55 protein-coding genes and 1 pseudogene (1 of these 56 only partly in view) are annotated in these 55666 nt (G+C 64.3%); 34 read left to right on the top strand and 22 right to left on the bottom strand.

All coding sequences use genetic code 11. From position 1 onward, the window contains the following. Both B015_RS0120275 and B015_RS0120270 read right to left on the bottom strand, forming a co-directional pair. Positions 1-1147, bottom strand: the 5' portion of a protein-coding gene (locus tag B015_RS0120275) for a hypothetical protein (protein WP_018429568.1). 47 nt of this gene lie to the left of the window's left edge; only the first 1147 of its 1194 coding nucleotides appear in the window; its start codon is at positions 1145-1147; the stop codon falls past the left edge of the window. A gap of 225 nt (positions 1148-1372) precedes the next feature. Then, complete coding sequence (locus B015_RS0120270; RefSeq protein WP_018429567.1) at positions 1373-2266, bottom strand: LysR family transcriptional regulator; 894 nt, start codon at positions 2264-2266, stop codon at positions 1373-1375. An 89-nt stretch (positions 2267-2355) separates the two neighbouring features. Here B015_RS0120270 and B015_RS0120265 point away from each other — a divergent pair, with 89 nt between their 5' ends. Both B015_RS0120265 and B015_RS33900 read left to right on the top strand, forming a co-directional pair. Continuing rightward, positions 2356-3384, top strand: a complete 1029-nt coding sequence (locus B015_RS0120265) for an NAD(P)H-binding protein (protein ID WP_026227531.1) — start codon at positions 2356-2358, stop codon at positions 3382-3384. A gap of 22 nt (positions 3385-3406) precedes the next feature. Beyond that, positions 3407-3907, top strand: coding sequence for a hypothetical protein (locus B015_RS33900; RefSeq protein ID WP_018429565.1), 501 nt, complete (start codon positions 3407-3409; stop codon positions 3905-3907). Positions 3908-3970: 63 nt separating this feature from the next. Here B015_RS33900 and B015_RS0120250 read toward each other — a convergent pair whose 3' ends face one another. From B015_RS0120250 to B015_RS0120230, 5 genes and pseudogenes are all read right to left on the bottom strand, one after another. Next, positions 3971-4243: a hypothetical protein gene (locus B015_RS0120250; RefSeq protein ID WP_018429564.1), complete on the bottom strand. Its 273-nt coding sequence runs from the start codon at positions 4241-4243 to the stop codon at positions 3971-3973. A gap of 57 nt (positions 4244-4300) precedes the next feature. Continuing rightward, positions 4301-4669, bottom strand: a complete 369-nt coding sequence (locus B015_RS31260; protein ID WP_018429563.1) for an XRE family transcriptional regulator — start codon at positions 4667-4669, stop codon at positions 4301-4303. Between the two features lies 1 nt (position 4670). Next, a complete protein-coding gene (locus B015_RS0120240; RefSeq protein WP_018429562.1) occupies positions 4671-5039 on the bottom strand; it encodes a type II toxin-antitoxin system RelE/ParE family toxin in 369 nt (122 codons plus the stop codon). A 12-nt stretch (positions 5040-5051) separates the two neighbouring features. Further along, positions 5052-5351 carry a helix-turn-helix domain-containing protein gene (locus B015_RS0120235; RefSeq protein WP_018429561.1) on the bottom strand — a complete coding sequence of 100 codons (300 nt, stop codon included), beginning with the start codon at positions 5349-5351 and terminating at the stop codon, positions 5052-5054. A 277-nt stretch (positions 5352-5628) separates the two neighbouring features. After that, positions 5629-6765: pseudogene (locus B015_RS0120230) on the bottom strand (tyrosine-type recombinase/integrase); the annotation flags it as partial. A gap of 264 nt (positions 6766-7029) precedes the next feature. Here B015_RS0120230 and B015_RS0120225 point away from each other — a divergent pair. Beyond that, entirely contained in the window at positions 7030-8703 is a 1674-nt protein-coding gene (locus tag B015_RS0120225; protein ID WP_018429559.1) for an AMP-binding protein, read from the top strand. A gap of 51 nt (positions 8704-8754) precedes the next feature. On the opposite strand, the gene B015_RS0120220 is transcribed toward B015_RS0120225, so the two are convergent. Together B015_RS0120220 and B015_RS0120215 are read right to left on the bottom strand one after the other, a co-directional pair. Further along, on the bottom strand, positions 8755-10038 hold the full coding sequence (locus tag B015_RS0120220; protein WP_018429558.1) for a GNAT family N-acetyltransferase: 1284 nt from the start codon (positions 10036-10038) through the stop codon (positions 8755-8757). Then, positions 10038-11447 (bottom strand): lipopolysaccharide biosynthesis protein, encoded by a 1410-nt coding sequence (locus tag B015_RS0120215; RefSeq protein ID WP_026227530.1) that lies wholly within the window; start codon positions 11445-11447, stop codon positions 10038-10040. Before B015_RS0120215 ends, B015_RS0120220 begins: the two co-directional genes overlap by 1 nt. 90 nt (positions 11448-11537) lie before the next feature. Between B015_RS0120215 and B015_RS0120210 the strand changes: the two genes are divergently transcribed. Next, positions 11538-11768, top strand: a complete 231-nt coding sequence (locus B015_RS0120210; RefSeq protein WP_018429556.1) for a hypothetical protein — start codon at positions 11538-11540, stop codon at positions 11766-11768. A gap of 65 nt (positions 11769-11833) precedes the next feature. On the opposite strand, the gene secA is transcribed toward B015_RS0120210, so the two are convergent. Further along, the gene (secA, locus tag B015_RS0120205; RefSeq protein ID WP_018429555.1) at positions 11834-14557 is read right to left on the bottom strand and encodes a preprotein translocase subunit SecA; all 2724 of its coding nucleotides are present in this window, start codon (positions 14555-14557) and stop codon (positions 11834-11836) included. Positions 14558-14796: 239 nt separating this feature from the next. On the opposite strand from secA, the gene B015_RS0120200 reads away from it, so the two are divergent. Together B015_RS0120200 and B015_RS0120195 are read left to right on the top strand one after the other, a co-directional pair. Next, positions 14797-15711: a peptidylprolyl isomerase gene (locus B015_RS0120200; RefSeq protein ID WP_018429554.1), complete on the top strand. Its 915-nt coding sequence runs from the start codon at positions 14797-14799 to the stop codon at positions 15709-15711. Between the two features lie 196 nt (positions 15712-15907). Continuing rightward, positions 15908-16540, top strand: a complete 633-nt coding sequence (locus B015_RS0120195; RefSeq protein WP_026227529.1) for a LysE family translocator — start codon at positions 15908-15910, stop codon at positions 16538-16540. 17 nt (positions 16541-16557) lie between these two features. Here the strand turns inward: B015_RS0120195 and B015_RS0120190 are convergent, their stop codons facing one another. Then, positions 16558-17496, bottom strand: a complete 939-nt coding sequence (locus B015_RS0120190) for a hypothetical protein (protein WP_018429552.1) — start codon at positions 17494-17496, stop codon at positions 16558-16560. A 6-nt stretch (positions 17497-17502) separates the two neighbouring features. Then, positions 17503-18096, bottom strand: coding sequence for a TetR/AcrR family transcriptional regulator (locus tag B015_RS0120185; protein ID WP_018429551.1), 594 nt, complete (start codon positions 18094-18096; stop codon positions 17503-17505). Positions 18097-18193: 97 nt separating this feature from the next. Between B015_RS0120185 and B015_RS0120180 the strand changes: the two genes are divergently transcribed. The 6 genes from B015_RS0120180 (at position 18194) to B015_RS0120155 (ending at position 21675) form a co-directional block, all read left to right on the top strand. Then, positions 18194-18427 carry a hypothetical protein gene (locus B015_RS0120180; protein WP_040456968.1) on the top strand — a complete coding sequence of 78 codons (234 nt, stop codon included), beginning with the start codon at positions 18194-18196 and terminating at the stop codon, positions 18425-18427. A 104-nt stretch (positions 18428-18531) separates the two neighbouring features. Further along, entirely contained in the window at positions 18532-19773 is a 1242-nt protein-coding gene (argJ, locus tag B015_RS0120175) for a bifunctional glutamate N-acetyltransferase/amino-acid acetyltransferase ArgJ (RefSeq protein ID WP_018429549.1), read from the top strand. Further along, entirely contained in the window at positions 19754-20548 is a 795-nt protein-coding gene (locus B015_RS0120170) for a GNAT family N-acetyltransferase (protein ID WP_018429548.1), read from the top strand. The genes argJ and B015_RS0120170 overlap by 20 nt, the downstream gene beginning before the upstream one ends. A gap of 22 nt (positions 20549-20570) precedes the next feature. After that, complete coding sequence (gene mutT, locus B015_RS0120165) at positions 20571-20963, top strand: 8-oxo-dGTP diphosphatase MutT (RefSeq protein WP_040456964.1); 393 nt, start codon at positions 20571-20573, stop codon at positions 20961-20963. Between the two features lie 109 nt (positions 20964-21072). Beyond that, entirely contained in the window at positions 21073-21390 is a 318-nt protein-coding gene (locus B015_RS0120160) for a hypothetical protein (protein WP_018429546.1), read from the top strand. 111 nt (positions 21391-21501) lie between these two features. Continuing rightward, the gene (locus tag B015_RS0120155; RefSeq protein WP_018429545.1) at positions 21502-21675 is read left to right on the top strand and encodes a Flp family type IVb pilin; all 174 of its coding nucleotides are present in this window, start codon (positions 21502-21504) and stop codon (positions 21673-21675) included. Position 21676: 1 nt separating this feature from the next. Here the strand turns inward: B015_RS0120155 and B015_RS0120150 are convergent, their stop codons facing one another. Beyond that, positions 21677-22549, bottom strand: a complete 873-nt coding sequence (locus tag B015_RS0120150) for a methyltransferase domain-containing protein (RefSeq protein ID WP_018429544.1) — start codon at positions 22547-22549, stop codon at positions 21677-21679. A gap of 145 nt (positions 22550-22694) precedes the next feature. On the opposite strand from B015_RS0120150, the gene B015_RS0120145 reads away from it, so the two are divergent. Genes B015_RS0120145 through B015_RS0120125 form a run of 5 tightly spaced genes read left to right on the top strand, consistent with a single transcriptional unit; the run spans position 22695 to position 25535 of the window. Then, positions 22695-23480, top strand: coding sequence for a ComF family protein (locus B015_RS0120145; protein WP_026227527.1), 786 nt, complete (start codon positions 22695-22697; stop codon positions 23478-23480). A gap of 26 nt (positions 23481-23506) precedes the next feature. After that, a complete protein-coding gene (gene grxC / locus B015_RS0120140; RefSeq protein WP_018429542.1) occupies positions 23507-23776 on the top strand; it encodes a glutaredoxin 3 in 270 nt (89 codons plus the stop codon). 9 nt (positions 23777-23785) lie between these two features. Continuing rightward, on the top strand, positions 23786-24652 hold the full coding sequence (locus B015_RS0120135) for a carbon-nitrogen hydrolase family protein (RefSeq protein WP_018429541.1): 867 nt from the start codon (positions 23786-23788) through the stop codon (positions 24650-24652). After that, on the top strand, positions 24649-25074 hold the full coding sequence (locus tag B015_RS0120130) for a DUF1178 family protein (RefSeq protein WP_018429540.1): 426 nt from the start codon (positions 24649-24651) through the stop codon (positions 25072-25074). Before B015_RS0120135 ends, B015_RS0120130 begins: the two co-directional genes overlap by 4 nt. Before the next feature lie 38 nt (positions 25075-25112). Next, positions 25113-25535, top strand: a complete 423-nt coding sequence (locus B015_RS0120125) for a hypothetical protein (RefSeq protein ID WP_018429539.1) — start codon at positions 25113-25115, stop codon at positions 25533-25535. A gap of 116 nt (positions 25536-25651) precedes the next feature. Here B015_RS0120125 and B015_RS0120120 read toward each other — a convergent pair whose 3' ends face one another. The 3 genes from B015_RS0120120 to B015_RS33365 form a co-directional block, all read right to left on the bottom strand. After that, a complete protein-coding gene (locus B015_RS0120120; protein ID WP_018429538.1) occupies positions 25652-25993 on the bottom strand; it encodes an MmcQ/YjbR family DNA-binding protein in 342 nt (113 codons plus the stop codon). 74 nt (positions 25994-26067) lie between these two features. After that, positions 26068-26814: a bifunctional 2-polyprenyl-6-hydroxyphenol methylase/3-demethylubiquinol 3-O-methyltransferase UbiG gene (gene ubiG, locus B015_RS0120115; RefSeq protein ID WP_018429537.1), complete on the bottom strand. Its 747-nt coding sequence runs from the start codon at positions 26812-26814 to the stop codon at positions 26068-26070. A 155-nt stretch (positions 26815-26969) separates the two neighbouring features. Then, on the bottom strand, positions 26970-27455 hold the full coding sequence (locus tag B015_RS33365) for an antibiotic biosynthesis monooxygenase (protein WP_157632789.1): 486 nt from the start codon (positions 27453-27455) through the stop codon (positions 26970-26972). 53 nt (positions 27456-27508) lie between these two features. Here B015_RS33365 and B015_RS0120105 point away from each other — a divergent pair, with 53 nt between their 5' ends. From B015_RS0120105 to clpB, 6 genes are all read left to right on the top strand, one after another. Continuing rightward, positions 27509-28783, top strand: coding sequence for an aspartate kinase (locus B015_RS0120105; RefSeq protein ID WP_018429535.1), 1275 nt, complete (start codon positions 27509-27511; stop codon positions 28781-28783). A gap of 79 nt (positions 28784-28862) precedes the next feature. Beyond that, positions 28863-31136, top strand: a complete 2274-nt coding sequence (ptsP, locus tag B015_RS0120100; protein WP_026227525.1) for a phosphoenolpyruvate--protein phosphotransferase — start codon at positions 28863-28865, stop codon at positions 31134-31136. Continuing rightward, positions 31133-32212, top strand: coding sequence for a peptide chain release factor 1 (gene prfA / locus B015_RS0120095; protein ID WP_018429533.1), 1080 nt, complete (start codon positions 31133-31135; stop codon positions 32210-32212). Before ptsP ends, prfA begins: the two co-directional genes overlap by 4 nt. Further along, positions 32205-33065, top strand: a complete 861-nt coding sequence (gene prmC, locus B015_RS0120090) for a peptide chain release factor N(5)-glutamine methyltransferase (RefSeq protein ID WP_018429532.1) — start codon at positions 32205-32207, stop codon at positions 33063-33065. The genes prfA and prmC overlap by 8 nt, the downstream gene beginning before the upstream one ends. Before the next feature lie 321 nt (positions 33066-33386). After that, entirely contained in the window at positions 33387-34187 is an 801-nt protein-coding gene (locus tag B015_RS0120085) for a DUF4167 domain-containing protein (RefSeq protein ID WP_026227524.1), read from the top strand. Positions 34188-34501: 314 nt separating this feature from the next. Then, entirely contained in the window at positions 34502-37108 is a 2607-nt protein-coding gene (gene clpB / locus B015_RS0120080) for an ATP-dependent chaperone ClpB (protein ID WP_018429530.1), read from the top strand. Between the two features lie 96 nt (positions 37109-37204). Here the strand turns inward: clpB and B015_RS0120075 are convergent, their stop codons facing one another. Beyond that, positions 37205-38116, bottom strand: coding sequence for an agmatinase (locus B015_RS0120075; RefSeq protein WP_026227523.1), 912 nt, complete (start codon positions 38114-38116; stop codon positions 37205-37207). A gap of 212 nt (positions 38117-38328) precedes the next feature. Between B015_RS0120075 and B015_RS0120070 the strand changes: the two genes are divergently transcribed. Together B015_RS0120070 and B015_RS0120065 are read left to right on the top strand one after the other, a co-directional pair. Then, positions 38329-38691: an MmcQ/YjbR family DNA-binding protein gene (locus B015_RS0120070; protein WP_018429528.1), complete on the top strand. Its 363-nt coding sequence runs from the start codon at positions 38329-38331 to the stop codon at positions 38689-38691. A 123-nt stretch (positions 38692-38814) separates the two neighbouring features. Next, positions 38815-40194, top strand: a complete 1380-nt coding sequence (locus tag B015_RS0120065; protein ID WP_018429527.1) for a L,D-transpeptidase — start codon at positions 38815-38817, stop codon at positions 40192-40194. A gap of 64 nt (positions 40195-40258) precedes the next feature. On the opposite strand, the gene B015_RS0120060 is transcribed toward B015_RS0120065, so the two are convergent. Next, entirely contained in the window at positions 40259-41695 is a 1437-nt protein-coding gene (locus tag B015_RS0120060) for an MFS transporter (protein ID WP_245262216.1), read from the bottom strand. 92 nt (positions 41696-41787) lie between these two features. On the opposite strand from B015_RS0120060, the gene B015_RS0120055 reads away from it, so the two are divergent. From B015_RS0120055 to B015_RS0120025, 7 genes are all read left to right on the top strand, one after another. Further along, on the top strand, positions 41788-42423 hold the full coding sequence (locus tag B015_RS0120055; RefSeq protein WP_018429525.1) for a TetR family transcriptional regulator: 636 nt from the start codon (positions 41788-41790) through the stop codon (positions 42421-42423). Then, complete coding sequence (locus B015_RS0120050; RefSeq protein ID WP_018429524.1) at positions 42423-43262, top strand: aminoglycoside phosphotransferase family protein; 840 nt, start codon at positions 42423-42425, stop codon at positions 43260-43262. The genes B015_RS0120055 and B015_RS0120050 overlap by 1 nt, the downstream gene beginning before the upstream one ends. 84 nt (positions 43263-43346) lie before the next feature. Beyond that, a complete protein-coding gene (locus B015_RS0120045; RefSeq protein ID WP_018429523.1) occupies positions 43347-43994 on the top strand; it encodes a CatB-related O-acetyltransferase in 648 nt (215 codons plus the stop codon). Between the two features lie 313 nt (positions 43995-44307). Then, positions 44308-45558 carry a DUF2778 domain-containing protein gene (locus B015_RS0120040; RefSeq protein WP_018429522.1) on the top strand — a complete coding sequence of 417 codons (1251 nt, stop codon included), beginning with the start codon at positions 44308-44310 and terminating at the stop codon, positions 45556-45558. Between the two features lie 104 nt (positions 45559-45662). Then, the gene (locus B015_RS0120035) at positions 45663-46259 is read left to right on the top strand and encodes a DUF922 domain-containing Zn-dependent protease (RefSeq protein ID WP_018429521.1); all 597 of its coding nucleotides are present in this window, start codon (positions 45663-45665) and stop codon (positions 46257-46259) included. A gap of 150 nt (positions 46260-46409) precedes the next feature. Next, a complete protein-coding gene (locus tag B015_RS0120030) occupies positions 46410-46724 on the top strand; it encodes a hypothetical protein (protein WP_026227520.1) in 315 nt (104 codons plus the stop codon). 81 nt (positions 46725-46805) lie between these two features. Then, the gene (locus B015_RS0120025) at positions 46806-48368 is read left to right on the top strand and encodes a serine hydrolase (RefSeq protein ID WP_051091916.1); all 1563 of its coding nucleotides are present in this window, start codon (positions 46806-46808) and stop codon (positions 48366-48368) included. 26 nt (positions 48369-48394) lie between these two features. Here B015_RS0120025 and B015_RS0120020 read toward each other — a convergent pair whose 3' ends face one another. The 3 genes from B015_RS0120020 to B015_RS0120010 are packed head-to-tail and all read right to left on the bottom strand — an operon-like array spanning position 48395 to position 49895. Next, the gene (locus B015_RS0120020; protein ID WP_018429518.1) at positions 48395-48865 is read right to left on the bottom strand and encodes an SRPBCC family protein; all 471 of its coding nucleotides are present in this window, start codon (positions 48863-48865) and stop codon (positions 48395-48397) included. Beyond that, on the bottom strand, positions 48862-49206 hold the full coding sequence (locus B015_RS0120015) for a metalloregulator ArsR/SmtB family transcription factor (RefSeq protein ID WP_018429517.1): 345 nt from the start codon (positions 49204-49206) through the stop codon (positions 48862-48864). The genes B015_RS0120020 and B015_RS0120015 overlap by 4 nt, the downstream gene beginning before the upstream one ends. Continuing rightward, positions 49203-49895, bottom strand: a complete 693-nt coding sequence (locus B015_RS0120010; protein WP_018429516.1) for a glutathione S-transferase family protein — start codon at positions 49893-49895, stop codon at positions 49203-49205. The genes B015_RS0120015 and B015_RS0120010 overlap by 4 nt, the downstream gene beginning before the upstream one ends. 345 nt (positions 49896-50240) lie before the next feature. Here B015_RS0120010 and B015_RS0120005 point away from each other — a divergent pair, with 345 nt between their 5' ends. Beyond that, positions 50241-51776, top strand: a complete 1536-nt coding sequence (locus B015_RS0120005; RefSeq protein WP_018429515.1) for an MFS transporter — start codon at positions 50241-50243, stop codon at positions 51774-51776. A gap of 76 nt (positions 51777-51852) precedes the next feature. Then, entirely contained in the window at positions 51853-52686 is an 834-nt protein-coding gene (locus B015_RS31255) for a GGDEF domain-containing protein (RefSeq protein WP_018429514.1), read from the top strand. 43 nt (positions 52687-52729) lie between these two features. Here B015_RS31255 and B015_RS0119995 read toward each other — a convergent pair whose 3' ends face one another. Then, positions 52730-54697, bottom strand: coding sequence for a M23 family metallopeptidase (locus B015_RS0119995; RefSeq protein WP_018429513.1), 1968 nt, complete (start codon positions 54695-54697; stop codon positions 52730-52732). Positions 54698-55666: the final 969 nt, after the last annotated feature.

The following is a 55666-nucleotide window of genomic DNA, read 5'->3' as shown; positions in this document are numbered from 1 at the left end:
GGCGGGCGTCCTGATGCGGCTTGTCGCGCGCGACGGCGGTGATGCCCTGCACGAAGTCGAAGATGGACTCCGGAGGGCGGCCTTCCTCCGCCAGCACCCTGTCGATGATCTTGCCGGTCTCGGCCTTGGAGAAGCCGCGCCGACGCAGGAAGTCAGTGCGGTCTTCGTCCGTCCTGGCGACGATCCGCTCGCGGGCCGCCTTGATGCCGTTGACGAACGGCAGGGGCGAGGAGTTCGCGAAGTTCAGCAGCGCCGGGGCCGCCTCGTGCGCAAAGCGATTGGCGGCATATTTGGAGTGGCGGATGGTGATTTCCTCGAAATCCTCCACGCCCCACAAATTGCGGTTCTGGCAGACCGCCCGGAGATAGAAACTCGCCATTCCGAGCGTCTTGGCGCCGACCTCGGAATTCCAGCAATAGAAGCCCCGGAAATAGAGGTCGGGCGATCCGTCCGGCAGTCGGCCGGCCTCGATCGGATTCAGGTCGTCGACCAGGAACAGGAAGACGTCGCGATCGGAGGCGTAGAGCGTCGTCGTGTCCTTGGTGATGTCGACGCGGGGATTGTAGATGCCGGTCGACCAGTCGAGCACGCCCGGGACCTTCCAGCGGGTGTCGCCCGTGCCGTTGCCGGCGATGCGCTGCACGGCCTCGACCAGCTCGTGGTCGAAGATCCGGCCGTAGTCCGGGCCGGTGACGGCGCGAAGCTCGACGCGGCCGTTGTCGGTTTCGAGCGTCTTGATCTGCTCGGCCCGATTGGAGGTCAGGCCGTATTGCAGGTTGATGCCAGCGAGGGCGGCGGGGAGCTGCCGCAAATAGGCGGCGGGCGCTCCGACCAGGCTGGCGAGTTGGCCGAACGACCAGTGCGTCGGCGCGATGGGAGTGTCGGTGCCCGGGAGGATGAGCGCCAGCCGCTCCGGGTCGTCGCGGTTAGCCTCTACATGGACGAGTGCGCTCTCTACCACGCGCGTCCGGCTGCGTTCGGCGCGATCGCTAACCGCACGGCCCAGCTCGGTCAGGGACAGGTAGCGCTCATCGGCGGGGCGAGAAAACCATTCCGACGAGACGCGGCCGATCCGCTCCCCTCGGCTGACATCGACCTTGTAGCCGCCGTTCAAGTCACGGCGGGCGTCGAGAACCTGCATGTTCATGGACCAATCTCCATGACGGGCGTCGGAGACTCTTCTCCAACCCTCAACCCGTCACGGAAAACCGATCCACTCTCTCACTCTCAGCGGGGCGTTGCGGGGCAGCCGCCCCGCAGAAGGGGTCGGCCGAGACCGTTGGCTTTGGACGCAGGGGAAGGCTTTCCCCTCCGAGGCCAAGCTTAACTGCAAGTTTGGCGATTGGGCACACCAGCGGTTCGTCTATGGCGATTATGAGACGCGGCCGCCATAGACCTCGAACGCGTCCACCAGATGGTCGAACAGCGCCCCGACACGCGGCAAGCGGCGCAGATTCTCATGCGTCACGATCCAGGTCGGCAATTGTGGAAGCTCAATGTCGGACAGAACGCGTTGCAGTTCGGGATAACGCGCAGCCGTCGGTATCTGAGCGACGGCGATGCCAAGGCCGGCGCGCGCGAGCGCAAGCTGCGCGGGATGACTGTCCGTCCGGGCGATCCAGCGGATGTGCGCGGGATCTCCGATCCGTGCCGCAACGGCGAGATCGCCTCGGTTGCGGTCGGGCCCGATAAACAGATGATCGCCAATCTCGGCTCTCGAAGCGGGGCGGCCATAGGTTTCAAGATAATCGCGGTGAGCGAACAGGCCGAGTGGGATCGAAGGCACCTTTTTCACCACGAGGGCGGATTGCTCGGGCGGGTGCATACGCACAGCGACATCCACCTGCTGGTCGAGCAGGTCGGCGCTGGCATTGCTGAGTTCGAATTCGACCGTGAGCTGCGGATGCTTGTCGCGCAGGCTGCGAAGCATGGGAGGCAGGACTTCCTGTCCCACGAATTCGGAGACGCTGAGCCGGACCCGACCCGCGGCCGCCGCTGAATCGGCGGACGCCGCGCGCAGCATGGCCTCCGATGCATGTGCCATGGCACGGGCGGGCGCAGCCATCGCCTCGGCTGTCGGCGTGGGCACCAGTCCATGCACTGACCGTGTGAACAACGCCGTGCCCAGCGCAGCTTCCAGCCCCTCGATGCGCGCGCGCACCGTCGGCTGCGACAGCCCCAGCCGGCGCGCCCCGGCCGACAGGCTGCCCGTCTCCATCACCGCCAAGAAGGCGCGCTGATCATCCCATCCCACGTTCTTGCTCATAAAATTCTTATAGGCTGATAGCCAAAAGCTGGCAATTTCCTTGTGATCCGTTCTGGCCGAAGCTCTCTCCATCGAAAAGGAGATCACTCATGGTTCACACTGTTTCAGCAAACGGGGTCCGCAGGACTGCCCTTGTGCTAGGCGCCACAGGCGGCATTGGGGGTGCGATCACTACCCAGCTCATCCGGGATGGATGGCAGGTTCGCGCCCTATGCCGCGACATCGAAGCGGCGACGTCCGGCTGGCGTCATGATTGCCCGGCGCCACAATTCGTGGCGGGCGACGTCATGGATGAAGCCGCTGTCGTGCGTGCCGCCACCATGCAGGACGGCGTCTCAGCCATCGTGCATGCGGTCAATCCGCCGGGCTATCGAAACTGGTCATCGCTCGTGCTGCCGATGATCGACAACACGCTGGCGGCCGCCCGCGCGGCGGGTGGCGCCCGCATCGTCCTGCCCGGTACGGTCTATAATTATGACCCGGCGCGCACGCCCGTGATCGACGACAACACGCAGCAGAATGCGCGTACAAAGAAGGGCGAGACCCGCATCGCGCTCGAACGCACGCTGGTGCAGGCCGCGCCGGAAGTTCCGTCGCTCATAGTAAGGGCGGGAGACTTTTTCGGGCCGGCGGCACGAGCAAGCTGGTTTGCACAGGCGATGGTGAAGCCGGGGCAGCCGGTGCGGAAGTTCATCAGCATGGCGCCCGGCGTTCCGCATGCCTACGCCTATCTGCCCGATCTTGCGGCGGCCTTTGCCGGACTGCTGTCGATCCCCGAGCGGTTGCGGCCTCACGAAACGGTTCAGTTCGCCGGTCACTGGGATGCGACAGGCACGCAGATGCGCGACGCGGTCCGCCGGGTCGTCGGCAAGAACGTGCCCGAGCGCGCATTCCCATGGTGGATGATGCGTCTTGCGGCCCCCTTTGGCGGGTTCCCAAAGGAAGCACTGGAGATCGAGCCGGTCTGGAAGCATCCGATGCGCCTGGATAACGGACGTCTCGTGGACCTGCTCGGCACAGAGCCGCATACGCCCCTCGACCATTCCATCGCGGCGACTCTGGGCGACATGGGCTGCCTTGACCGCCCGCACCAGGGCGCTGGCTTTGCCTTCGCCTGACACTCACTGAAAGGAGACAGAGATGACCTGGAAGACCTATCTGATTGCGCAGGCGCTTGGCGTCGCGGCGTTCAATGCCCTCTGCAACGCGGCCTATACCGCCTATCTTTGGCGCGCAGAGCCGGTGCTGCCTCTTGACCTCATCGGTGCGGACCTTGCCATGACGCCGATCTGGATCGGCCTGCTGTCGGTGCTGCTGGGCACACCGTTCATCAGGAAGGCGCTTGCGGACGGGCGGATGATGCGCGACGCGGGGCTTCGCGCTCCTCCGCTGGCGACCTTGCTGCCGCGCAATCTGGTTGTCCGCGCGATCGCCGCAGCCAGCTTGTGCGCCGCGATGTTTGCCCTGCCGCTGGCGCTGGTTCTGCCTTGGCTTGGCGATGGGCTGCTCACGCAGGTCACTGCAATCGGCAGCAAGGTGATCATCACCATCGTGTCCAGCCTAATCATCGTGCCGTTGGTTGCCTATGCCACGATTGCAGATATGCCGGCCACAAAGGTCGCGCACGTTTCACGTAGCTGACTTCAGCCAGTTGGCGGATTGCCCAGGCTTTCCGACGCTTTCTGGGTCACGCGTCATGGCGGGCTAAAGGTCTTTAATGGCATCGCCGAAATCGGCATTCCGCTCGATATCCTCAGCCATGCCGAGGGCGGCCGTCGCGTCGCCACCCAGCCTTACTTGTCGGCCATCGTCCGCCGTGGCCACAATGAGGACCGCGCCGCCTGCCTGAGCTGCCGCGCGCAATTCGGCAGCGATCATGCGAGCCCGATCCGGTGCAAAATCGTAGATCGCCCGATCGGCCCGAACGACCAGGACCACCCTCCCGGTGTCGAGGTCATGCGAGATACCGACTGTCATAGCGCGATCCGCTGGACGTCTGCCGGCACCAGGGAAGGACTGATCGACGACATGACCTTACCGCGAGGCAACAGCTTTGCGCCGGGCAACGCCGGACTTACCAGTCGGCTCAACCACATCGCCGAGGTTCTGGAGTGTGAATGCCGGGCGGGTCGGCAGCTTCACGATCAGTTCCAGCTTTCCACCGATCGCCTCGACATAGCTGCGAAGGGTGGAGAGGTACATGTCCGCCTGCTTCTCGATCTTCGAAACTGAAGGCTGCTTGATGTTCAGCGCCGTCGCGATGTCGGCCTGGGCCTTGCCGGCGATCTGGCGCAGCTCGCGCAGGCCTTCGACTTCCTGCTTGAGGATCTGATAGCGCGCCTCGATCTCCGCCTGCTCATCCGCGGGGAGTTCAGCGATGAATTCGTTCAGGCTCCGTGCCATCTCACTTTCCCTTCTTTGCGGATTTCAGGTTTTCCAGATGGTCGGAAAACCGTAAATCCGCTTTTGCGATCAGGCTCCTGTAGAAGCGCTTCTGGCTTCCGCCCGACTTGTCGCCGGCCACGAGCACGATCGCGTTTCTCTCAGGGTCGAAGGCGAAGGCTGCTCGCCATTCGCCATCGGCCGCCTCGAACCGCAGCTCCTTCATATTGGCGTGTCTGGACCCCTTGAGCGTGTCTGCGTGGGGTCGGCCAAGCTGCGGGCCGAAATCGGCGAGCAGCTTGGTGGCGGCGACCAGCGCGATACGGACGTCTCGCTCGAAGGCCAGAACCTCGTCCTCAAAGGCCGAATGCAATCTGACTTCCCAAGTCATATAGCCTCCAGGCTATGCGAAGTCAATGGGAAGGATGCGCGGCGCGGCCGGCGACGCCGTGGTCACGCGACGGCAACTTTCAGCCCAGGCATCGAGATCGTCGACCGCGTAGCGGACCCATTTCCCGAACTTATGGAAGATTGGCCCGCCACCCAGCGAGCGGTAGCATTCCAGCGTATGCGCTTCGAGGGCGAGGTAGCGGGCAGCCGCCTCGGTATCGACGAAGCGGATCGGTCCGGCGTCATCGACGAACCTGGCGCGACGCAGGATGTCGGCCGTTGGCCACCGACGCTGCTGGTTGGCGTCACGCATGGTTCGCCTCCTTTGGCTCGTCGCGCTTGGTGCCAGGAGGGACGGCGCGGTTCTCCCCGGAGCGATGTCGGAACGGCCGATAGTTTCCGAGCTTGGTGCGCGAATCGTACTGGCCGTCCTCATAGCCGAGAGGTTTGCCAGTCGCGGTCAGCACCGGCTCGATGACCTCGATCTCTGGCGCCACCGAAGGCACTTCCACAACCTGAGCCGGCGCAGGGGTGGAAGGCGGGCTCGCCAAGTGACCGCCAAGCAAAGCCTGCCGTCGCTGGTTCACCGCTTCCGCCGCAGCGCGAACCGGGTCGTCCTCGGTGTGCACGTACTTCATGAACATCGTCACCGTCTTGTGGGCGGTGAGCGCCATGCCGACCTTCACGGGTATGCCGGAGTTGGCGATATCGGTCGCCGAGCGATGCCGGATGCCATGCGTTCCGATATGCGGGAGCCCGGCACGCTCAAGGATGCGGCGCCAGCCCTGATAATAGGTGTGCTTCGACATCGGCAGGTTGGGGTCGAAGACGGACGGGCAGACGAAAGGCGATTCTTCAAGGAGCGGTGCGGTCTCGAAGAGCCGCTGCGCTTCGGCGCTCATGGGCTTGGACATGCCACCGGTCTTGCTGTCGGGCCAGACCACGCGCCGGTTGTCATAATCGACCCACGACCATTCGAGCTGGAGGATCTCCGACATGCGCGCCGCGAATTCGAACTGGAGCCGAATGGCCAGCAGAATGAAGGGATGCTCAAGCCCCTCCGCCTCGGCACGCGCAAGATACGCGAAGAGCTTCTTCATCTCGCTGTCGGTGATCAGCCGGGTCTTTCCCCGTTCCGGGAACTTCGGGACGTGGCGGCAAGGGTTCGACCCGTCGGGGCGCATGCCCCAGACCTCGGCCATGTTGAACATCTTCCGCACGGCCGCCAGGACGCGGTTCGCATTCGTCGGCTTCGTCGACATCTTCTTCATCAGGTTCGAGATGTCGGCGCGGGTGACGTCGGGCACCTTCAGTTGGCCGAGCACCGGGATGATGTAGCGCTTGCCGTAGCCACGGTTCGAATGGACGGTGGACGGCTTGTTGCGGCTCTCCGAGTAGTCGGTGATGAAGCGGTCGAAGAGTTCTTTGACCGTGGGCGCCTGACGAGCCGTAGCTCGCTCGGCGCTGGGATCGACGCCGCGGCGGACTTCGGCCAACCAGTCCTGGGCGATCCCTCGGGCCTGCTCGACGGTGATCTCACCGTAGCGGCCGATAGCGGGCTTTCGGCGCTGTCCATTGTGGGCGACATAGGCCACCATGAAGATCTTGCGGCCGGCGGGCGTGACCTTGACAAGGAACCCGGGTATCGTCGTATCCCGGAGTTCGTAATCGCGCTCCTGCGGGCTTGCGGCGTCGACAGCGGTCTTGGTGAGTTTGATTTTGGGCATTCCTAACCTCCGATGAGGTCGGTTTTCAGGTGCAACATAGGTGCACCTAGAAAGCCAACCGTGGCGTACATCCGGTTAGGTATGGGTGACTCGATATCCGAAAAAAGCTAGTGCTGACAGTCGGTTATCGGGAAAACGGATACCCCCGGATACACAAAGGATAGGGCATCTGGGGTCTCTCAAAATCGAGTTCCGCAAGGAGTGCTGGTTCGATCCCGGCTAGGGGCACCATTTTATTCGCGGGAGGAGCGGAGACACTTGTCCATGCTCGAACGGCGCGACACCTACGACGCCCTCTATCGCGACTTCCACTGGCGTATCCCTGAGAAGTTCAACATCGGCACCGCGGTTTCGGATCGCTGGGCCGCGGTCGACCCCAATCGTCCAGCGCTGCTCGGCTACCGCTCCGAGGGAACAGCCGACACGCTGTCCTTCGGCGATCTCGCGCGCCGCTCCAACGCGCTGGCCCATGCCTTGAGGGCACGCGGTGTGCGTCGTGGCGACCGCGTCGCGCTGCTTTTGCCACAGAGCTTCGAGACGGCGATCGCCCATGTCGCCATCTATAAGCTCGGCGCCATCACTGTGCCGCTGGCACTGCTGTTCGGCGTTGAGGCGCTTGAATACCGGCTGCAGACGGCGGGTGTCCGGGCCATCGTCACCAACGGGGCGGGCTTTGCCAAGGTCGGCCTGATCAAGGGCCGCCTGCCGGAACTCGAAACCGTCGTCGTGGTCGACAGCGGCGATGCCAACGACTTCCATCGCCTCGTTGCCGATCATTCGCCGGTCTTCGCCGCCGAGGACACGGGGCCCGACGATCCGGCGATGATGATCTTCACCTCGGGAACGACCGGACCGCCCAAGGGTGCGCTGCATGGCCACAGGGTGCTGCTCGGCCATCTGCCCGGCATCCAGATGGCGCAGGAGTTCTTTCCCCAGCCAGGCGACCTGACCTGGACACCCGCCGACTGGGCCTGGGCCGGCGGCCTGCTCAACCTGCTTTTGCCCAGCCTCTATTTCGGCTTGCCCGTGGTCGCCGCGCGTTTCGAAAAATTCGATCCGGAGGCTGCCCTGTTGCTCGTCGAAAAGGTGCGGGTTCGCAATGCCTTCATCCCGCCGACAGCACTGCGCATGCTCAAGACAGTGCCCGACATCCGCAAGCGCTTCCGTCTCGGCCTGCGCAGCATCGGCTCCGCCGGCGAGTCGCTTGGTCGCGAGACCTATGACTGGGCGGCGACCGAACTCGGCCTCACCGTCAACGAGTTCTACGGCCAGACCGAGTGCAACGCGGTGCTCGCCTCCTGCGCTGGGCTCGGCCTCACCAGGGGCGGGGCTATCGGCAAGGCCGTGCCTGGCCACCGTGTCGCCATCATCGATGCCGAGGGCCGTCGTGTGCCAATGGGCGAACCCGGCCAGATCGCCATTGCCCGGCCCAACCCGGTGATGTTCCTCGAATATTGGCAGAACCCCGAGGCGACCGAGAAGAAGTTCATCGGCGAGTGGATGACGACGGGCGATCAGGGCATCGAGGACAGGGACGGCTACGTCACCTTCTTCGGCCGCGACGACGATGTCATCACCTCGGCCGGCTTCCGCATCGGCCCCGGCGAGATCGAGGATTGCCTGACCGGCCATCCGGCGGTGGCGCTCGCCGCTGCCGTCGGCAAGCCCGACGCGCTGCGCACCGAGATCGTCAAGGCTTATGTCGTGCTGAAGCCCGATGTCGAGCGTAGTGCTGCACTCGCCGAGGAGATCAAGCTCTGGGTGCGCGAGCGCCTGTCGGCGCACGAATATCCACGCGAGGTCGAGTTCGTCGATTCCATGCCGCTGACCACCACCGGCAAGGTCATCCGCCGGATCTTTCGCGAACGGGCAAAACGCGAGGCGAGGGACGGCGCGGCGCATCCTCTTGGACGCGCAAAGGACAGCGTCGCATCTTGATCTGGTGCATGGTCCTTTCCGAAAATCGAAGCCGATTTTCGGGGCCATGCATTAACGCCGCCTGAGCAGGCCGCGCATGCGGTCGCGCAGCTTGGCGGCGAGCCTGCGCGTCTGGCGATAGAGATGCAGTTGCGAGGCGGCCTGACGCGTGGCACGGTCGACGTCGGGCGTCAAACCGACCACGAAGGTGCCCATCGGCTTGCGCTCGCTCCACATCTTGCTGACCATCGGATGGTCGGGCACGGCGCAGGAATCGGTCATGACGATGTTGGGATCGTCGAGATGCTGGCCAGTCACGCCCATCATCAAGAGCACGCCCGGCGAAAAGGCCGACAGGCTTTCGTCATAGGCGATCTTCCAGGTGTAGGCGACGCCGGCCTCGATGAAGACCACCAGGCTCGCCACGGTGCGGCCATCCAGCGTCAGCGAGTGGACGCGGCAGAGGTCGAGCTCCGACATGCGGTGCACCGCCTCGCGCACAAAAGCGGCGCGATAGCGGTCGATTACCATGGCGGTGCGCTTGCGGCCCTTCCAGCCGGAGGCTTCCAGCGTCAGGAAGCGCTCGATGGCGTCGCGGACATCGTCTTCGCTGCGGGCGACCTGATGCTCGACCTCGCCCTGTTCGGCGAGGCGACGGCCGAGGCGGCGGAATTCCTTGAAGTGACGGTTGCCGAGCGAGGACTTGAGATAGTCGTCGCCCTCGAGGTCGCTTTCGAGGAACGGCCGCTCGAACGCGCCTGTCAGCACCAGCGGCAGGCCCCTGGTCTCGGCGACCGAGCGCAGCATGCGTGCGACCGCGCCGTCGAGGCGCATGTCGGGCAGCACGAACACCTTGGGCAGCTTGAGATGCGGTCGCGCCAGCATGGCGAAGAAATCCTCGATCACGCCTTCGGGGTCGTCGCGGTCGATCAGGGGCGTGCCTAGTGGCCCGAACGGGCTCGACCAGGTCCGCATGACCGGCACGCCCAGCGGGATCGCCGGTTTCTCGACCGAATAGGGCACCAGAAGGCGTAGCCGGCTGCGGTATTCGTTGCCGTCGCGGATGACGGCGAGCCTGACCTCGCGGTCCTCCAGCCTCGGCATGGCAGGCGCCAGGAAACGCGGGTTGAAGAAGACGTTGGGCTCGATGGTGCGGGCGCTGAGATGGTCCAGTTCTTCCACCAGGTCGAAGCCGGCGGAGGCCGGATAGATGGCGAGCCGGCGCAGGGGCCTGTCGTTGGCGACCAGCTCCATGTGGGCCGCATCGGCCGCACTGGTGGCTGCGCCGGCCAGGCCGGCGATCATGGTCCCAGCGGGGCCGCCGCTGGTCTCCTCGAGAAGCGGGATGGCAACCATCACACTGCCTCCGTCTTTTGCCTGGCGGGAATGAAGACGAGCATGACGATGCCGAGCCGGCGCCACACGGTAAATGACAGCGCGCTCGCTTCGAAGATCATCGCGGCCGACGTCGAGATCGCCGCACCCCAGAGGCCGAGCGTCGGGATCAGCACGACGTTCAGGCCGATGTTGATGGCGAGCGTTGCGGCATAGACGACGGCACAGACATTCTGGTTGCCGCTCATGGTCAAAAGGCTTTCGCAGGGACCGACTGCCGAGCGCGCCACGACGGCTGCCACCAGCAGGAACAACAGCGGATAACCGGCGTCGAATTCCGGGCCGAACAGGAACAGCAGCGGCTTGCCGAGCAGCAGCACGAGAAGGCCCATCAGCAGCGACGGCCAGAACGTCCACGACACGGTCTCGCGGGCGAAGCCGGCGAGCCTTGCCGTGTCGCCGTGGCTGAACTGGGCATAACGCTGGGCAACGCCGGCCTTGACCGCGAAATAGACGAAATGAACCAGCGCCAGCGTCTTCACCGTGGCGAAGTAGACGGCCACCTTGTCCGGTTCCATGTAGAAGCCGACCATCAGCACGTCGGCATTGGTGAGCAGGAAGAAGAAGCTTTCGACCAGGAAGATCGGCAGCGAGATCTTCAGCCAGTAGCCCAGCTTGATGGTGCGTGGTCCGGCCGGGACACGCTTGTCGGTACGGGCGGTGACGCGCACAAGCTGGCTGACTGTTGTGATGTAGGAGGCGATGATCGAGGCGATCACGGCGTTGGCCGCGGTCGGCGCGTAGCCGAGCCAGATCATCATCGCCATGAACACCAGCATCAGCACCGGGCGGGTGATGTAGGTCGGCACCAGCGCGGCAAAGCCCCAGGAGTTGGCCCGCGCCAGCCCTTGCAGCACGTCGGACAGCGCGATCATCGGCAGACAGAACATGCCGAGCATGAAGGGGATGACGTAGTAGCTTTCGATCATGCCCGAAAACAGCCAGACACCGGCTATGCCGATGGCGGCGATGATGCTGGAGGCCACCAGAGTGAACAGGCGGCTGGCCAGAAGCACGCCGCGCAGTTCGGCCAGCATGCCTTTTTCGCGATATTCGGGGATGAAGCGGATGACGGAGGTGTGGAAGCCGAAGCAGGACAGCGAGCCGACGATCACCATCGCCACCCACACCAGCACGAAGATGCCGTATTCGAAGCTGCCCATCCAGCGCGCCAGGAGCACCTGGCTGACGAAGGCGATGGCGGCGCTGACGATGCGGACGGCGAAGGCAAACAGCGACATGCGTCCGGCTTCGCCGCGCTCGTCGGTGCTGAACAGCACCGCGTCGACACGGTGCAGGAGCGGCATTGCGCGCGAGGCAATCGGCCCCGGCAGCAACCGCTCCGCCGTCATCGCTGCGGAAAAACGCACTCCATACACTCCAGTTTCCGCTGTTTTCGCTGACGGGTCTAACCGAGAGCGATTAAGAAACGGTTGGGTGGAACTGCGGGGGAGGGGCGGTTGATCTCGGAAGACGAACGCAAATCGATGCTGAGGGCCCATTCGATCGGTCCGACGATGATCCGCTATCTCGAGGAAATCGGCATCGAAAGACTGGCTGAGTTGCGCGGAGCCGATCCGCAGGAAATCGCCATGCGCATGAACATCGCGCTCGGCCGCCGGCATATCAACAGCATGGGTGTTGCGGCGCTGCGCAACCTGATCGAATTGGCCGACAGCGAAGCCGGCTGAGCCGCATGCCCAAACAAAACGGCGGCCCAAGGGCCGCCGTCTCAAATCAGTGTCGTCGCTGCCGATCAGGCGAAGGTGCCGTGGCAGTGCTTGTACTTCTTGCCCGAACCGCAGGGGCAGGCCTCGTTGCGGCCGACGCGGCCCCAGGTCGAGGGATCGTTGGGGTTGCGGTCTTCGGCGGCGACCACGCGGCTGTCGGCAAGCACGGCCACCGAGCCTTCGCCGAAATCGTCCTCGCCGGTCGTGCCGTCGATGTGATGGCCGAACATCTCGGGCGCTTCCGGCGGCGGGGCGTCCGCGGCCTGGCGCACCAGTTCGACGCGCATCAGCTGCTGGGTCACGGCCTGGCGGAGATTGCCGAGCATCGCCTGGAACAGCTCGAAGGCTTCGCCCTTGTACTCGTTCAGCGGGTCACGCTGGGCGTAGCCGCGGAAGCCGACGACGGAGCGCAGGTGGTCCAGATTGACCAGGTGCTCGCGCCACAGGTGGTCGAGCGTCTGCAGCACCACGGAGCGTTCGACATAGGTCATGACGTCGGGGCCGAAGCGCTCGGCGCGGTCGGCGGCTGCCTGGTTGGCGGCGGCGGTGATGCGCTCGTGCACCTCTTCCTCGGCGATGCCTTCTTCCTTGGCCCATTCGTCGACCGGCAGGTCGAGATTGAGGTTCTGAAGAACGCTTTCCTTGAGGCCGGCCACGTCCCACTGCTCGGCATAGGCGTTTTCGGGGATGTGCTTGGCGACCAGATCGTCGATCACGTCGTTGCGCATTTCGGCAACGGTATCCGACAGGCTCGTCGCATCCATCAGCTCGATGCGCTGCTCGAACACCACCTTGCGCTGGTCGTTCTGCACGTCGTCATATTTGAGCAGGTTCTTGCGGATGTCGAAGTTGCGCGCCTCGACCTTCTTCTGGGCCTTTTCCAGCGCCTTGTTGATCCAGGGGTGGATGATGGCCTCGTCTTCCTTGAGGCCGAGCTTCTGCAGCATGCCGTCCATGCGCTCGGAGCCGAAGATGCGCATCAGGTCGTCCTGCAGCGACAGGAAGAACTTCGAGCGGCCCGGATCGCCCTGGCGGCCCGAACGGCCACGCAGCTGGTTGTCGATGCGGCGGCTTTCATGGCGTTCGGTGGCCAGCACGTAGAGGCCGCCTGCGGCCAGGGCCTTTTCCTTGAGACGGGCGACGTCTTCGCGGATCGCCTTTTCGCGGGCGCTGCGCTCGGGGCCTTCAGGCAGGTCGGCGAGCTCCTCGGCGATGCGCATGTCGGCGTTGCCGCCGAGCTGGATGTCGGTGCCGCGGCCGGCCATGTTGGTGGCGATGGTGATCGCGCCGGGCTTGCCGGCCTGGGCGACGATCGAGGCTTCGCGCTCGTGGTGACGGGCGTTCAGCACCTCGAAGTTCTTGAAGCCGTCCTTGCGCAGGCGCTCGGCCAGCTGCTCGGACTTCTCGATCGAGGTGGTGCCGACGAGCGTCGGCTGGCCCTTGGCGTTGGCCTCGCGGATCTCGCGGACGATCGCCTTGTACTTCTCCTCGACGGTCCGGTAGACCTCGTCGTCCTCGTCGATACGGCTGACAGGCAGGTTGGTCGGAACCTCGGTCACGTCGAGATTGTAGATGTTGCCGAATTCTTCCGCTTCCGTCAGCGCCGTACCGGTCATGCCGGCGAGCTTTTCGTACATGCGGAAGTAGTTCTGGAAGGTGACCGAGGCCAGCGTCTGGTTTTCCGGCTGGATCGCCACGTGTTCCTTGGCTTCGAGTGCCTGGTGCAGGCCTTCCGAGAAACGGCGGCCCGGCATCATGCGGCCGGTGAACTCGTCGATGATGACGATTTCGCCGTCCTTGACGATGTAGTCCTTGTCCTTCTGGAACAGGCGATGGGCCTTCAGCGCGTTGTTGACGTGATGGACCATGGCGACGTTCTCGACGTCGTACAGCGACTCGCCCTTGAGCAGGCCGGCGGCGCGCAGCAGGTTCTCCATCTTCTCGGTGCCTTCTTCGGTGAAGATGGCAGTCTTCTGCTTCTCGTCGACCTCGTAGTCAGACGGAACCAGGTTGAGGAGGAAGGCGTCGACCGTGTTGTACATTTCCGAGCGGTCCTCGAGCGGACCGGAAATGATCAGCGGCGTGCGGGCCTCGTCGACCAGGATCGAGTCGACTTCGTCGACGATCGCAAAGAAGTGACCGCGCTGCACCATCTGGGCGCGCTCGTACTTCATGTTGTCGCGCAGGTAGTCGAAGCCGAGTTCGTTGTTGGTGGCGTAGGTGATGTCGCAGGCATAAGCTTCGCGGCGCTCTTCGTCGGACAGGCCGTGCACGATGATGCCGACCGACAGGCCGAGGAACTTGTAGAGACGGCCCATCCATTCGGCGTCGCGGCGGGCGAGGTAGTCGTTGACGGTGACGACGTGCACGCCCTTGCCGGTCAAGGCATTGAGGTAGACGGGCAGGGTGGCGACGAGCGTCTTGCCTTCACCGGTGCGCATCTCGGCGATGCCGCGGCCGTGCAACACCATGCCGCCGATCATCTGGACGTCGAAGGGACGCATGCCGAGCGCGCGCTTGGCGCCTTCGCGCACCGTGGCGAAGGCAGGGACCAGAAGGTCGTCGAGCGAGGCGCCGTTGGCGATGTCCTGGCGGAACTGCTCGGTCCGCGCCCGAAGCTGGTCGTCGGTCAGCGCCTGCAGTTCATTTTCCATTGCAGTGATCGCTTCCACCCGGGGCCGGGTCGACTTGACGCGGCGGTCGTTGGAGGAACCGAAAATCTTACGGGCGAGACCGCCGAGACTGACCATCAAGTGGTCCTTTCAATTCGAATGAAGCCGACTGTCCGCCGGCCGAACCTGCCTGGGAACATAGGGTGGCAGACTCAACACGAAAAGCGCCCGGAAAAACCCTTCTGGACGCGAAGACGATGGACAGATAAGAGGGGGCACAACTTATGTCAACGTTGCAGAGAGCCTGCCGGAGACGCCAAATTCCGCCACATTCGCGTTGATTTGGATGCGCGGTCATTACCCACCGGAGAGTCTAGATGTCTTTTTCGTTCCGTAGCGCCTCGCTTGCCCGTATCGGGCTCGCTGCCGGGCTCGTAGCGCTGTCGTCGCTTCCGCTCGCAGCGCAGGAGAGCGCTCCTGCTGCCCAGCCGGCGGCGCCTGCCGCGGCAGCGGTTGATCCGAACGCGGTCGTTGCGACCGTCAACGGCCAGCCGATCACCGAAGCCGACATCACGCTCGCCGAAGGCGACCTTGGCGCTCAGTTCGGCCGCCTGCCGCCCGAGCAGCGCCGTGCGGCGGCCCTTTCCTCGATCATCGAGATCCGCCTGATGGCAGCCCAGGCCGTCACCGAAGGCCTCGACAAGGCGCCTGAGTTCCAGCGTCAGATGGCGTTCCTGACCCAGCGCGCCCTGCATGGCGAACTGGTTGACAAGGATGTTGCCGGCAAGATCACCGACGAGGAGATCCGCGCACGCTACGACAAGGAAATCGCCGCCCAGACCCCGGTCAACGAGGTTCATGCCCGCCACATCCTGGTGAAGACCAAGGAAGAGGCCGACGCGATCATCAAGAAGCTGGACGGCGGCGAAGACTTCCAGAAGCTCGCCAACGAAAACACCACCGACCCCAGTGGCAAGACCTCGGGCGGCGATCTCGGCTTCTTCGGCCCTGGCCAGATGGTGCCGGAGTTCGAGAAGGCAGCGTTCGCTCTCGAAATCGGCGCCTACACCAAGGAGCCGGTGCAGAGCCAGTTCGGCTGGCACATCATCAAGGTCGAGGACAAGCGCACCCAGCAGCCGCCGGCATTCGAGGCGGTCAAGGAGCAGGTCAAGTCGCTGGTGATCCGCGAGAAGTATGTCGAGCTGGTCAAGAAGGTCCGCGGCGAAGCCAAGGTCGACGTCACCGACCCGGAACTCAAGAAGGCCATCGACGCCATCGACGCGCAGAAATAATCCAGCGTCGAACGGATTTCACAAAGGGCGGTGCCTCCGGGCGCCGCCCTTTTTCGTTGCGGGTTGCCGCAACTTGATCGGCCCGTCTGGTGTGTTCTCACCTTGCCGGTGGCCGAATGACCTCGGACATTGCCATTGGCAGAGTAAGCTTTCTCGGTTGTGCCGAGCCCGAACGCCCCGCTTGGAGGAACGTCGCATGCCGTCGGCCGAACTGATCCTCGCGTTCCTCGCCACCGCGGCGATCTTCGCCTTCATTCCCGGACCGGCGATGCTCTACGCCGCCGCCCAGACATTGGCTCGTGGACGACGCTCCGGCTTCATGGCGGCACTCGGCATCCATATCGGCGGCTATTTCCACGTCATTGCAGCTACCGCCGGCCTGTCGTTCCTGTTCCATGCCGTTCCGTGGCTCTATCTGGCCGTCAAGCTCGCCGGTGCCGCCTATCTCGTCTGGCTGGGCATCTCGATGTTCAGTGGCCGCAAGCAGGGCGATTTCGATCCATCAGGCATCGGCCAGAAATCCGGTCGTCGCGCCTTCGTCGAAAGCGTCGCGGTCGAAGTGCTCAATCCCAAGACGGCCATCTTCTTCATGGCCTTCCTGCCGCAGTTCATCGACGCATCAGCCGCGTTCCCTGTCTGGGCTCAGTTCCTGATCTTCGGGATGCTGGTCAACACCATGTTCACCGTCGCCGACATTGTCGGCGTGGTCTTGGCCGGCTTCCTGATCGGCCGCCTGCGGCGGTCGAGCCGGGCGCAAAGGCTGATGCAGTGCGCCGGCGGTGCCGTGCTCGTCGGCCTCGGCGTGCAGGTCGCACTGCAACGGAGCTGACGCGCAGCCGGCAGGCCTCAGCGATACTTTGTCGAGGCCATGAAGTCCGCGTCGCTGCCGGCGGCCAACGCTCCGGCAAATTCCGGAACACGCAGCAGGACCATCATCGCCCAGAACAGTGGCCAGTCGGCCGGGCGGCAGAACTGGCTGCCCACCGCCTTGGCCGTCCGGCGGTTCTCGTTGAAGGATGCTGCCACCGCACTCAGCGCCGCGCTCAGCCTGTTGCGATCAGGCGCCTTGCGCAGCTTCATCCGCGCATGTTGGTAGCCCTTGTTGCGCCTGACGTCCCAGAGAAACGGCAGGCCCTCATAGGCATGGATCGACACGGCCCGGGCGTCCAGGTCCATAACGACGCCGTCGTGGATCATCGCATTCTGCCTCACATGAGCGCTGACGAATGGCCCGAGCTTGGCCTCGTATGGGTAACGCTCCAGCAGCGGCCGCTTGTAGAGTGCGCCATTGTTGCTGACATGGGCGATCCGGCCTTGCCCGTCCCGGCATTCGAGGAAGCCGCGGTCGAGCAGCGACATCACGCGCTTCATCATCGTCTCGTCGCCATAGGATGTGCGTCCGGAAATCGCCTCCACCTGGGGCCGTTGCACCAGTGACGTGTAGAGCGTGGCAAGCCAACCCGGTCTGGGCAGGCAGTCGGCCTCGACGACGGCGACGAGCTGATGGCTGCAGTGGTTAAGGCCTGCGTCCTTCAGTTGTGATGATTCATGGGAGTTGTGGGCGGCAATTGTGACGGACGTGCCCAGATGGCTGATCAGCGGGTCGTTTTCGATCCCGGATGCATGGCCGGTGGGTAGCATCACGACGATCTCTGCCGGGATGCCGTTCGCATCTCGTCCGTAGGCCCGCAACGCCCGTCGCAATTCGGCGTCGCCATCGTCGGTCAAATAGTCGGAAACGATGATCAGGCTGACAGGCAGCACGGGCGGCGTAAGCGATGTCATCTGGTCTCAGGCCTTGATGCCGTGCACGATCACGCGGATCGCCTTGCGCAGCGTGGCGTCGTCTTCGTCGAGGCGGCCGGTCAGGAGATGCACCCAGGCATAGGATGACACCATGTCGGCGATCTGGCTCGGCTCGATGTCGGCGGCCACTTCGCCACGCGCCTTGGCGCGCTCGATCAGCTTGCCGGTGTGGGCGCGGCGGCCGGCGGAGTATTCGGCGAGGGCCTCGGCGGCCGCAGGGTCCTGCTGGGCCTCGGCCACGAGCGAGCGGAAGATGTTGCCGGCTGGTGTGTCGCGCCACTGCGAAAACAGGCTTTTGGCGAAGATGAACAGGTCTTCCTCGATGGCGCCGGTGTCCGAATAGGTGATGTCGCGCTTCTGGCGCTGGTAGACCTCGAGCAGAAGCGCGGTCTTGCTCGACCACCAGCGATAGATCGTCGGCTTGCCGGCCCGGGCGCGGCGGGCGACGGCCTCGATGGAAAAGCCTGAATAGCCGTTTTCGATCAGCACCGCCTCTGCCGCCTCGAGGATGGCTTCGGCGCTTTCAAGGCTGCGGCGCGCGCCGATCGATTTCCGCGTGGCTTCCGGTTCAGTGGCCATCTGGGTCTCCGTTCGAGGACAATCCTTACACCACCTCTTGACGAAACGAAACGGCCCGTTTTATATAACGAAACGTTTCGTTCCGATGGAGTTTGAAATGACCGCTTCCGCAACACGCTTCTCCCGTCCGCGCTTCGCCCTCATGGTGCTGCTCGGCGTCTATCCGCTGATCACGGCACTTCTCTACCTCGTCATGCCGCTGACCGAGGGCTGGTCGATCTGGCAGCGTACGCTCGTCATCGCGCCGATCATGGTCGGTTCAATGATCTGGGGCCTGATCCCCAGCGTCCAGCGCCTGTTCCGCCGCTTTCTCAATCCGGCGGTGAATTGAGGCTTGGACCACGTCTTCGTGAGGCAAAACGCCTTGCGAAGCCTCGCGCTATCGGGCAAACGGTGCCGATCTCAACCGTTTCCCGAGCCCGCAGAGGTTCCCTGATGTCGACAGCCGTTTCCCCGCTCGCCCCCAAGAAATACCCCAAGATGCCCGCCATCGAAGGCGTGCGCATCGCCACTGCCGAGGCGGGGATCAAGTACAAGGGCCGCACCGACGTGCTGGCCATGGTGTTCGACGAGGGCACTGCTGCTGCCGGCGTCTTCACCCGCTCCAAGTGCCCGTCGGCGCCTGTCGACTTCTGCCGCCAGAACCTCGCGGGCGGCAAGGCCCGCATCCTGGTGGTCAATTCCGGCAACGCCAATGCCTTCACCGGCAAGAAGGGCCGCGAAACGACCTCGCTGACCGGCCAGGCCGCGGCAAAGGCCGCCGGCTGCACCCCAGGTGATGTCTTCCTCGCTTCCACCGGCGTCATCGGCGAGCCGCTCGATGCCGGCAAGTTCAGCCACCTGCTGTCGGGCATGGTCAAGGATGCCAGGCCTGACCAGTGGACCGAGGCCGCCAAGGCGATCATGACCACCGACACCTATCCCAAAGTGGTCACCGCAACCGTCAAGCTTGGCGATGCCGACGTCACCATCAACGGCATCGCCAAGGGCGCCGGCATGATCGCGCCCGACATGGCGACCATGCTGTCCTTCGTCGCCACCGACGCGCCGATCGCGGCAGAGGTGCTGCAGGACATGCTGTCGCGCGGCACCGCCAAGACCTTCAATGCGGTCACCGTCGACAGCGACACCTCGACCTCCGACACGCTGATGCTGTTTGCCACCGGGGCTGCGGCCAAGCGCGGCGCGCCCAAGATCACCGATCCCAAGGATGCGCGCCTCGGCGCTTTCCGCCGGGCGCTCAACAAGATGCTGAAGACTCTCGCCATCCAGGTGGTGCGCGACGGCGAAGGCGCGCGCAAGCAGATCGAAGTTACCGTTACCGGCGCCAAGTCGGCACGCTCGGCCAAGCGCATTGCGCTGTCCATAGCCAATTCGCCGCTGGTCAAGACCGCCGTAGCCGGCGAGGATGCCAATTGGGGCCGCGTCGTCATGGCCGTCGGCAAGGCCGGCGAGCCGGCCGACCGCGATCTGCTGTCGATCTGGTTCGGCGACAACCGCCTCGCCCACAATGGCGAGCGCGACACGAACTATTCGGAAGAGGCGACATCGGCCTATATGAAGGGCGACAACGTCGTCATCCGTGCCGACATCGGTATCGGCCGTGGCAAGGCGACCGTGTGGACCTGCGACCTGACCAAGGAATATGTCGCCATCAATGGCGACTACCGGAGCTGACGTGAACCAGAACCACCCGTCGCACGAACTGGCGATCGTCCGCCGCTACGAGGCGGCGGGCTTCCGCGCCTGGCCGGCGGCGGCCGTCCACTATGACGGCACCTGGCTTGTGCGGCTGACGGCAGGCCACCCGGCCAAGCGGCTCAACTCCGTCAATCCGCTCGATCCGGCCGACATCCGCAACATTCCCGACCGCATTGCGCGCGCCGCCAGGCGCTTCGAGGCCTATGGCCGGCCGCTGACCTTCCGCATGTCGCCTTTGTCGGGGCCGATGATCGCTGCCCATCTCGACCGCGAGCGCTGGAGCGTATTTGCCGAATCCATGGTGATGCGCCTGTCGCTCGACGACGGTCTTGTCGACGGCGCCATGGACCAGATCCCGCTCAAGGACATCGGCCGCTTCGTCACGGCCTCGATGGCGGTCCACGGCCTTGATGCATCGCTCCGTCCCGGCCTGTCCGAGATCATCGGCGCCATCCAGCCGGAAGCCGGCATGTTCGTGCTCGAGCAGAACGAACAGCCGGTGACGTCGGCCATCTGCGTGCACGACAACGATCTGGCCGGCTTGTTCGAGATCGCCACGACAGAGGCCGAGCGCGGCAAGGGTTTTGGCCGCAGACTCATCCTGTCGGCGCTGAAATGGGCCCGTCTGCGCGGCGCCCGCCAGGCCTGGCTGCAGGTCGAGGCTTCCAACGCGGAAGCGCTGCGCCTCTACACCAAGATGGGCTTCAAGGAAGTCTATCGCTATCACTATCGCCGCCCGCCGGAGGCCTGAAGTGTCTGACAAGCCAAAACGCATGCTGCTGGTCGCCGCCTGCGCGCTCGTTGATACCGACGGCCGCGTGCTGCTGGCGCAGCGTCCCGAGGGCAAGCAGCTCGCTGGCCTGTGGGAATTTCCCGGTGGCAAGGTTGAACCGGGCGAGACGCCCGAAGAGACGATCATCCGTGAATTGCACGAAGAGATCGGCATCGAGACCAAGGCCGCCTGCCTCGCACCGCTGACCTTTGCCAGCCACAGCTATGACGACTTTCATCTGCTGATGCCGCTCTATGTCTGCCGGCGTTTCACCGGCACGCCCGAGCCCAGGGAAGGGCAGGCGTTGAAGTGGGTCAGGCCCAAGCAGATGCGCGACTATCCGATGCCGCCGGCCGACGAACCGCTGATCCCGTTCCTGATCGACCTGCTGTGAAACCGGCATATTAGCCAGCGTTAAGGCAAAGTTTATCCAATCGTGAAAAATTGAAGCGTGGCCGCTTGTCTCGGCTGCGCGTCGACATTCTTTCGCGGGGACTTTGCCGATGCAGGCCGATGAGGAGTGGGATCTGATCCGGCCCGAGCGCCAGTCCACTGCGGTCAGGGCGACTGCCGGCATCCTGCGCGTCACCTTGCTGTTCGGCTTTGTCGCCGTTGCAATGGCGCTCATCGTCACGCCGCTGCTCGAGGGCAGGACGCGGCCGCAGATCGGCCAGGCCCGCTTCGACGGCCTCGACTTCACCGCCACAGGCGCGATTGCCCGTTCGTCGAACTATACCTTGCGCCGCAGCGTCCTCCAGCAGTCGCCGCAGGCGCTGTGCGTCATCTACGAAAACGGCAGGCGTTCCGGCCAGTGCGGCTAGGCTTCTTGAATCGGACAGATGGCCTTCATCGCCCGTTAAGCCTGTGTCGTTAACCTTCCTTAATCAGTGGCCGCTATGGTCCAATAGCAACGAGACGGGTGGACGCGACCGATGATCTGGCGATTCCTGAAAGACGAGCGCGGTGCTACGGCCATCGAATATGGCTTGATCGCAAGCCTGATCGGTCTGGCGATCGTCGGCAGCTTTTCGCAGCTGGCCGATCAGCTCCAGGCGCTTTGGGGCGACAACAACGGGGAAATCCAGAAGGGTCTGAACAAGTACTAGGTCACTTGTTCCCGTCTTCGCTCAGCGCCTTGGCGAGCGACACCTGCGCCGATCCGGGCTTGAGCGGCTTCTGCTGCGACGGGTCGGGCGCCCAGCCCGAAAGCCACACGAAGGAAAAGCTCGCCCGCACCCGTCCGTCGGGGTCGGAAAAGCGCTCGGCATAGATCTCAGCCGCCCGATGGAACAGCCGCCGTGTCGAGGGCCTGCGCGGCCGGTCGGCGAGCGCGCTGGTCGCCCCCATTGCCCGGAGATCGGCCATCAGCCCAAACATGGTGTCGTAGCGCACAGTCACCGTCTCGACATCGGCGACAGGCAGGGCAAACCCCGCCCTCTGCAGCAGGCCGCCGGCATCGCGCACATCGGTGAAGGGGATGACGCGCGGGCTCGCACCGCCGGTCAGTTCGGTTTCTGCCGCAAGCAGGCTCTCGCGCAGCTCCACGAGTGTGCCCGCGCCGGCCAGGACACCGAGAAACAGCCCGTCCGGTTTCAGCGCACGCCGGATCTGGATCAGCTGGCCGGGAATGTCGTTGGCTTCCTGCAGCGCCAGCAGCGAAACCGCCAGATCGATGCTCGCCGGTTCGAGCGCAATCGTCTCAGGATCGGAAATTACGCCCGGGCCGCCGCCGAGAAACGCCGCGTCCGCCTCGACGCGCTGCACGTCCGCCACCTTGCCACTTGCGGCCAGAACGGCCGTCGCCGCCGGGCTGACGCCGAAGATCGCGGCCCCATGCTCGAACTTGCGCTCGACGGTCGCCAGCCTGTCGGCGAGGTCTTCCGCCGCGCGCGCCACCAGGAAGTCGGCACCGGCAACAGGGTGCGCCAGCGCCCGTCGGCGGTGCGCGATCACGAGACTGGCGTCGAAGATGGCTTGCACGTGCTGTCGTCCTTCGTTGCCGGTTTGCCGTCATGGCCGACCGGACTGCCGCGCATGCCTCCGGAGCCGGAATCGACTTTCGGATGGGATCATGCGCAAATTCAGCTGTCGCGCCCTTGCATCGAGGCGCGGCATTGCAGGTGAAGTGGCCGATCCTATGCCGGAGATCAAGAGCCTCGCCCACGCTGTCGCTGCCTGGCCGGCGCGGATGCTGTTTCCGCCGGTCTGTGCCGGCTGCCGTCGCCAGGTCATCCAGCCCGGCGCGTTGTGCGGCGCCTGTTGGCCCAGCCTGCGTTTCCTCGAAAAGCCGTGGTGCGAGGTCATGGGAACGCCTTTTGCTCATGATTTCGGTGTCGGCTTCCTCTCCGCCGAGGCTATCGCCAACCCGCCGCCCTTCGCCCGCGCCCGTGCGGCGGTCGCCTATACCGGCGTCGCACGTCGCATGGTCCAGGGCCTCAAATTCCACGACCGCACCGATCTCGGGCCGTGGATGGCGCGCTGGATGGTGCGCTCAGGCGCTGAACTCGTCGCCGATGCCGAAGTCGTCGTGCCGGTGCCGCTGCACTGGCGCCGCTTTCTGTGGCGGCAGTTCAACCAGTCGGCGGAACTCGCCCGCAACGTCGCCAAGCTTGCCGGCCTGCCGTTCGCGCCGACTGCGGTCCGCCGGATCAGGCGCACGCGCCAGCAGGTCGGTCTCGGGCACCGCGAGCGTGAAGACAACGTGCGCGCTGCCTTTGTCGTTCCCTCCGAGGCCGAGATCGACGTCAGGGGGCGGCGGGTGCTGCTCGTCGACGACGTCTACACGACGGGCGCTACGGTGGCCGCAGTGACACGGGCTTTGAAGAAAAGCGGGGCGAGTGCCGTCGACGTGCTGACGTTTGCCCGCGTCCTGCCTGGGGACTTCCGGCCCGACGATCAGGACACTATATAGTCGACCAAGGACAACAGGGTTCTGCCATGGTCGACGTCACCATCTATACCCGCATGATGTGCGGCTACTGCACGGCGGCAAAGCGCCTTCTCGAACGGAAGGGCGTTGCATTCACCGAACATGACGCTAGCTTCTCGCCCGAGCTTCGGCAGGAAATGGTGACGCGCGCCAAGGGGCGGGCGACCTTTCCGCAGATTTTCGTGGGCAATGTGCATGTCGGCGGTTGCGACGACCTGCACGATCTCGACGCAGAGGGCCGTCTCGACGGACTTCTTGCAACCGGTTCGCTAGGCTGAGGACGAACGATGACGATTTTCAAGGCGGCTGCGGTTCAGATGCGTTCCGGCAAGGAGCCGGCGCGTAATGTCCGCGATTTCGAAGCGCTGGTGCGCGAGGCAGCAGGCCAGGGTGCGACCTATGTCCAGACGCCGGAGATGACAGGCGCCATCGTCGGCGACAAGGATGCCCGTGCCGCGGCGTTCACGTCGGAGGACAAGGACCTCGTCGTCGCCTCGGGCCGCAAGCTTGCGGCCGAACTTGGCATCCATCTCCATGTCGGCTCGACCGCGATCGTGCGTGCCGACGGCAAGCTCGCCAACCGCGCCTTCCTGTTCGGTCCTGACGGTGCGACGGTCGCCGTCTACGACAAGATCCACATGTTCGACGTCGATCTCGACAATGGCGAGAGCTGGCGTGAATCCTCGGCCTATGAGCCAGGCAGGGAAGCCGTCGTTGCCGACACGGCACTTGGCAAGTTCGGCTTCGCCATCTGCTACGATCTGCGCTTCCCGCAGCTGTTCCGCGCCGAGGCGCTGGCCGGCGCCGAAGTGCTGACTGCTCCTGCCGCCTTCACCCGCCAGACCGGCCTTGCCCATTGGCATGTGCTGCTGCGCGCACGGGCCATCGAAAACGGCGCTTTCGTCATAGCCTCCGCCCAGGGCGGCAAGCACGAGGATGGCCGCGAGACCTTCGGCCATTCGCTGATCATCGATCCCTGGGGGCGCATCCTCGCCGAGGCCGCGCATGACGAACCCGGTGTCATCATTGCCGAGATCGACACGCGCCATTCCTCCGATGCGCGCAAGAAGATCCCCAATCTCAAGAACGCGCGCGAGTTCGGCGTGGCGCTCCGTCAGGCAGGTGAGGGGGCTTTGAGAGGCGCCGCATCTTGATCCGCTTTTCCCTTCATTGCGACCATGCACATGACTTCGAAGGATGGTTCCGCAGCAACGACGACTTCGAGACCCAGCTCAAGCGCGGCTTCGTCTCTTGCCCGGAATGTGGTTCGCAGAAGGTCGAAAAGGCGCTGATGGCGCCTGCGGTCTCGACTTCGCGCAAGCAGGAAAAGATCGCACTCGCTCTGGGCGACGAACAGCGCAAGGCGGTGGCGGCCCTCAAGGAGCTGTCCGAAAAGGTGCGCCAGAACGCCGAGAATGTCGGCGACAAGTTTGCCGAGGAGGCGCGCAAGATTCATTTCGGCGAGACCGAAGCCCGCGGCATCTACGGTGCTGCAACGCTCGACGAGGCAAGGGGCCTCGCCGAAGACGGCATCGAATTCATGCCGCTGCCGGTTTTTCCCGACGACCGGAATTGATTGGGGGGCCAAGGGCTTCCATTTCGCTGGAGGTGGCATTGGAAGCCCAGACGCACCGCATGGCGGATTATCCCTATCCCCTTCACACCAACCGCGAACTCGAGATGATGCTGGCGGGCGCGAAGCCCTTCGCCGTATTCGCACACGAACGCGTCGAGGGGTTCGACAAGTGTGATGCGCTGGCCGGTCAGGGCTTTGAGACTCATGTAGCAAGGGGAACCATGTCGGAGCATGTCAGGACTGTCCGGCACGCTACGGGCGAGGCCGAAATCGACTACTATTTTTATGCTTTGCCCGGCGAGGAATGGCGCGTCGAGGCCTATTTGATGTTGCTCGAACTGCTGCATCGGGGAGCCTGGTGCCGCCAGCTGGAATGGCTGGAGGGCAGGTTGCTCGGTTATACCGACGAGCAGAACGAGTACCACCTTGCCCGCGCCTATCCGGACGGATGGCGGCGCTGAAGCCTGTGCGCCGTCCGATGCAGAGCATCAGCAATCGATCCGCAGGGACTGGCGTCGCGTCTCGCCACCCAAGGTCCGCTACAGAAGAGCCCAGCTAGCGCCGAGAACTTGCAACCTCACCCACCCGCCAGATCGAACGCCTTGCGCAATGTGATCGGCGCCGTGTTGCGCCAGGCTGCGACGAGCGCGCTGCGCAGCGTCTTCTCGTCTGTCGCGGCCAGGATCAAGCGGGTCCAGCCCTGCTTGCCCCAGCCGCCGTCCACCGGCTGAAAGATTGCCGGCTCGGCCGTGCACATCATCTCCTGCTGGTCGCGCGTCAGCTTGATCACGGCATTGCCGTCCTCGGGCAGCGTGGCGAAGACGCGGTCGCGGACGCGGAAGTCGGGCTTGTCGAAATGCGATTTCTCGGTCGCCCCGGGCAGTTCCAGGGCGATCCGTCTGACATCCTCAGCTGTCATGGCTGTGCCTCCTCGATCCCGTCATGCTGCGAGATCGCGGCGGGCGGCGCAAGTTTGAGGCAGTTCTCAAGCGGTCAGGCGGCCTTTTCGGCCAGCACCATGTAGTTGACGTCCATGTCGCGCGATTTCTGCCAGCGGTCGGCCAGCGGATTGTAGATCACGCCGGTGCGGTCGATGGTCGAAAGGCCGGCGCCGACAAGTGCCTTGTCCAGCTCCTCGGGGCGGACCAGCTTGCCATACTGGTGGGTGCCGCGCGGCAGCCAGCGCAACACATATTCGGCGCCGACAATGGCAAGTCCCAGCGCCTTGAAGGTACGGTTGATGGTGGCGACGAACATGATGCCGCCGGGCTTCACCATCTCGCCACACTTCTTCACGAACAGCTCGACGTCGGCGACGTGCTCGACCACCTCCATGTTGAGGATGACGTCGAATTTTTCGCCCGCATCCGCAAGGTCTTCGGCTGTCGTGGCTCGGTAGTCCACCTTCACGCCAGATTCAGCCGCGTGCAGCTTCGCCACCTCGATATTGGTCACCGAGGCGTCGGCGCCGACCACGTCCGCGCCGAGGCGCGACATCGGCTCGCACAAAAGGCCGCCGCCGCAGCCGATATCGAGAATGCGCAGGCCCTCGAAGGGGCGTGCCGCATGAGTGTCGCGGCCGAAGCGCTGGGCGACCTGGTCGCGGATATAGCCCAGGCGCACGGGATTGAACTTGTGCAGCGGGCGGAACTTGCCGTTCGGGTTCCACCATTCGGCTGAGAGCGCCGAGAACCGCTCGACTTCTCCGGCATCGATTGTCGATGGGCGGGGATCTGGCATTGCTGTGGTCTCCTTCGAGCGCAAGGAAGTCGGGTCTTGGGCCCGGATTGTCAAGGCAAGTTTTCGGCGCGGCCCGTTCTCGGAGCCTTGCTGAAACCGCCGGCAGATGGTCTGCCGGCGGCCCGTCGATCCGGATTTTCCGCTGGGTTCGCTCTTCAGGCCGTGACGGCGACAGCCGCGTGCGACATGTCGATGCTGGCGGGGTCTATCGCCTGCATCGCCGCGCAGTCGCCGATTTCGCCCAGCAATCGGTCGGCAGCGGCAATCGCCTGCGCACGGCTTTGCCAGCGCACAAGGTCTATCCAGTTGCCGTCGCCATTGACGGCAAGCTGGCGGCCAACAAAACCGGGCTGCCGCTTCAGCCACTCGCTGACCTCCGCGTTCGCTGCGGCAAAGCCAGCCTCCTTGCCAGGCTTCAGTCTGAATCTGACGATTTCCAATGCTTCGCTCATGTCCATACTCCTGATTGAGACGGGCAGGCGTCGTTCATCGCATGATTGCGTGACAAAAGCTGTCAGGAGAGTTTGCACGCCGGCAAAGCAGGCGCGGTGATTTGTCTGGCAAGGCGTCCTTGCGGAAACCGCGTGTTTTGGATATTGAGGCCGCGCATTCTGCACCGCACCATCTTGCGGTGTTTTCATTCATTTTCCGGCCTTTCCAGGGGTCGGCGCATAGGCAAGGGCATTTCGCTTCCATGGCGCGCATCGTGATGAAGTTCGGCGGGACGTCCGTCGCCGACCTTGACCGCATCCACAACGTGGCGCGGCACGTCAAACGCGAGGTCGATGCCGGCCATGAGGTCGCCGTCGTGGTTTCGGCCATGTCGGGCAAGACCAACGAGCTCGTCGGCTGGGTGCAGGGCATGCCCAAGGCAACCGGCGCCAACAGCCCGTTCTTCGACGCGCGCGAATACGATGCCATCGTCGCCTCGGGCGAACAGGTGACATCGGGCCTGCTGGCGATCGCCCTGCAGTCGATCGGCGTCAACGCCCGCTCCTGGCAGGGCTGGCAGATCCCGATCAAGACCGACGGCGCGCATGGCGCGGCTCGTATCCTCGACATCGATGGCTCGTTCCTGATCAAGCGCTTCCAGGAAGGCCAGGTCGCCGTCATCGCCGGCTTCCAGGGTATCGCGCCCGACAACCGCATCGCCACGCTCGGCCGCGGCGGCTCCGACACCAGTGCTGTGGCGATTGCCGCTGCCGTGAAGGCTGACCGCTGCGACATCTACACCGATGTCGACGGCGTCTACACCACCGATCCGCGCATCGAGCCCAAGGCGCGCCGGCTGTCCAAGATTTCCTTCGAGGAAATGCTTGAGATGGCCTCGCTTGGTGCCAAGGTATTGCAGGTGCGTTCGGTCGAACTCGCCATGGTGCACAAGGTCCGCACCTTCGTGCGCTCTTCCTTCGAGGATCCGGATGCGCCCGGCATGGGCGATTTCCTCAACCCGCCTGGTACTCTCATTTGTGACGAGGATGAAATCGTGGAACAGCAGGTCGTCACCGGAATCGCCTACGCCAAGGACGAAGCCCAGGTTTCGCTGCGCCGGGTCGCCGACCGGCCGGGCGTGGCAGGCGGCATCTTCGGACCACTGGCTGAGGCCAACATCAACGTCGACATGATCGTCCAGAACATCTCCGAGGACGGCAAGTTCACCGACATGACCTTTACGGTGCCGTCGGGCGACGTCACCAAGGCGCTGGCCGTGCTCGAGAAGATCCGCCCCGACATCGGCTATGACGCTGTCCAGCACGACGAGGGCATGTCCAAGGTGTCGGTCATCGGCGTCGGCATGCGCAGCCATGCGGGCGTTGCGGCAACTGCTTTCCAGGCGCTCGCCTCCAAGGGCATCAACATCCGCGCCATCACGACCTCCGAGATCAAGATTTCGATATTGATCGACGGCCCGTACACCGAACTTGCTGTTCGGACTTTGCATTCCGTCTACGGTCTCGATAAGCAGTAGTACAAGGAATCGAGCGTCACCGCGTTGCCGGCGTGCAGCATGTGCCGCGCCGGTTCCAAAGCATTGGAGACGGTGAATGATGCGTGACATGGCCGCAGGGCCTCGCGTGCTTCTGAAACGGCTCCGCGAGTTGATGGCGGAGCCCCTCGAGCCACAGGAACGGCTCGACAGGATCGTGCGCGATATTGCCGCCAACATGGTGGCCGAAGTCTGCTCGCTCTACGTGCTTCGCGCCGACTCCGTCCTCGAACTCTATGCCACCGTCGGTCTGAACCCCAATGCGGTTCACCTGGCCCAGCTGCGTCTCGGACAGGGTCTGGTCGGTACCATCGCTGCGAGCGCGCGTGCGCTCAACCTGTCCAACGCGCAGGAACACCCTGCTTTCGCTTACCTGCCGGAAACGGGTGAGGAGATTTATCACTCCTTCCTCGGCGTGCCGGTGCTCAGAGCAGGGCGCACGCTTGGCGTTCTGGTCGTGCAAAACAAGACCATGCGCCACTATCGCGACGACGAGGTCGAGGCGCTCGAAACCACCGCGATGGTCATTGCCGAGATGATCGCGTCCGGCGACATCGCCCGGCTCAGCCGACCCGGCCTCGAACTCGATCTGACGCGCCCAGCGTCGTTCACCGGCAGTTCCTTCAACGAAGGTGTCGGCCTCGGCCATGTCGTGCTGCACGAGCCGCGCATCGTCGTCACCAATCTGTTCAACGAGGACAGCGACGAGGAACTGCGCCGGCTCGAGGATTCGCTCGGTTCGCTCCGGCTCTCCATTGACGACATGCTGTCGCGCCGCGACGTCGCCTTCGAGGGCGAGCATCGCGAGGTTCTCGAAGCCTACCGGATGTTTGCCAACGATCGCGGCTGGGTGCGCCGCCTTGAAGAGGCGATCCGCAACGGCCTGACGGCGGAAGCAGCGGTCGAGAAGGTGCAGAGCGATATGCGCGCGCGCATGCTGCACATGACCGACCCCTATCTGCGCGAGCGGATGAGCGATTTCGACGATCTCGCCAACCGTCTGCTGCGCCAGCTCATGGGCCGCGGCCCCGAGACCATCGCCGCCTCGCTTCCCAAGGATGCCATCATCGTCGCCCGCTCGATGGGGGCTGCCGAACTGCTCGACTATCCGCGTGACCGCCTGCGCGGCCTTATCCTTGAGGAAGGCGCGCCTACCAGCCACGTGGTCATCGTGGCGCGCGCCATGGGCATTCCCGTCGCCGGCCAGATGAAGGGTGCCGTTTCCATGTCGGAAAACGGCGATCCGATCATCGTCGACGGCGATGAGGGGACGATCCATCTCAGACCTCAGCCCGACCTCGAAGCTGCCTATGCCGAGAAGGTGCGTTTCCGTGCCCGCAGGCAGGAGCTCTACCGCGAGCTGCGCAAGAAGCCGTCGCAGACCAGGGACGGCATCAAGGTCGACCTGTTGATGAATGCCGGCCTCGCCGTCGACCTGCCGCAGCTTGCCGAAGCGGGTGCCGCCGGCATCGGCCTGTTCCGCACCGAGCTGCAGTTCATGGTGGCGTCGACCTTCCCGCGCGCCGAAGCGCAGGAGAAGCTCTATCGCGACGTGCTCGACACGGCCAAGGGCCGTCCCGTCACCTTCCGCACCATCGATATCGGCGGCGACAAGGTGCTGCCCTATTTCAAGGGCTCGGCGCAGGAAGAAGAGAACCCCGCGCTCGGCTGGCGCGCCATCCGCCTGACGCTCGACCGTCCCGGCCTGCTGCGCACCCAGGTCCGCGCGCTGCTCAAGGCTGCCGGCGGGCGTGAGCTCAAGGTCATGCTGCCGATGGTCACCGAACTCTCGGAGATCGCCCAGGCGCGCGAAATCATCGACCGCGAGGTGCGCCACCTGTCGCGCTTCGCCCACCATCTGCCGACCAGCCTGAAGCTCGGCGCCATGATCGAGGTGCCGGCGCTGCTGTGGCAGCTCGACGAGCTGATGCAGACGGTCGACTTCGTCTCGGTCGGCTCCAATGATCTGTTCCAGTTCGTCATGGCTGCCGACCGCGGCAACACCCAGCTCGCCGACCGCTTCGACCCACTGTCGGTGCCGTTCATGCGGGTGCTCAAGCAGATTGCGGACGCAGGCGTGCGCAACCACACGCCCGTCACGCTGTGCGGCGAACTCGCCGGCAAGCCGATTTCGGCCATGGCCCTGCTCGGCCTCGGGTTCCGCTCCATTTCCATGTCGCCGGCCTCCATCGGCCCGGTCAAGGCGATGCTCACCGAACTCCCGCTTGGGGAACTCAAGTCGTTCCTCGACGATAATCTTTCCGGACCTGCGGCCAACCTGCCGATGCGCGCGTTGCTCCAGGCCTTTGCGGACGACCGTTCCATACCCCTATGATCAGCCTGCCTCGCGACCGAATGGACCAAGTCGTCAAGCGCTTCGACATGCTCGAAGCCCAGATGGCTGCCGGCCCCGACCCTGACGCCTATGTGAAGATGGCGTCCGAATATTCCGACCTCCAGGACCTCGTCGGCAAGATCCGCGCCCTGCGCGGCGCCGAGCAGGAGCTGGCCGACCTCGACGTCATGCTCAATGACAAGAGCACTGACGCCGAGATGCGGGCGCTTGCCGAAACGGACAAGCCCGAGGTCGAGGAACGAATCGAGCAACTGCAGCACGACATCCAGATCCTGCTGCTGCCCAAGGACGCTGCCGACGACAAGAACGCCATCCTCGAAATCCGCGCCGGCACCGGCGGCGACGAGGCGGCCCTTTTTGCCGGCGACCTCTACCGCATGTACGAACGCTACGCCGCCTCGCGCGGCTGGCGCTTCGAGGTGGTCTCGGCCAGCGACGGCGATGCCGGCGGCTTCAAGGAAATCATCGCCGGCGTCTCCGGCAAGGGCGTGTTCGCGCATCTGAAATTTGAATCGGGCGTGCACCGCGTCCAGCGCGTGCCGGCAACCGAGGGCAGCGGTCGCATCCACACGTCAGCCGCAACCGTCGCCGTGTTGCCGGAGGCCGAGGAAGTCGACATCGAAATCCGTGCCGAAGATATCCGCATCGACACCATGCGCGCCTCGGGTTCGGGCGGGCAGCACGTCAACACCACAGACTCTGCCGTGCGCATCACCCACCTGCCCACCGGCATCATGGTGGTGCAGGCCGAGAAGTCGCAGCACCAGAACCGGGCGCGGGCCATGCAGATCCTGCGCGCCCGCCTCTACGACATGGAGCGCAGCCGCGCCGACGAGGAGCGTTCGTCGTCGCGCAAGTCGCAGGTCGGCTCGGGCGATCGTTCCGAGCGCATCCGCACCTACAATTTCCCGCAAGGGCGGCTGACCGACCACCGCATCAACCTGACGCTCTACAAGCTCGACCGCGTCATGATGGGCGAACTCGACGAGGTCGTCGATGCGCTGATATCCGACCACCAGTCGAAGCTCCTGGCCGACATGGGCTCGGATGCCTGAGGCGGCACGGCCGCTCGGTGAGTTGCTGCGCCATGCGCGGGCGCGGCTTGCGGGTGCTGGCATAACGGACGCCGCATTCGACGCCCGGCTGATCGTCGAGCATTTCTCCGGCACCACGCGCACGGACGCGATTTCCACGCCCGACCGGATCGTCACGCAGTTGGCCGAGATCGAGGCCGCGCTCGACCGTCGTATATCGGGCGAACCGGTGCACCGCATCCTTGGTTTCCGCGAGTTCTATGGCATGCGGCTAGGTCTCTCGACCGAGACGCTCGAACCGCGCCCCGACACAGAAACGCTGGTCGACGCCGTCCTGCCTTTTGTGCGCGAGACGGCTGCGCGCGTGGGCACCTGCCGCATCCTCGACCTCGGCACCGGCACCGGCGCAATCGCGCTTTCCTTCCTGGTACAGGAGCCGCTTGCGGTGGCAACCGGCGTCGATGTCTCCGACGACGCGCTGGCAACCGCTGCGGCCAATGCCGCCGACCTTGGGGTTTCGAACCGTTTTTCGGCAAAAAAATCCGACTGGTTCGCGGAAATTACTGGCCGCTACCATTTAATCGTCTCAAATCCACCCTATATTGCCTCATCAGAGATCGAGGATTTGCAGGACGAGGTTCGCAACTTTGATCCGCGGCGCGCGCTGGACGGCGGCCCGGACGGTCTCGGAGCATACAGAGCCATAGCATCGGACGCCGCGCCCCACCTCGAACAAGGTGGGCTCGTCGGTCTGGAAATAGGACATGACCAGCGGCGCGACGTGACCGAGCTATTCGAGCAAGCCGGCTACAGGTTGATCACCCAGCATAAGGATCTGGGTGGAAACGACCGTGCGCTCGTGTTCGGAAAGTGACTTGCGGACGGGATGTCCGGGCCTTTTCGGCAGCGCAAAAAACCGCTTGGCAAGGAAAGTGAATGCCGCTAGGTTCCGGCAACCGGATGAGACGAAGCAGGCAGTACTGTAAACGTTCGGTTTCCCTAGGAAACTTGCTGCCTTCTTGCGTAGACGACGCTCTAGCTTCGTGCGGGGATCGTTCGGCAGACATGTAACCGACAAAGGACGGCATGTGGCGCCAGCGCAATTATTGCGGGCGAACACCAGCGGAAGAACACGGATCGACCTGCTCGTGAGGGGCAGCGGTCCTGAGCAAGATTTCAACACGAAGAGAATCTGATGAGGCCACAACAGCAGAACAGGCGCATGCGCGGTCGGAATAACAACAATAATAATAACAATAACAACAATAATAATAATAACAACAACCGCAAGGGTCCCAACCCGCTGACGCGCAACTACGAGAGCAATGGTCCGGATGTGAAGATCCGGGGCTCCGCGCAGCAGATCGCCGAAAAATATGCCACGCTTGCCCGCGACGCACAAAGCTCAGGCGACCGCGTTATGGCCGAGAACTATCTGCAGCATGCAGAGCACTATAACCGCATCATTGCCGCCGCCCTGGCGCAGATGCCCATCCAGCACCAGCAGCAAGCCCGCGACGATCTCGACGCCGATATGGACGACGAGCGTGACGAGGATTCGGTCGGCAATGCCGAAATGCAGCCGGTTCACCAGCACGCGCAGCCGCAGCCGGTCGTCAATGGCACCGGCCCGCAGCCCGAGATCGAAGGCACGCCCGCCGAAGTCGCGCTGAACCCTGAAGCAGCTGGCGAAGGCCAGCCGCGCGAGGGTCGCCGCGAGCGCGGTCGTGGCCGTCACGAAGGTCGTCGCGAGCGCCGTCCTGCCGAACAGCAGGCCGAAGCGCCTCAGGCCGAGGCTCCGCAGGTCGAAGCCGCCGTCGTCGAGCAGCCGCAGGCGGTCGCAGTCGAGGCGGCACCTGCTGCCGAAGCCGCCGAGGGCGAGGTCGCTGTGGCACCGCGCCGTGGCCGTCGTCCGCGTCGTGGCGAGCGCGCCGCGACCGAGGCGCAGGGCGAAGGCGAAACGCCGGCAGCCGAGCCTGCGGTCGTCGAGGGCTGATCGCCTTCCACGAAGGGCTTTGAAGCCATTTCAAACGGCGGGATGAAAATCTCGCCGTTTTTGTTTTTTGACTTCGGTGACGCGCATCGGCCCGAAAATCGGAATTGATTTTCGGAAAGCACGATGCGCAGACTCAGGAAATGCCGGAGCGTCCTTTGCGCGTCAAAAAATGACGCGCGGCGCTCCAGGCTCCTTGAGGGATATCGTCCTACTACCCATATCACGCCCAACAGGGTCCGGCCCAAACGGGCGGACTCGTCACCTTGGACCAGACCGGTGCCGCAAAGCGGGCCGGCGACGGAGTGGAGACAGATATGAATCTTGAGAAGTATTCCGAACGCGTACGCGGCTTCATCCAGTCCGCGCAGACTTACGCCCTTTCCAACAATCACCAGCAGTTCACGCCGGAGCACATCCTCAAGGTGCTGATCGACGACGATGAGGGGCTTGCCTCTTCGCTGATCGAGCGCGCCGGCGGCAATGCCCGCGATGTCAGGCTCGCTGTCGAGGCGGCGCTCAAGGCCATGCCCAAGGTCGAGGGCGCCAACGGCCAGCTTTACCTGGCGCAGCCGCTCGCCAAGGTCTTGTCGACCGCCGAGGAACTGGCCAAGAAGGCCGGCGACAGCTTCGTCACGGTCGAGCGCCTTTTGACGGCGCTTGCCGTCGAGAAGTCGGCCAAGACCTCCGAAATCCTGGCCAAGGCCGGTGTCACCGCGCAAGGCCTCAACAAGGCCATCAACGAAATCCGCAAGGGCCGCACCGCAGATTCGGCGAGTGCGGAGCAGGGCTACGACGCATTGAAGAAATACGCACGCGACCTCACGGCCGATGCCCGTGCCGGCAAGCTCGATCCGGTCATCGGCCGCGACGACGAAATCCGCCGCACCATCCAGGTGCTGTCGCGGCGCACCAAGAACAATCCGGTGCTGATCGGCGAGCCCGGCGTCGGCAAGACGGCCATCGCCGAAGGCCTTGCGCTGCGCATCGTCAATGGCGACGTGCCCGAGAGCCTCAAGGACAAGCAACTGATGGCGCTCGACATGGGCGCGCTGATTGCGGGTGCCAAGTATCGCGGCGAGTTCGAGGAGCGGCTGAAGGCCGTTCTGTCCGAGGTTACCGCGGCTGCCGGCGGCATCATCCTGTTCATCGATGAAATGCACACGCTCGTCGGCGCCGGCAAGGCCGATGGCGCGATGGATGCCTCCAACCTGCTCAAGCCGGCGCTCGCCCGCGGTGAGCTTCATTGCGTCGGCGCCACCACGCTCGACGAGTACCGCAAACATGTCGAAAAGGATGCGGCCCTTGCCCGCCGCTTCCAGCCGGTCTTCGTTTCCGAGCCGACCGTCGAGGACACCATCTCGATCCTGCGCGGCCTGAAGGAGAAGTACGAGCAGCACCACAAGGTGCGCATTTCGGACTCCGCATTGGTGGCGGCTGCGACGCTGTCGAATCGCTACATCACCGACCGCTTCCTGCCCGACAAGGCCATCGACCTGGTCGACGAGGCCGGCTCGCGGCTGCGCATGCAGATCGATTCCAAGCCCGAAGCCCTCGACGAGATCGACCGCCGCATCATGCAGCTCAAGATCGAGCGCGAGGCGCTGAAGCTGGAAACCGACGACGCCTCGCGCGACCGTCTCGAAAGGCTCGAGAAGGAGCTGGCCGGGCTCGAGGAAGAGTCGACCCGGGTGACCAGCCAGTGGATGGCCGAGAAGGAAAAGCTCGGCCTTGCCGCCGACCTCAAGGGCCAGCTCGAAGAAGCCCGCAACGAACTCGCCATCGCCCAGCGCAAGGGCGAGTTCCAGAAGGCGGGCGAGCTCGCCTATGGCCGCATCCCCGAACTCGAAAAGAAGCTCGTCGAGGCCGAGGCCCAGGAAAGCCGGGGCTCGATGGTCGAGGAAACCGTCACGCCTGATCACGTCGCCCATGTCGTCGAGCGCTGGACCGGCATTCCGGTCGACAAGATGCTCGAAGGCCAGCGCGAGAAGCTGTTGCGCATGGAAGACGAACTCGGTGTCCGCGTCGTCGGCCAGGGCGAGGCCGTGCAGGCCGTGTCCAAGGCCGTCAGGCGCGCCCGCGCCGGTCTGCAGGATCCGAACCGGCCGATCGGCTCGTTCATGTTTCTGGGCCCGACCGGCGTCGGCAAGACCGAGCTCACCAAGGCGCTCGCCGACTACCTGTTCGACGACGAGCACGCGCTGGTCCGCATCGACATGTCCGAGTTCATGGAGAAGCACTCCGTGGCCCGGCTGATCGGCGCGCCTCCCGGCTATGTCGGCTACGAGGAAGGCGGCACACTGACCGAAGCCGTGCGGCGCCGGCCCTATCAGGTCGTGCTGTTCGACGAGGTCGAGAAGGCTCATCCGGACGTCTTCAACGTGCTCCTGCAGGTGCTGGACGATGGCCGCCTGACCGATGGTCAGGGCCGCACCGTCGACTTCCGCAACACGCTGATCATCATGACGTCCAACCTCGGCGCCGAATATCTGGTGGCGCTGGGGGAGAACGAGGATGTCGACCAGGTCCGCGACGAGGTCATGGGCGCGGTCAAGGCGGCGTTCCGGCCGGAGTTCCTGAACCGCATCGATGAGATCGTCCTGTTCCACCGGCTGCGCCAGCAGGACATGGGCAAGATCGTGGCGATCCAGCTCAAGCGGCTCGAAAAGCTGCTCGCCGACCGCAAGATTGCGCTCGACCTCGCGCCCGACGCGATCGAGTGGCTGGCGCATAAGGGCTACGACCCCGCCTATGGCGCCCGTCCGCTCAAGCGCGTCATGCAGAAGGAACTGCAGGATCCGCTGGCCGAGCGCATCCTCGGCGGCGAGATCCTCGACGGCTCGACCGTCAAGATCACCGCAGGCTCGGATCGGCTCAACTTCCGGTCCAAGCAGGGCGTGGTGAGCGAGGAAGCGGCGGCGTAATCGCAACTGCTGTCCGTTGCATGGACAAAAGTGCCCCGTCATCGACGGGGCATTCTTTTTACCGATCTCTACCAGGACTTTTCTGGTTGGCGTTGTTCAAGCCTGACGGACGATGACGCCGATGGCATTGACGAGAAGACGCGCCGCGGTGGCGGCCGTCAGACCGTCGATGTCGGCAGGCGGATAAAATTCGACCAGGTCGAAACCTACGATCCTCGCCCGCTTGTCGACGCCGGCGATCAGGTCGATCGTTTGCGTGTAGGTGAGGCCGCCAGGTGTACGCGCCGCGACCCCCGGCATGATACTTGGATCAAGGCCGTCGCAGTCGAGCGTGATGACGACCTGCGCGCCCTCGGGGATATGCCGGAGGGCAGCCTCGACGCCTTCGGCATGAACCTCGCGAGCGGTGACCAAGTGGCTGCCGTAGCGCTGTGCTGCCTCGATCTCGGCGAGGCGGGCGCTGCCGACGCTGCGGATCCCGACCTGCACGATGCCGGTGACATGCGCCATCTCGCTCGCCCGCCGCATCGGGTTCGAGTAGCCGTAGCGTTCGCCAAGCACCTCGTCGCGCCAGTCGATATGGGCATCGATCTGCAGGACCCATATCGGGCCGTGACCGGCGAAGCCGGCGATAAAGGGAATGGGTACCGAATCGTCGCCGCCGAGCAGGATCGGCACGGCCAACAGCGCCAGCACCTCGCGCGTCTTCTCCTCGATACGGGCCCGGTTGTCTGTATTGGCATGCATCGTGGTGGAGATGTCGCCGGCGTCGATGCAGCAGACCGGCTTGCCGTCGAACAAGGGGCCGCCGAGATCGAAATCCCAATGGCCTACCAGCGGGGCGTCGTCCTGGCTCGCGGCGCGGATGGCGTCGGCAGCGAGGGCGTAGCCGCTGCTGTCCTTGCCAGGATAGGTGGTGCCGTGGCCGGCACCGAAGATCACAACACGCGGGTTACGGCCATCTGCAAGGCGATCAGGAAGGCCAAGAAAGCGGGGCGAGGCGGTCATGTGTCGAGGCCTTGTCAGGTTTAGAGGGGCGCGGGTCCATGTGCGTGGAGCGGGGAAATCCTACGCAGAGCCTGCCGGCTTGCAAGTCCGACTGTCCCGAAGTCTTCTGAACTATTTGGCAAGGCCCACGCGGGTGCAGGCGCTCAATGCGCCGGTTGGGATTTCCTGTCATGTGGAGTACAGGTTCATTGATTTGCGACGGAACGTTCCCCATGACGCTCGACGAATACAACGGCTTTTGCGCCTCGCTGCCGCATACGACCCATGTCGTGCAGTGGGGCGGGGCGCATGTCTGGAAGGTCGGCGGCAAGGTATTTGCCATTGGCGGCTGGAACGAAGGGGCGGGGCTCTCCGTCACCTTCAAGGTTTCCGATATGGCCTTCGACATCCTCAAGGAGCAACCCGGGTTGAGGCCCGCGCCCTATCTCGCTTCGCGCGGCATGAAGTGGATCCAGCGCATTTCGGGCGAGACCATGGACGCCGAAGGCTTGCGCGACTACATCCGCGAAAGCCACAGGCTGATCGCAGCCAAGCTCACCAGGGCCGTGCGCAAAGACCTCGGCCTGCCCGCATAGGCTGCGGCCATTTTCATGCCCTGTTCATGTTGGAAGGGTTAGCAGTTGGTTGATTTCGCCGGGCGTAATGTGCCCGGATCGCCATGGGGGCGATCGACCCGATATCGGAGAAGACTGGCGACCATGCTGCGCAGGATCATCGTGCTTTCGGCTTTGGCCACCGGCCTGTCTGTATTGCAGGCGGCGGCTGCGGTCGGGCCTGGCGACAGCCAGGCCGGACAGCGCCCTGTCCAGCCGGACAAGCTGATCCGCCTCGCGCAGGACAGCGACGTGGAGATCTTTTACGATGGCCGTGGCAACCGCGTGCTGGTCGATCCCTACACCGGCAAGGTCATCGCCGTTCAGCCGCCGGGAACCAGTTCCAACCGCCAGGCGCTTCGCCGTGAACTGCGCCGCCAGGAGCTGCGCCGAGAGTACCGCCAGGGTGATGTCCTGCTCGGCCCGGCCGACAATGGCGACTATTATTCCGACAACTATCCTGCCCAGCCGTCCGATCCCTATGACGACGGTTATGGCAACGATCCCAATGCGTTCCCCAGCGCGCCCGGCCAGCGCTCGGTGACGCGTGAACCCATACCAGGCCCGGACGACCAGGTCGCCGTCGGCGAGACCACGCCGACCATCGTCGAAAAGCCGTTGGAGCCATCGATCGCGGTCAAAGGCCGTGAGGATGTCGCCGGCCTGCAGATTCTGCTCGACCGCGCCGGCGCCTCGCCCGGCGTCATCGATGGCCGTTTCGGCTCCAATGTCGACAAGGCGCTGGCCGCCTATCACGAGATCACCGGTACCAGCCTGAAGTCGACCGACGCCGAAGGCATCAAGAAGGCGCTGGCCGAGACGGGTGGCGATGCGTTCGCCAACTACGTCATCACATCAGAGGACGCCGCCGGCCCCTACATCGCCTCGGTTCCGACCGATTACAGCGAAAAGGCGCAGCTCGAGCGCATGTCCTTCACCTCGGTCACCGAGATGCTGGCCGAGCGTTTCCACATGGATGAGGCCTATCTCAAGGCGCTCAATCCTGAAGCCAATTTCAACCGTCCCGGCACCATCGTCAGGGTCGCCAATTTCGGCAAGCAGATCACCACGCCCGTGGCCCGCATCATCGCCGACAAGGGGCTGAAGCAGGTCCGCGCTTATGACGAGGCCGGCAAGCTGGTCGTCGCCTATCCGGCGACCATCGGTTCGACCGACACGCCGTCGCCGACCGGCATCCATGCGGTGTCGCGGATCGCGCTCGACCCCAACTACACCTACAATCCAAATCTCAACTTCAAGCAGGGCAACAACGACAAGATCCTGACCATTCCGCCGGGGCCGAACGGTCCTGTTGGTTCGGTGTGGATCGCGCTCGACAAGCCCACCTATGGCATCCACGGCACGCCCGATCCGTCCAAGATCGGCAAGACCGAGAGCCATGGCTGTGTACGCCTGACCAATTGGGATGCGCGCGAACTGGCCAAGCTGGTCAAACCCGGCGTGCCGGTCGAGTTCATCGAGTAAAACAGGCCTGCGACCGTGGATTGTCGTCCACGGTCGCAACTTCATTGCCCGCTGCTGCGGGCCTTCACGCCGGTTTTTTCGGCAGCGCCATCACAAACACCAGGCTGACCGCCACGCCTGCCGCCGCGAGCCAGAACGCCACCTGGATGCCGTCGGTCACGGCCAGCTTCAGCGCATCGCCGGACAAGTCGCCGACATGGCTGTTGGCAACCGCGATGAGCGCTGCCATGCCGATGGCGTTGCCGACATTGAGCGTCGTCGAAGCCATGCCCGAAGCGACGCCCTGTTCGTCGTGGTGGACGCCGGAGGCGGCCGCGATCCACATCGCCGTCCAGACGATGCCCTGTCCGATGCCGGAGACAACAAGGCCCGGTGCAATCGCGAGATAGCTGCTGTCGGCGGTGGTGCCGAGCGCCATAAATGCAGTGCCGACAGCGCCGATGATCATGCCGGTGACCAGCGTCGAGCGGGTCGAGAAACGTGTAGCCAGCCGCTCGCCGACCTGCGTGCCGGTGGCGATGGCTATCGAGGGGACGAGGAAGGCGAGGCCGGTCTGCAGCGCGGTGAAGCCATACACCGTCTGCAACAGCACGGTAAGGAAGTAGGGCAGCGCCCCGAAGGTGGCCATGAACATGAAGGTGATCGTCATGCTGCTGACCAGGCTGCGGTTGCGGAACAGGCGCAGCGGCATCAGCGGATCGGCGCTGCGGGCTTCGATCACGCCAAAGGCGATCAGGAAGATGGCCGCCAGGGCCGTGCTCGCGACAATCGGCGTCGAGCTCCAGCCATATTCGGGTCCCTGCACCAGCGCGAAAACCAGAAGTGTCGCACCCGCGGTCACCGTCAGCGCGCCCGGCAGGTCGAAGCTGCGTTTTGCCTGCGGCTTGGGATCACGCGGAATGACGGCGAAGGCGGCGATGATGGCGAGCCCGGCCAAGAGCACGTTGACGTAGAACACCGATGGCCAGCCGAAGGCACTGGTCAGAAAACCACCGGCCAGCGAGCCGAGCGTCAGGCCGCTGGCGCCGGCGCCGCCCCAGACGGCGAGCGCCCGGTTACGTTCCTGCCCCTCGGCAAACAGCCGATTGATCAGCGACAGCGTTGCCGGAAACAGGAAGGCGCCGCCGATGCCCTGTACCGCGCGTGCCGCGATGATGACTTCCGGTGACCAGGCAAGACCGCCGACAACCGACGACAGCGCATAGAGCCAGAGCGCGAAGATGAAGACGCGGCGCTGGCCGATCAGGTCCGCCGCGCGGCCGCCGAACAACAGGAAACCGCCGGTGAAGACGGTGTAGGCGCTGACCACCCACTGCAATGTCTGGCCGGAAAAGCCGAGGCTCGTGCCGATCTCCGGCAGCGCCACGAAAACGATGTTGAGGTCGAGGGCGATGATCAACTGCGCGAAGGCCAGCAACGCCAGCGTGGCGCCGCGCTTTGTGCCGGTGCCTCCTGCCATCGTTGCCGCTCCGAGCGGCGCTCCCTGGTCGATTGAACTCATGCTGTTCTCCATAATGTTGATTCTTTGTTGATCAGCAAAGAATTGAGATTTGCAATCCGGAGTCAAGCGTATTATTTGTTGACCGATAAAGAATGGAGGCTGCGATGGCGGGAAGGCCGCGGGAGTTCGATCGCGACAAGGCGCTGGCAAATGCGCGCGACGCCTTTTGGGCACGCGGTTATGAAGGCACGTCGATGGCCGATCTGGTCGCAGCCCTCGGCATCGCTTCGGCGCGAATCTACGCCGCCTTCGGCTCCAAGCGGGATCTGTTTCGGGAGGCGGTCGGCCTCTATCAGGCCGGCGACGGCGGCGTCGCCACGCGAGCCCTGGGCGAGGCGCAGACGGCCCGGCAGGCGATCGAAAAGATGCTGTTCGAAGCCATAGAAAACTGCACCAGGCCGGGGCGACCACAGGGCTGCATGATTGTTTCCGCTGCCACCAATTGCACCGCTGAAAATGACGAAGTGCTGGACTGGCTGGCCGAGCGCCGCATGGAGCAGACCGAGCGCATCATCGCGCGGCTGGAGCAGGGCGTCGCCGAGGGGGAACTGAAACCGGACACCGACACGCAGATGCTGGGCGACTATTTCGCCACCATCATGCGCGGCCTCTCGGTGCAGGCGCGCGACGGCGTGGCGAGCGCGCGGCTGCTGGGGTTCGTCCCCGTGGCGATGCAGGCGGTCGAAGCTGCACTTGCCAGCCAGCCGGCTGCGACCGGCAAAGCGTGATGATCCGGCCGGCATCCAGGGAAATCGCCGAGGCACTGGGCCAGCCCGAACTCCTTTCCGCAACCGTCATCGACGGCGGGCAGAACAACAGCATCCTCGACACGGGCAAGCTCATCGTACGGATACCCCGGCATGACGAGGCGCGGTCCGACCTTGTCCGCGAAGCGGTCGTCCTGGCCGTCCTGGCGCAAAGGCTGCCTTTGCCGGTGCCCGCGCCGCAACTGCGAGATGTCGGTCCGCTTGTCGTGGCCGTCCACCGCAAGCTGCCGGGCGAGCCGCTGCTGTCGCTCGATGGAATGGATGACGCGCAAAGCCGGGAACTGGCCCGTGACCTTGCGCTGTTCCTGCGCGCCCTTCATGCGCTGCCGGGCGAAATCCTGCCGGTGCCCGCGCCTGATGACCCCATGGCCGAATGGCGCGATCTCCTAGGGCAGGTCGAGGCGAGGGTTTTCCCGTTGGTGACGCACGATGTTGGCGCATCAATCGCAGCGCAATTCGGCCGGTTCTTCGCCAACGGGCCTTATCCACGCACCGTCATCCATGGCGATTTCGGCACAGGCAACATCCTGGTGCATGACGACAGGGCATCCGGGGTCATCGACTTCTCGGGATGTGGCATCGGCGATCCGGCCTATGATCTTGCCAGCCTGTCCGCCGGTCTTGGCGACGGCTTTCTCGACCTGATGCGTGACTATCCCGGCATCGCCGGCATGGCGGGGCGCATCCAGTTCTATCGCAATACCTTCCCGCTGCTCGACGTGCTGTTCGGGCTGGCGCATGGCGATGCGCATGCGCTCGAAGCCGGTTTGCAGGCATTGCGGCACCAGCCGCGCCGCTGACGGCGGCCTTCAAAGGTTGCGATGGCCTGCCATCCGGGGCATGTGTGCGCCCGATAAGCACATTGCCACGAGTGAGTTCCAGAGATGCCCCATCAAGAAGCCCGCAAACACTGGTCGATCGTCGAGTACCTGGCCGAAACGGTCAAGAACCCGAACATTCATATCCGCGGCCGCAACAGCTATTACAGCAATGCCTGGACCGGCTCGTTCGAGGACAGCGTTGTCCGGTATCTCTATGGCGACGAGTACAGCTTGGCTGCGTGGGAATCCCAGTGGCCGGTCGATCAGCTCCATATCGGCGACTATGTCTGCATCGGCGCCGAAGCCGTGATCCTGATGGGCGGCAACCACACCCACCGGACCGACTGGTTCAGCCTCTACCCCTTCGTCGAAACCATCGCCGAGGCCTATGTCGGCAAGGGCGACACCGTCATTGGCGACGGCGCCTGGATCGGCATGCGCGCCATGATCATGCCCGGCCTGACCATCGGCGAAGGCGCTGTCATCGCGTCGGGCGCCATCGTCACCAAGGATGTACCGCCCTACACCATCGTCGCCGGCAACCCGGCGAAGCCGGTCCGGCAGCGCTTTCCCTCGGCGACCGTCGAAGCCGTGCTCGCGCTTGAGATCTACCAGTGGGACAAGGCCAAGTTCGACGCGCTCAAACCGCAATTGTGCGGCGACGATTTCGATGCGCTGGCCACTGCCGCACGGCAATACGACGCCCGCTGAGCAGTCATCTTCAGGTCTATGAAGCTCGCCCTCCGGTTCTGTCGGAGGGCGTTTTCATTGGCTGCGGCCGGCAGTGCGACCGGCCTTTTTCGCATTTGCCCGCATTTCCGCTGAGACAACTGGTTCGCCTGGAAAGCAAACTTTAACCATATTTGTCCATCCTTTGGAGGTCACTCGGTCAAGTTGGGGACAATCCGGAAGTCGTGAAGCTTTGGTCGCCTGTCGACCCGAGGCCCTTTGCTGGCTTGCTGGTTTGGTATGCGTTTTGAGTAAAATCGTTCCTGCACGTAAATTGCGCCGCCTGTTGCGTCCATTGCTGATCACCTCCCTGGGCACCGCTTTTGCGGGCGCTGCGGTATGGTCGGTGGCAGGCATGGTGGCACTGGGCAGCACCACGGCCTTCGTGCCCGGCCAGCTCGCGCCCAAGCCTCATCCGCAGACGCTGAAGCAGGCCGCAGTGCACGCGCCGGTCGCCTATGTCAGCACCGACAAGAGCGCCCGCCCGGTCATCTCCAGGCTGGCTCCCGTCGTTTCCGCCAGCATTACCGGCAGCATCGGGAAATCCGCACGCCACGCCCAGGTCGCTGCCGTGGTCGCCAAGCCGACGCGTTTCGACACCGTCGTCAAGCAGGCTGCGCTCACGCCCGAAAAGCTCGCGAGCCTGTTCCAGCAAACCGATCCCGCCAGATCGCAGGACGTGGCCGCCGCCGGTCCGGCGCAGCCAGCCCAGCACCAGACCTTGCTCGCCTATGCCGATCCGACGCCCGGTGGCGCAAGCGATGCGGCGGGTACCGCGCTGTCGACGCTTCTGGTTGGCCCGCATGGCGAAGACCTGACCGCCCCGGCCCCTGAGGTCGAGGTCAATTCCGCCGCGATCGTTCCCGTTCCCGATTTCGAAGACACGCCGTCGGCAGCGCCGCTGCCGCAGCTGCGGCCAAGCGTCGAGCAGGCCGAAGCGAAGCCGGAGGCCCCTGTGGAAGCCAAGTCGGAGCCCGCCAAGGTAGAAGAGGTCGTGCCGGCCAAGCCACAGGTCGTCGCCTATGCCCGACCGGATACGCCTGCCGAAAAGAAGAGCAGCGGCACCATCGGCCAGACCCTACGCAACCTGTTCGGCGGCAACAGCGGCGGCACTGTTCGCGCCGGTGGCGGCGTCGCCGTCTACGACATCTCTGCGGCCAAGGTCTACATGCCCGACGGCAGTGTGCTCGAGGCGCATTCGGGCATCGGCAACATGGCCGACAACCCCCGCTACGTGAACGTCAAGATGAACGGCCCGACCCCGCCGCACACCTATAATCTCAAGATGCGCGAAAGCCGTTTTCACGGCGTCGAGGCCATCCGCATGCTGCCGGTCGACGGCAAGAACAAATATGGCCGCGACGGCTTCCTCACCCACAGCTACCTGCTGCGCGGCGGCCGCGAGGAGTCGCATGGCTGTGTCGCCTTCGCCGACTACCCGCGCTTCCTCGCCGCCTTCAAGGCCGGCAAGGTCAAGCAGATGGTGGTCGTGCCGAGCGGCGGGCGCGAAACCTTCCGCCTGGCATCCAACGGCAAGACGATCTGATCTCGCCGCCGGTTCGCGGGCGGTGACTGTACTCCGACCCTAGCCAGCCGCCGCCCCTTGCCGCTATGAGGCAGGGGCAAATGCATTCCGGCCGGGGATTTCAAGTGAACACCGCCTTCCGATCGATCCTGCTCGCATCCTGCCTCGCCACCGTCCCTGCGCATGCCCAATGGAAGCCGGTCGAGAAGATCGAGGCCTATGCGGTCTCCGGCACGTCGGGGCCTGAGCTCTATGCATCGATCGGCGAGCGCGGGCCCCAGGCCTCCACCGGCACACGCGCCATTGCCCATACCGACTTCAAGCTCACCTGGCAGCGCAAATACGAGCCGCAGCCCGACGGCGCCTGCACGCTGGTGTCGGCCAAGCCCAAGCTCATCATCACCTACAGGCTGCCCAAGCCGGCGGGCAAGCTGCCGCCCCACATCAAGCAGAACTGGGATGTCTTCGCCGCGGGCGTCGAAAAGCACGAGCGCGTTCATGGCGACCACATCGTCGACATGGTCAAGGCCATCGAGGCGCTCAGCGTCGGCTTTTCGGCGCCGGCTGATCCGAAATGCCAGAAGGTGCGTACCGAACTGACCAAGCGGCTCGCCGAACTGTCGCTGGCCCAGCGCCAGAAAAGCCGCGACTTCGACCGCGTCGAACTGAGCGACGGTGGCAACGTCCACCAGCTGATCCTCAACCTTGTCAACGGCGGCTGACGCCTCGCACTCCAGCAGCGGTTCGCCATGCACAGCTTCGACGGCCAGGAGCCGTCTTTGCGCGTGGCATCAGCGGCCTTCCTGCACTAACATTCCCTTGCGTCGCGCCCATTGCGCGCAACAACGTGTCGGATGCTGCGGAGGAATATGATGGAAGAAGCCGATCGGTGGCGCCACATGGCCAGTGCGCCGAGGGACGGCAGCCGCATCCTGGTGACGGTGAGGCCGGTGGAGCAGGGGCCGGCCGAAGTCGACGTGGCCTACTGGGCCCGCGCCGACCAGTTCGGCATCGAAGGCTGGCGCGCCGGCGATTCCTATCCCGGCTGCATCATCGGCTACGCCGAGCCGGAGTTGAAAAGCTGGATGCCGCTGCCACAGGCCAATCTCGGCAAGAAGCCCTCAGGCCCCGAATTGCCGGTGCCGTGGGAAGGCGACGAGATCGAGCTCGACGGCTCGGGCATCTGATCCCTCGTTCGTTCCGTTCGCTTGGCTTCCCCTGCGTCAGGTTGTAGCCTGAGCACCGGCGATCGGAATGGAGGGCGGGCCATGCATCTTCCTGCGAACCGTTGCAGCCGGCTTGCTCGGGCATTGCTGCTTGCCCCTGTGGTCGCGCTGGCTCCGGAGACTGGTGCGGCGCAAACTCTCGAGCCCGAACAGGTCACAGCGGCCCTGCCCGGGCTCGAGCAGATGGCTGAAAAGATCGTCGCCGAGGGCGGTGTGCCGGGGCTGGCCATAGGCGTCGTGCACGACGACAAGGTCGTTTACCTCAAGGGCTTCGGCCACCGCGTCGCGGGCAAGCCCGAAACCGTCGACGCCGATACGGTGTTCCAGATTGCCTCGCTGTCCAAGCCGGTGTCGTCGACCGTCGTCGCGGCACTGGTAAGCGAGGGGCTCGTGTCCTGGGATTCCAGGATCGCCGATATCGATCCGGCGTTCCGCCTCTCTCAGGCCTATCCGAGTGCCGAACTCACCGTCCGCGACCTGTTTGCGCATCGCAGCGGCCTGCCGGGCACCGCCGGCGACGACCTTGAGGATATCGGCTACGACCGCACGGAGATACTGAAGCGCCTGCGCTTCGTTTCGCCGTCGTCCAGTTTCCGTGCCGGCTACTCCTACAGCAATTTCGGGCTCACCGAAGGCGGTGTCGCCGCTGCCCGGGCGGCAGGGCTCGGCTGGGAGAATGCTGCCGAGCAAAAGCTCTACCGGCCGCTCGGCATGACCTCGACAAGTTCCAGGCATGCCGATTTCCTCGCTCATGCCAACCGCGCCTCGCTGCATGTGAGGATCGGTGGCAGCTGGACCGCGGCAGTCGAACGCAACCCCGATGCCCAGGCGCCCGCCGGCGGCGTCAGCGCGACAGTGGGCGATCTCGCGCAATGGATGCGCCTCGAACTCGGCAACGGCGTCTATCAGGGCAAGACATTGATTGCGCCGGAGGTGTTGGCGCAGACGCATGTACCGCTGATGGCGCGCGGGCGTAACCCGGTGACAGGGGCAGCGTCCTTTTATGGGCTTGGCTGGAATGTCGAATTTGGCCGCCACGGTCTGAGTTGGGGCCACGCCGGCGCTTTCAGCGTCGGTGCGCGCAGCTTGGTGACGCTGTATCCAGATGCCGGGCTTGGCATCGTCATCCTCGCCAACGCCTTCCCCACCGGCGTGCCCGAAGGTCTGTCCGACAGCTTCGCCGACCTCGTCTTCGACAAAAAGGCCGGAAAGGAGTGGCTTCAGCCGTGGAACGCTGCCTATTCCGGCATGTTCGATCCGGCCATCGAGGCAGCCAAGGCGACCTATGCGACGCCGCCATCTCCCGCGTCGCCGGCACGACCGGACGACGCGTATGCGGGAAACTACGCCAATGATTTCGTCGGCGACGCGGTTGTCTCGACCGATGATGGTGGCCTAGTCCTCAAGCTTGGCCCCAATGGCAAGCGCGCCTATCCCTTGCGCCATTTCGATCGGGACCTGTTTCTCACCAACCCGTCTCCCGAATTGCCCGACATGCCTGTTGCGGTGAGGTTCGTCATCGGCGCCGACGGCAAGGCCAGCGCGATGACGGTCGGCTTCCTCGACGATCACGGGCTTGGCACGCTGACGCGCAAGGCCGATTGAGCCGCGCCGATTGAGCTGTTCGGCGCTCAGTGTATCCCGGCGAATTCACGCGCCATCATTTCGACCAGCCGGTCGAAGCCTTCGCCGGTGCCGGCGATGCGGGCGGCCATGGCGTCGGCGCTGCCCAGGAACGCCAGTTGCTCGGTGAACTTCATCCGGGTCGCCTTGCCATCGGCGAGGAATTCGACCGTCGCCAGCGAGGCCGAGATGCGTTGTCCGCCCATGCTCATCTCGAAGCCGTAGATGATGCGCCTTGCCGCCTCGATGTCGAAATAGTCTGCGCGGAAGGTCAGTTCGTTGCCATCGGGCATGCGCCAGCGCTTGGCCTCGATGCCGCCGACGCGGAAGTCGAAGGCATCCTCAAGCACGATCCAATCGAGGTGGCAGTCGTTCCAGGCGCGCTTGAGCTCCTTGTCCGACCAGAAGCGGAAGGCATGTTTCGGGCTTGCCGGCAGGTCGCGCTCGATGACGAAGGTGGTGTGCTGGACCGCGTTCATTCCTGGTCGTCCTCTTCAGGCAGTGCCGACATCGCTTGCGCCAGCCGATCAAAGGCGGCATTCATCGCAGTCTTGCGCGCCCGCACCCATTCGTCCATGTCCCTGAAGGCGTCGGGCAAAATGGAATAGGTGCGAATGCGCCCGACCTTGCTCGAGACGACGATGCCGCCGTCCTCGAGCACCCGCAGATGCTTGAGCGCCGAAGGCAGTCCCATGCCCCTGGGGTTGGCCAGTTGTTTCACCGTCGCCGGTCCACGGCTCAGCCGCTCCACCATGTCACGACGCCCGGCATCGGCAAGGGCCACGAACATCCGGTCGAGCCGTTGCGCTTCCATCATCATGTTGCAACCTCGTCGTGGAGAAATCGCTCGGGCATCGCCTCGCGATAGGGGAAGAACGAGAAGTAAGGCCTGGCCTCGGCCAATGTCCGACGCACTGACGGCCGCGCCATCAGGCGCTCGAAATAGGCTTTTAGATTGTGCTGGTCGGAACCGAAAGGATGCACGATCGAAGCGTAGAACAGCGCTGGCGTTGCCGAACATTCCGATATGCCGAAGGCGTCTCCCATGGCCCATGTGCGACCGGCCAGCCTTGCCTCGATCACCGCATAGGCGGTGTCGAGCGTGCGGTGCGCGTCTGCCACCCCGACCGGGTCGTTGCCGCCCTCGGGCCGTATCCTGTCGGTCACGATCTTCTGGGTGGGAACGTTGACATAGAGGTCGAAAAAGCGCTCCCACAGCCGCGCATCGAGCCGCAGCTCCTCGTCGGCAGGCAGCATCGGCGCCGGCCCAGGGTAATGCTGCTGCACATATTCGATGATGATGCTCGTCTCCGGCACCACGCGGTCACGCCTTTCGTCATGCAGCACGGGGATCTTGCAAAGCGGCCATTTGGCCGTCAACGCCGCCCTTTCGCCCGGATCGCCGAGGTTCACGTTCACGGCGCGAAAGTCGGTGCCGTTCTCGTAAAACGCGATCAGCACCTTGTGGCAAAAGGAGGAGAGGGGGTGGAGGTACAGCGTCAGCGACATGATTGGGCCTGCCTTGATAGTTTCTGCATGCGGAAACTATGTTGGCGCGAAGCGGTTGGCAAGAAAAAGTTTCCGAAAACGGAAAGTGTTTTGGCGCAGGCCGTGCCCGGCTGAGCAGAAGGGGGTGCGAAGGAATGAGACGCTGATGATTGGCCTTCCTTGTTCGGCCCGAAATCATCCACCCCGCGGAGAAATTCAGCCCTTCTCCACACCCTCAAAACCCGCCGTATCATTGTCCTGGCGATCTTCCACGGGCCCCTAGGCACGACCAACTCCCACTGGCTTCGCCAAAATCGTCATGCTGGTCGCTTCACCTTGGGGCAGGGGGCACATAGGCTCATCATCATGAATCAGCCAGCCGCCGCTCCGGTTCCAGTCTTCTGCCCACCCGATGCACGTCGCTATGTGCTGGTGTCGGCGATCCTCGCCTCCAGCATGGGGTTCATCGACGGCTCGGTGGTGTCGCTGGCCATGCCGATTATTCGCGAGGATCTCGGCGCCTCGCTTGTCGATGCGCAGTGGATCTCCAACTCCTACATGCTGTTTCTCTCCGCGCTCGTGCTGCTCGGCGGTGCCGCCGGCGACGTGTTCGGGGTGCGCAACATCTTTGCCGCTGGCATCGCGCTGTTCATGGTCACCTCGGCGGCCTGCGCGCTCGCCGTCGATGCCGACATGCTGATCGTCATGCGTGCGGCGCAAGGCATCGGTGCGGCGCTGATGGTGCCCGGCAGCCTGGCAATCATCGCCAAATCCTACCCCAATGAGACGCGCGGCAAGGCGATCGGCCAGTGGGCCGCCTTCTCGTCGCTGACCACGGCGATGGGACCTTTCATCGGCGGCATGGTGCTGTCATTCGGCGCGGAGTGGATGTGGCGGCTGATCTTCGCCATTAACGTGCCGATCGGCTTCGTGGCGCTGTATATGCTGTTTTCCAGGGTGCCGCAGGACCGGCCGTCGTCGAGCCGGCGGCTCGATCTCGGCGGTGCGGTGCTCGCCACCGGCGGCCTCGGCCTGATGGCGTGGGGGCTGACTGCCTTTGGCCTGCCGGCGGACATGCGTGCGGTGTCGCCCTGGATCTGGATCTTTGCAGGTGCAGTTCTTTTCGCCGGCTTCATCGTCTGGGAGAAATGGGCGCGGGCGCCCATGGTCAAGCTCGAGCTGTTCCGCTCGCGCGCCTTCGCGGGTGCCAATCTCTATACGCTGACCCTGTTCTTCGCCTTCAATGCGGTGCTGTTCTTTCTGCCGATGACGGTGATTTCGGGCTGGGGCGCCAAGGAGTGGGAAGCGAGTCTGCTGTTCGTGCCGCTGTCGCTGTTCATAGCGCTGCTGTCGAGCTATTCCGGCCGGCTGGCGGACGCGATCGGCCCGCGCTTGCCGCTGACTGTTGGTGCTGCGCTGGTCGGCATTTCATACGCCGGGCTCGCGCTTACCATGCCGCTGATGATGTTGTGGCAGGTGACGTTCCCGATCCTGCTGCTCAAGGGGCTCGGCATGGCGATCGTCGTCTCGCCGGTGTCGGCAGCGGTGATGCGGGCGACGCCGGAGGAGGACACGGGGCTGGCCTCTGGCATCAATAATGCGCTCGCCCGCGCCGCAGGCCTGATGGCGGTGGCGGCCCTTGGCGCAGTCGCCGGCATCGTCTTCGCCAGCGTGCTCGGCAATGCCGCGCCAGGCGCTGAATTCGGCGGGCTTTCCACTGCACCGCTCGATGCCGCCGCAGAGGCGCTGCGGGTGGCTGCGACCAACAACGCCTTTTCGGCAATCGCATGGATTGCGGCGGTCATGTGCTTCCTTTCGGCGCTGGTCGCCTGGATCACCCAGCCATCCTGGAAGCGGTCGGATGAAAAGGCTGGGACAAGCACGCCGGCAATCGTCGAATGATACAATTGTATGCGATGCGCTAGAACCCTGTTAGGGGTTTGGCGTGCTCTGTCGGTGCCAGAACAAGGCGGGAATCATGTCGGCATCCGATCTGCGTCGGCTTTCAGGCGAGACGGCCGGGACGCCGTGGAGCGAGTTCATCTGGCGAGGATACATGCCCTACGCAATCTGGCTGGTGATCGGTGTCGTGCTCTATGCCATCGACACGCAACTCGACATGTTCGAGCGTATCTACGAGCTTACCCGCACCTATGAAGAATGGCAGCTGGACGAGGCGATCTCGCTGCTTTTGTGGGCCGGCATCATCGGGCTCGTCATGCTGGTCATCCGTACCCGGCAGCTGAACCGCGAGATTGCACGCCGCGAGGCTGCGGAAAAGCTCGCCCATGATACGGCCCGCCATGACCCGCTCACCGGACTTGCCAATCGCCGCCGCTTCCGCGAGGCGATTCAGGCTTCGGTCGCTCGTTCGGAAAATGCCCTGGCGACCTGCGCCGTGATCTATATCGACCTTGACGGTTTCAAGCCGGTCAACGACCGCCACGGCCATGCTGCCGGCGACATCGTGCTGATCGAGGTGGCCGAGCGCATTGCCTATGCCGCGCCCAATGGGGCGACGGTCGCCCGGCTCGGTGGCGACGAGTTTGGCCTCGTCCTGTCCGATATCGGCAATCCCGAGGCGCTCGTGTTCCTCAGCCAGCGTCTGCAGCGCGACATCGCCAAGCCAATCACGTCTGACGAGGTGAAGCTGATCGTCGGCGCTACGGTCGGCATCGCGGTCTTCCCGGAGGATGGCGGCGACCCCGAGGCGTTGATCGCAGCCGCTGACCGGGCGATGTACATCGCCAAGCGCGCCAAATACGACGCCGCTGTTGGCGAGAGCTTGGCCCGGGCAAGCGTCGCGGGCTGATTTTTCCACGAAGTTTTCGGCTCGCAGCCGGTCCGGGCCGGGGTTAGCCGCTGACCTTGGTGCTGCTGGCGACCTTCAGGCCGTCCTTGTTCTCGTCCTTCAGCAGGTCGTCGATGCGCTCGCGCTCGCGCTTGAACGCGGTCAGCTCCTCGCCGCTCAGCACACGGCCCGTGGGCAGGCGGACGCGCATCGGGTCGACCTTGGTGCCGTTGACGATCAGCTCGTAGTGCAGATGCGCACCGGTCGACAGGCCGGTGGTGCCGACATAGCCGATGACCTGGCCCTGGCGGACGCGGGCGCCGGGCACGACATTGGGCGCGATACGGCTCTGGTGGTTGTACGACGTCTCGTAGCCGTTGGTGTGGCGCAGGATGGTCTGCTTGCCGTAGCCGCCAGCCCAGCCGGCCTTTTCGACGATGGCGTTACCGGCCGCGATGATCGGCGTGCCCGTGGGCGCCGACCAGTCGACGCCGGTGTGCATGCGCACATATCCGAGGATCGGATGTTTGCGGCCACCGAAGCCTGAGCGGAACTTGCCGTTGGGCAGAGGATTGCGCAGCAGGAACTGGCGCGAGCTGCGGCCGTCCTCGTCGAAATAGTCGACCGCACCATCGCCCATCTGGAAGCGATAGAAATTGCGCGTGGTGCCGCCGAAGGTGGCGGCGACATAGAGCAGTTCCGACTTGTCTGAGGCCTTGTCGTCGCCGTCCGGCTGCGAGAAGAACACCTCGATGCGGTCGGACGGGTTGAGGCGCGACTGGAAGTCGACGTCCGACGACAATAGTCTGACCAGCTTCTTGGTCATGTCCTGGGACATGCCGTAGGAATAGGCGGCGCGATAGATGCCGTCATAGACGGTGGGCAACGCGCCGCGCGAGGTCGTGGGAACTGCCGGCGTATCCTCGAAGGCGGTCGCGATCTCGGGATTGGGCTCCGGCTCGTCGCCGGGCACGAACTGGCCACGGTCGTCGAGTGCTATGGTCAATATGTGCTGGGTGCGGTCGTAGACGCTGGTGCGCACGATCTTGCCGACATCGCCGCGCACCTCGAGCCCGACACGCAGGACGGTGCCGGCCTTGAGCGCGGTCGCGTTGAGAAGACGCGAAATCGCGCTCGACATGCCCTTGGCATCGTCGCCCTCATAGCCGGAGGCCGCCAGCGCGTCGACGATCTTGCGGTCCTTGTCGAAGGCGATGATGTCTTCGGCATAAGACAAGGTCTCCGGGTCGACATCGGCGCGCGAAGTCACCGACACGTTTTCAGGTACGATCTTGATGCCGTAGGAACCGGCCAGCGCCTGATCGGCGAATGCGTCGCCGAAGCGCTGCGGGTCGATGTAATGGAGGGAGGCGACCTGGACGTCGCCTTCGGTCAGGTCGCCGCCGGCATCGCGGACCACCTTCTCGACCTCGTTGGCCGACAGTGCCGAGGTCTCGTCGAAGGCGGCCGTGTCGGTCGGGAAGTCGATGGTCTTCAGGCTCATCTCGCTCTCGACCTTGACGCCGTAGATCTGCCCGGCCGTGGCAGCACCCGCCGCCGGCTCAGGCGGGCCATCCTCGGCAAAGACCGTCAGTGGATCGAAGGCCGGATAGTTACGCGTCGTCGGATGGCTGGCGGCCAGCGCCATCTTGATCTGGACAAACGGCATTGTCTTGATCACGTCGCGGTCGCCCTGCTTGGTGACCATCGACACTTCCATGCGCCGCCGGTCCTTGGCCTTGGCGATCTGGCGCAGAGGCGCGAGGCGGGTGGTCTTGGCCTTCTGGCCGGAGTCGCCGCCATCCTGGGTGGCAAGCTCGGCGATTTCGGGCGGGGTGGCGAGTTTTTCGCGACCGTCGAGGGCGGCAAACAGTGCCACGCCCATCAGCACGCTCGAGGTGACACCGGTCAGGAATGTACCAGAGAGCCAACGCGCCGAAACCTCGCGGCGGTCCGGGGGACCAGCGCGACCGTCCGCGATAAGCGGCGGCTCATTGCCGAGCTCGGCTATGGTCTGGTCCGTATCCTGCATCCAGTACGGCTTAAGTCCCCGACGCTTTGCGCCCGCATGTTTTGTGGCCACGACATTTGCCTGTCATGGCGGCTCAAGTCAACGAAGCGGCGTGCTCGCTACGCCGACCTGTCCCGTTCTCTCCACTATGAAAGGCCGGATGGACTCACCTGGCGCCAGGGACGTTCCGACACATCTTCCTGCAATTGGGCGGGAATAGGGCTTGGTTCGGAGGCCGCGTTTTTGTCCCCTATATAGGCACGCGCGCGTGCGCGACGCGCAGGTCCGAAGAGACGTCTGCAGGGCGCGCTCTTGCCTGCCGGCCTTGAGGGGAGGGCGGCAGGCGTTTGAGCGTGGTCGCTTGCTTGGAGTGAGGAGAATCCTGCCGTGAATCACGGGTGAATCTCTTTTCGCGCGTCTGACTGCCAGCCTGGTCGAAGATTACTGGCCCCGGCTAATTGTTTTTCTGGTGGGACGCGCTGATTTCGTCAGGATTGCTGTGACGTTAAGGGCAGTTTCGCGCGTGGATTGCAGCTCGGCTGGCGGGGTCTGCGTTATGTGTGTTTGTCTTACGCAGGGTTTTGTTGGGGTTTGGGTTGTTGTCGCAAAAAATTCGCAAAAGTTGGAATTAGGTCGTTGACAGTTTGAAGGGGTGGCGACTATATACGCCTCAACAACGAGGGCGGCGCGCCGCTGGCGGCCCCGGAGTTCGCTTCTACGGAAGCTTCTTCGATCCCTAGTTGACCGAATTCAAGAGAGCCGCGTGAGCGACACTCGCTGGGGTCTGAAGCTTAAGGCGACCGACCCTCGACATTGCGTCTGATGCGATGTCTGTTCTTTGACAATTGAAGATTGAAGAAAGAGAAACGTGGGCGGCAGAGTTCTGCTGGACCCTCGGAGCTTGGGACTTAGGTCTTGAGTGAAGTTGGTCCGAACGAGACTTTGGCGGACACGTTTTTGAGAGAATAAGTCTACCAGGACGCTGGTTGT

Source organism: Hoeflea sp. 108 (genome assembly GCF_000372965.1).
GTDB lineage: Bacteria > Pseudomonadota > Alphaproteobacteria > Rhizobiales > Rhizobiaceae > Aminobacter.
Note: the sequence above shows the minus strand (reverse complement) of the source record. Positions and strands in the feature narration are given on the sequence as shown.

Bases quoted from the DNA above. Each gene is read 5' to 3' on its own strand.
- B015_RS0120190 (WP_018429552.1), bottom strand. From the start codon at position 17,496: ATGACATCGCTTACGCCGCCCGTGCTGCCTGTCAGCCTGATCATCGTT.
- B015_RS0120225 (WP_018429559.1), top strand. From the start codon at position 7,030: ATGCTCGAACGGCGCGACACCTACGACGCCCTCTATCGCGACTTCCAC.
- B015_RS0120055 (WP_018429525.1), top strand. From the start codon at position 41,788: ATGGAGGCTGCGATGGCGGGAAGGCCGCGGGAGTTCGATCGCGACAAG.
- B015_RS0120045 (WP_018429523.1), top strand. From the start codon at position 43,347: ATGCCCCATCAAGAAGCCCGCAAACACTGGTCGATCGTCGAGTACCTG.
- B015_RS0120220 (WP_018429558.1), bottom strand. From the start codon at position 10,038: ATGGTTGCCATCCCGCTTCTCGAGGAGACCAGCGGCGGCCCCGCTGGG.
- B015_RS0120070 (WP_018429528.1), top strand. From the start codon at position 38,329: ATGACGCTCGACGAATACAACGGCTTTTGCGCCTCGCTGCCGCATACG.
- B015_RS33365 (WP_157632789.1), bottom strand. From the start codon at position 27,455: ATGAAAACACCGCAAGATGGTGCGGTGCAGAATGCGCGGCCTCAATAT.
- B015_RS0120050 (WP_018429524.1), top strand. From the start codon at position 42,423: ATGATCCGGCCGGCATCCAGGGAAATCGCCGAGGCACTGGGCCAGCCC.
- B015_RS31255 (WP_018429514.1), top strand. From the start codon at position 51,853: ATGTCGGCATCCGATCTGCGTCGGCTTTCAGGCGAGACGGCCGGGACG.
- B015_RS0119995 (WP_018429513.1), bottom strand. From the start codon at position 54,697: ATGCAGGATACGGACCAGACCATAGCCGAGCTCGGCAATGAGCCGCCG.
- B015_RS0120240 (WP_018429562.1), bottom strand. From the start codon at position 5,039: ATGACTTGGGAAGTCAGATTGCATTCGGCCTTTGAGGACGAGGTTCTG.
- B015_RS0120185 (WP_018429551.1), bottom strand. From the start codon at position 18,096: ATGGCCACTGAACCGGAAGCCACGCGGAAATCGATCGGCGCGCGCCGC.
- B015_RS31260 (WP_018429563.1), bottom strand. From the start codon at position 4,669: ATGGCACGGAGCCTGAACGAATTCATCGCTGAACTCCCCGCGGATGAG.
- prfA (WP_018429533.1), top strand. From the start codon at position 31,133: ATGATCAGCCTGCCTCGCGACCGAATGGACCAAGTCGTCAAGCGCTTC.
- B015_RS0120075 (WP_026227523.1), bottom strand. From the start codon at position 38,116: ATGACCGCCTCGCCCCGCTTTCTTGGCCTTCCTGATCGCCTTGCAGAT.
- secA (WP_018429555.1), bottom strand. From the start codon at position 14,557: ATGGTCAGTCTCGGCGGTCTCGCCCGTAAGATTTTCGGTTCCTCCAAC.
- B015_RS0120020 (WP_018429518.1), bottom strand. From the start codon at position 48,865: ATGAACGCGGTCCAGCACACCACCTTCGTCATCGAGCGCGACCTGCCG.
- B015_RS0120180 (WP_040456968.1), top strand. From the start codon at position 18,194: ATGACCGCTTCCGCAACACGCTTCTCCCGTCCGCGCTTCGCCCTCATG.
- B015_RS33900 (WP_018429565.1), top strand. From the start codon at position 3,407: ATGACCTGGAAGACCTATCTGATTGCGCAGGCGCTTGGCGTCGCGGCG.
- prmC (WP_018429532.1), top strand. From the start codon at position 32,205: ATGCCTGAGGCGGCACGGCCGCTCGGTGAGTTGCTGCGCCATGCGCGG.
- ptsP (WP_026227525.1), top strand. From the start codon at position 28,863: ATGCGTGACATGGCCGCAGGGCCTCGCGTGCTTCTGAAACGGCTCCGC.
- B015_RS0120120 (WP_018429538.1), bottom strand. From the start codon at position 25,993: ATGACAGCTGAGGATGTCAGACGGATCGCCCTGGAACTGCCCGGGGCG.
- B015_RS0120270 (WP_018429567.1), bottom strand. From the start codon at position 2,266: ATGAGCAAGAACGTGGGATGGGATGATCAGCGCGCCTTCTTGGCGGTG.
- B015_RS0120005 (WP_018429515.1), top strand. From the start codon at position 50,241: ATGAATCAGCCAGCCGCCGCTCCGGTTCCAGTCTTCTGCCCACCCGAT.
- B015_RS0120065 (WP_018429527.1), top strand. From the start codon at position 38,815: ATGCTGCGCAGGATCATCGTGCTTTCGGCTTTGGCCACCGGCCTGTCT.
- B015_RS0120160 (WP_018429546.1), top strand. From the start codon at position 21,073: ATGCAGGCCGATGAGGAGTGGGATCTGATCCGGCCCGAGCGCCAGTCC.
- B015_RS0120155 (WP_018429545.1), top strand. From the start codon at position 21,502: ATGATCTGGCGATTCCTGAAAGACGAGCGCGGTGCTACGGCCATCGAA.
- B015_RS0120085 (WP_026227524.1), top strand. From the start codon at position 33,387: ATGAGGCCACAACAGCAGAACAGGCGCATGCGCGGTCGGAATAACAAC.
- B015_RS0120010 (WP_018429516.1), bottom strand. From the start codon at position 49,895: ATGTCGCTGACGCTGTACCTCCACCCCCTCTCCTCCTTTTGCCACAAG.
- B015_RS0120135 (WP_018429541.1), top strand. From the start codon at position 23,786: ATGACGATTTTCAAGGCGGCTGCGGTTCAGATGCGTTCCGGCAAGGAG.
- B015_RS0120060 (WP_245262216.1), bottom strand. From the start codon at position 41,695: ATGAGTTCAATCGACCAGGGAGCGCCGCTCGGAGCGGCAACGATGGCA.
- B015_RS0120200 (WP_018429554.1), top strand. From the start codon at position 14,797: ATGTCTTTTTCGTTCCGTAGCGCCTCGCTTGCCCGTATCGGGCTCGCT.
- B015_RS0120015 (WP_018429517.1), bottom strand. From the start codon at position 49,206: ATGATGATGGAAGCGCAACGGCTCGACCGGATGTTCGTGGCCCTTGCC.
- B015_RS0120235 (WP_018429561.1), bottom strand. From the start codon at position 5,351: ATGCGTGACGCCAACCAGCAGCGTCGGTGGCCAACGGCCGACATCCTG.
- B015_RS0120195 (WP_026227529.1), top strand. From the start codon at position 15,908: ATGCCGTCGGCCGAACTGATCCTCGCGTTCCTCGCCACCGCGGCGATC.
- ubiG (WP_018429537.1), bottom strand. From the start codon at position 26,814: ATGCCAGATCCCCGCCCATCGACAATCGATGCCGGAGAAGTCGAGCGG.
- B015_RS0120105 (WP_018429535.1), top strand. From the start codon at position 27,509: ATGGCGCGCATCGTGATGAAGTTCGGCGGGACGTCCGTCGCCGACCTT.
- B015_RS0120170 (WP_018429548.1), top strand. From the start codon at position 19,754: ATGGCGACTACCGGAGCTGACGTGAACCAGAACCACCCGTCGCACGAA.
- mutT (WP_040456964.1), top strand. From the start codon at position 20,571: ATGCTGCTGGTCGCCGCCTGCGCGCTCGTTGATACCGACGGCCGCGTG.
- argJ (WP_018429549.1), top strand. From the start codon at position 18,532: ATGTCGACAGCCGTTTCCCCGCTCGCCCCCAAGAAATACCCCAAGATG.
- clpB (WP_018429530.1), top strand. From the start codon at position 34,502: ATGAATCTTGAGAAGTATTCCGAACGCGTACGCGGCTTCATCCAGTCC.
- B015_RS0120265 (WP_026227531.1), top strand. From the start codon at position 2,356: ATGGTTCACACTGTTTCAGCAAACGGGGTCCGCAGGACTGCCCTTGTG.
- B015_RS0120025 (WP_051091916.1), top strand. From the start codon at position 46,806: ATGCATCTTCCTGCGAACCGTTGCAGCCGGCTTGCTCGGGCATTGCTG.
- grxC (WP_018429542.1), top strand. From the start codon at position 23,507: ATGGTCGACGTCACCATCTATACCCGCATGATGTGCGGCTACTGCACG.
- B015_RS0120030 (WP_026227520.1), top strand. From the start codon at position 46,410: ATGGAAGAAGCCGATCGGTGGCGCCACATGGCCAGTGCGCCGAGGGAC.
- B015_RS0120250 (WP_018429564.1), bottom strand. From the start codon at position 4,243: ATGACAGTCGGTATCTCGCATGACCTCGACACCGGGAGGGTGGTCCTG.